The sequence below is a fragment of the Thiothrix unzii genome, from assembly GCF_017901175.1.
GTDB classification, from domain to species: domain Bacteria; phylum Pseudomonadota; class Gammaproteobacteria; order Thiotrichales; family Thiotrichaceae; genus Thiothrix; species Thiothrix unzii.
In genome coordinates this window covers 225,418-280,696 of sequence record NZ_CP072793.1, presented here as the reverse complement: position 1 = coordinate 280,696, position 55,279 = coordinate 225,418, and the positions used below count along the sequence as shown (strand labels likewise).

Genomic DNA, 55,279 nt, shown 5'->3' with positions numbered 1-55,279 from the left:
CTCATCAAAGGTGGAAGAAACAACTTCACCATGCACCATACGTTGCATTTCAGTCACTTCTTCAGGACGCTCATCAATCAGCAAAACGATCAGATAGCTTTCCGGGTAATTCGAGGCAATGCTTTGCGCAATGTTTTGCAGCATGATGGTTTTACCCGCTTTTGGCGGTGCAATAATCAAACCACGCTGACCTTTACCATACGGCGCAACAATGTCGATAACACGGGCGGTAATGTCTTCACGACTCCCGTTACCGCGCTCCATGCGCATCCGCTTATCCGCGTGCAGCGGTGTCAGGTTTTCAAAGGCAATTTTATTACGCGCACTTTCTGGCGGCTCAAAGTTAATGGTGTCTACTTTGAGTAACGCAAAATAACGCTCATTGTCTTTAGGCGGACGGATTTTACCGGATACGGTATCCCCCGTGCGCAACCCAAAGCGGCGTATTTGACTAGGCGAAACGTAAATATCGTCTGCCCCAGCCAGATAACTGGAGTCATCCGAGCGCAAAAAGCCGAAGCCATCTTGCAAAATTTCAAGCACGCCGTCGCCATGAATATCAACGTTGTTGGCAGCGTTAGCTTTCAACAAGGCGAAGATAATGTCTTGCTTACGTGTACGGGAGATGCTTTCAATACCCATCGCCTGAGCCATTTCAAAGACTTCGGCAGCAGATTTCTTTTTTAATTCAGACAAATTCATAGATGATAAGTCGATAGAGACAATGTATTACAATCAGGAAGCACCTACTCGCGGGGATTTTCTCAATCAGAAAATAATGGTCGAATGCCCACGGCTAAAATATTATGACTTGCGCCAAATTAAGCCTATACAGGAATCTACGATTAAGAACACGAGACAGGATTTTCAGGAATGAATCTGGATGCAGATTCAAGTGGGTTAAAGTTAGCACGCACAACCCGTTGCGTCCAGTAAAAAGTGTAATACCCCCGTGCCGCATTGCAAAAAAGCCGCTAACACGAGGGTATACGCGCATTACAGGTTCTGGTTGAGGAATGCGGTCAACTGTGATTTATTCAATGCGCCCACTTTAGTGGCAGCAACTTCGCCATTTTTAAACAGCATCAGCGTAGGAATGCCGCGAATGCCATAACGTGGCGGGGTAGCCGTATTATTGTCAATGTTCAACTTCGCCACCACCAGTTTGCCAGCAAACTCTGTAGCGATTTCGTCCAAAAGTGGTGCAATCATTTTGCATGGCCCGCACCATTCGGCCCAATAATCAACCAATACCGGCGTGGTAGATTTAAGAACTTCCTGCTCAAAAGTGGCATCGGAAAGTTGAATAATGTTTTTACTCACGAAAGAGTTCTCCCTGAATTTTCAATGCTATGCAACAAGGCCATAACGGCCATCATCGCGCTGACTGATCAGCAACAACCCCGCATTGTTGGGTCATTCTGATTGATCTTGACGATTCTCTAATATTTTAAGACATCTTTGTAGTATTTTTGGGTAAGAACACATGTTTTATTGATAGATGGGGCGGTAACATCAACGAACTTACCTCCACCACCGTGGTCAATACCCAACAAATAACACCGTAAAAGGATTCACCGATGAAACGTTTACTACCTGCACTTACCCTAATCCTTGCTCCTGCACTAGGTTTGGCTGCCCCCGTCCCCTTTCAAGCCAGTTACGCAGTGAGCGTGAACGGCATGACACTAGGCGGTATGGACTCAAGCCTGAAATACACCGCCACGGGCTACACTTACCAAAAACTCACCAAAGCCAATGGCTTGGCAGCAATGTTGAGCGGCGACACCCTCACCGAACGCAGCACCGGCAGCAAACAAGGCGAACAACTGTCTGCGCAACATTACCTGCATCATCACAAAAGTAAGCGCAAAGACCGCCGCGATGAATTCACGTTCACCAGCCCCACACGAGTTACAGGACAATACGAGTCGAAACCTTACGATCTCAGTGCCCCTGCCGACACCATTGACTCTGCCTTGCTGGAATTACGCTTGATGGACGATCTCGCCAGTGGCAAACCGCTCAACTACCAAGTGGCATCCAGAGGCAAAATCAAGCCATATCGCTTCCAAAAACTCGGCACAGAAACCTTAGAAACGCCAGCCGGAAGCTACGAATGCGAAAAAGTGCAAGTCACCGCTGACGACGGTAAGCGACAGACTACCGTATGGCTTGCACCTAGCCTCCATTACCACATTGTACGGGCAGCGCACCGTGACGATGATGAAGTCATTGAAGTGACCTTAACACGCCACCAAGCACGCTAAATCCGACACTGGCTGGGCGAGTTATTTACTCTGCTCCGCCATCCACTTCGCCAACGCCTGAATAAAGAAATTCTGCAAATCGGCACTGTGCGCCGCTAACGCACTAATCGCAATCTCACGTTGCGCCAAATACGCCGCACGGGTTTGCTCAATGCGAGCCGCAATATTGGGCGAACCGGGCAATACCCCAACAATGCGCACCAACCACGCATTTACCGCTGTATCTAAGGTTGAATCCTGCGCCAGCAATTCCGCAATGGTCATACTGCGTAATTGCTGCTTGTACTCACCCAAGGGGAAATCGGTTAAATTCACATCGCCATTTACCCGATCACGTTGCTGCGGCGTGCTACGGGCATCGTGAATATGCTGTACACCATCCGCGCCCGTGATAATGGGATGATAGCCGTATTGCTGCGCATCAGCCGCACTCACCGATAAAATCCACACATTACCTGTCGCCAGATTGCCGCCTAAACGGATTGGATTGAGTTGTACCGCCAGCAATTGCCCGCTGGCATCACGGTTATTTTCAATGTGATTCGCCGTGCCAACCAAACCGTTCAAGGTGATTTTATGATCAGATGCAGTAGCAATCACATTATCGCGGATCGTGAGATTGCGGAATACGCCATCTGAGCCAAAAATGCCTTGCAGCTTACCCGTCGACTCAATGGTGTTGTTACTGATGGTGAGATTTTCAAGTTCACCCGCCGCAAACTGATCTGCCGGAATCAACTGAATCGCGTCACGGTGGGCTTGTTGCGCCAAATCGTGCGTTTTACCATATTCAGTGTCTAAAATACTGTCGCGAATGGTATTGCCGGTGATTTTCTGGTCACTACGGCGCACATGAATCGCATCGGCGGTGAACCCTTGATCTAGCACTTCGTTTTGCGGCGGTGCGTGAATATCAGTACGACGCAATACCGCGCTAGGCGTTGTAGTCGTGGGCGTTTGCGTATTTGTCGGTGGGGTTTGCCCACGCTGCTCCAGCGTATTGGCATCGTTCGTCAATTTCTCAGCCATGCTGGTGTATTCTTGCAGCCGTTTTTGCCACACCCCAATGAGATTATCGCAATCCGCGATTTGGGTGTTTAACTGCATCAATTTAGGGTGTGCTGCCGCATTCGCCGGGGGCGCAGCCGTTTTAGTGGATGACTTGGTTTTCGATTTTGCCGCAAATAAACAGCCGGATGGCTCCTGTGCAGCGGAAGGCTCTACCGCGACTGAAGTCGTAACTAAAACCGCCGCAGAAGGGTTTTGCTTCACATAAGCGTCACGCTCCGCCAACAATTTGTCACGGCGCGTTTGCTGTTGATCAATGTATTCTTGCGCTTTGCTAGCTTTTAACTGCAAATCCTGTGCTTGAGTGCGCAGAGCCTGAATATTGCTCTGCGCACTGGTGATAGCGTCGCCCATAATCATCTTCCCCATAGCCCACGGCAATACGCCGATTAACGGGAAAGATAGACCATTTATCGGAATCTGTCAGCTTGATAACGACTTGCCATACTTTCTTGCATGGTGGCGATAACTTCAAACGCATCTTTTAAATGGCGACGCTCTAATGCTGATAACTCTTCCGGCGGCACGTAATTGTTAGGTTTTTGCCCATTTTCAATTTGCTTAGCCTGATGCTGCAAACGTACCATGCTGATGAATTCAAACGCATCACGCAAGTCATCGACCGTGGTGCGCGTCATTAAACCCGCGTCAGCAATCGCTTCAAGACGCTCCCAAGTATTAATCGGGGCAATTCCACCAGCCAATGCATATAACCGTGCTAAATCAATAACCGGCACGACACCGCGCTTTTTCATGTCCATGCCCTTGTCGGCTTGGGCATCTTTGCTGTCTTTATCGAGCACGAAACCACGGAAGAACCCAATCGGCGGTTTATGACTCAAGGCATTACCCGCCATAAACGCTTGGAACAAGGTTTGCACCTTGGTTTTTGCAAGAATTTCCGCCTGCAACTCATCCAGCAAACGTTTATCACCGTGCAAGCAACGCAAATCAAAGAAGATACTTGCGTACATCAGGGCTTTAGGTTGCGGATTTTCAATCCAATTGGCGAAATACCCGCGCCATACCGACAACGGTTGCCGCCATTGATCATTGGTTGCCATGACATCACCGGGGCAGTACACATAGCCACACGCATTCAAACCATCGCTGACGTATTTCGCGATAGCACGGAAATAATCACCGTGTTCCGCCTCGTTATAAGCATCCGACAAAATCATGCCGTTATCTTGGTCAGAATGCGCAGTCTGCTCACGACGCGCCATTGAACCTGCCACGATGAACGCATACGGCACGGGTGGCGCACCGAATTGCTGTTCCGCCATCATCAACAAACGCCGGGCAATCGCCTGACCTACAGAGGTAATGGATTGCCCAATATCGTTAGCAGGCAAACTCTGCCGCACCAAACTGACCAACATTTTCGGCACACTTTGGCTTAACTCAGCTAAACGCTCGACATCTTTTGCCGCAAAAATATCACCCACCAAGTACAACGCACTGCTACTTTGAGTGCGCAATAAATCACTCGCTGACACCACACCGACAATATCGACGTTATCCACCACGGGCAAATGACGAATATTGCGTCGCGCCATGAGCAATAAAGCTTCCGATGCCTGATCACGCGGAGCTAATGTTAACGGATTCAGGGTCATAATATCGGCAATCGGTGCGCTGGTACTACGCCCTTCAGCAATCACACGCTTACGGAAATCCACATCTGTGACAATGCCGCACAAACTGCCATCGGCTTCCGTCACAATCGCCGCCTGTGCATTGTAATCGTTCATTTGGCAAGCAACTTGCTGAATACTCTCGGTTTTACCCACCAGCATTGGCAATTTCATCAAGTCGCGCACATGCATCGCTACCAATGCCAAACCATCATTACCGCGAATTTCTTTCAAGGCGATACGCAAACGTTCGGGCTTACGCTCTGCAAAATACTGCTGCACGCGCTCAAAACGCGCGATCAAATCCAAAAATAATGCACCGGGCACGGCATACAACACCGTGTCTTCAATCGCCTGTACCGTCATGCTGACTTTGCCACCGCGCATAACAGAACGATATCCAACCCAATCACTATCACCGAAACGCCCGTACCAGTCGCCGTTTTCCAGCAAGACATCCACCGCACCAGCACGAATCAAATACGCAAACGCATTATCCGCACCGATCGTCAGAATTTCCTCGCCCTTGCGAAAACGCATCACCTGCAAAACCGTCGCAACTTCCTCGCGGACATCAGCGGATAAATCAGTTAGTGGTGGGCATTTCGCCAAAAAATCACAGATTGCAAGCTGTTCAACATCCATCAGCAGTTAACCTTCAAAATTGTGCCGGAATTTCGGCAAATGACACACGCCCAAACTGAGCCAGTGCAATTCGCAACGCTGACGGTGAAGGGTTCAACAAAGATTCTGGAAACTCTGCGAACCAAACCTCACCATTTTTCATCGGCTCTACCACAACCTGATGCTCAACACCGGCTTGCACTAACGCCATTTGTGCGCCACGAATATGCACACTGGGAGTTATTTCAAGCCGCACTACACCTGTTTTTCCCGCATCAACTCGCGTCATGGATACCTGCATTGCGTCGTGTTTGAGCTTACACTGGTTTGTTGCCAACAAGCATTGACCTTCGACAAGTAATTGCTGCATTGCAACGTGATTTTCTTTTTTAGGTGCATCTTTATTCATCCACAGATCCATCATGCCGTAGCCACCAATCGACAAGAGGGGGGCAAGAATAATCGCAATACGCATGTGCAGCGACAAACCGAAGAACCAACGCAACATAAACACTCCTTTTTCAGACTCATCATTGTGCATGACAGCATACACGATCTGTCTGCAAAATCATGCTTATAGGTGAGAAATGACCTGTTGTGGTTCAATCTTTTTCAGGCAATCAAGATGCCCTAACGGGCATTCGCGCTTGAAACACGGGCTGCACGACAACCCAAGGTAGAGGATTTGCGCTTTGTCACTTAAAGGCGGGGTATAGGTGGGGTCAGAAGAGCCGTAAACGGCAATCACGGGTGTGCCGAGTGCGGCAGCAACGTGCATCAAGCCAGAGTCATTGCTGACCACCTGATCGGCCTGTGCGAGTAATACCAACACCTCCTGAATGCTGGTTTTGCCTGCAAGGTCTTGGCAAGCGGGGGAATTTACAGCGGCGGCGATTTGCGCAGTGACGGGCGTATCTTTAGCAGAGCCAAGTAGGATCACTTGCCCGCCTTGCGCGATGTAATGCAGGGCAACTGCGGCGTAATACTCGGCAGGCCAACGTTTAGCTCCACCGTATTCTGCACCGGGGCTGAGGGCAAGCGTGGGAGAGGTTGGGGATGAAGAGGGGTTTCTTTCCACCACCAAACGCGGCTGCTGAATTTCCGGCGGCAAGGTAGCATCCTTCGCCAACCCTAACGCCACAAACCGCTGCACCGTCATCGTCAACACGGTTTTATCCATAGGACGAATATCATTCAGCAAGCCGTAACGCATTTCCCCCTTAAACCCCGTGCGCACCGGAATGTTTGCCCAGAACGGCACAAGCGCGGCTTTCAGCGAACGCGGTAATACAATTGCCCAATCATACGCATTCGCCCGCAAGACTTTGCCGAGTTGGTAACGCTTACCCAATGCCAATTCGCCGTGCTGTAACGGCATTTCAATGGCAGAACGGACTTCGGGCATTGCCGCCAATATCGGCTTGCTCCACGCGGGCGCAAGCACATCAATTTGCAAATCGGGGAAACGGTCTTTCAATGCCATGAACAGGCTTTGTGCCATCACCATATCGCCGACCCACGAAGGGCCGACGATCAGGCAACGTTGGGGGGAAAACGCCATTGCGTTAATCGATCAAACGGTAAAGCGTACCGCAATAAGGGCAACGAGCCGTTTTATCCGCACTCGTATCAATCGCCAACGACACACGTGGGTGTGAACACCACAACGCCGTCGCATCGGTGGGGCAACTCAAGGGTAAGTCCTGACGCTTCACCACCACTTCGCGGGTGTCATTCAAACGTTTGTAATCAGCAATGCTCGGTGCAGACATACAGCCTCCCACATAATCTGTTAAACAAGGGTCAGCCAGTCGCGGTATTTTTCAGAACGACCGTGCACAATATCCAAGTACAAAGTTTGCAATTGCTCAGTAATCGGGCCGCGTGTACCTAAACCAATAGCGCGACGATCAAGTTCACGAATCGGGGTAACTTCCGCTGCGGTTCCAGTGAAGAACGCTTCATCCGCCACATACACTTCGTCACGGGTAATGCGCTTTTCACGGACTTCAAAGCCCAAGTCACGCGCCAGGGTGATCACGGTTTTACGGGTAATCCCATCCAGTGCTGAGGTCAGATCTGGGGTATAAATAATGCCATCTTTGACCAAGAAGAAGTTTTCTGCACTACCTTCGGACACAAAACCGTCCACGTCCAGCACTAATGCTTCGTCATAACCGTCGTCTAACGCTTCACGCAACGCCAGCATGGAGTTCATGTAGTTGCCGTTGGCCTTCGCCTTGCACATGGTGACATTGACGTGATGGCGGTTGAAAGAAGAGGTCTTGATGCGGATACCTTTTTCCATGTTTTCCGCGCCGAGGTAAGAACCCCATGTCCACGCGGCGACCATTGCATGGGTTTCCAGATTATCAGCACGCAAGCCCATGCCTTCCGACCCGTAGAAACACATCGGGCGGATGTAGGCGGAATCCAGATTATTTTCACGCACGGCGGCACGTTGCGCGTCGTTGAGTTGCTCTTTGCTATAAGGCATTGGCATCCGCATGATTTTTGCGGAATTAAACAGGCGGTTGGTATGATCTTGCAAGCGGAAAATTGCCGTGCCTTGGTCAGTCTTATACGCCCGCACGCCTTCAAAAACGCCCATGCCATAGTGCAGGGTATGGGTTAAGACGTGGGTTTTGGCTTCGCGCCAAGGCACCATTTCGCCGTCCAGCCAGATCAGGCCATCGCGGTCAGACATCGACATCGCTCATCTCCACAGGTCAAAAACTAAATATGGAAGGATACACGTCGACGCAACAGCTTGCCAGAGGTTGAAAACACGAAGATCAGCCCTTACTCGGATCTAAACCACGAAATACGCTGAATTCCTGCGACGGTCGTGCCCAACCGTAGCCACGACCTGCCCCAGACGCTACTCGCGCACTGCGCTGATAACCCGTTGCAACGGTTGCCACTTGCTGAGGTGCACCCTGCGTGTGATTGTATTCCGCCATGATTTTTGCGACATAATTACGGGTTTCGCGGTAAGGCGGAACACCATTGTATTTGCGCACTGCACCGGGGCCTGCATTGTAAGCTGCCAATGCCAATTGCTTATCGCCGTTAAATTCGCGCAACATTTGTGCGAGGTATTTCACCCCACCCTGAATATTTTGGTGCGGATCCCACGCATTAGCGACACCCAATTGGTCCGCCGTTCCCGGCATAAGCTGCATCAAGCCCATCGCGCCCGCGCTGGAACGCGCACTGGCATTAAAGCAGGATTCTTGCTTCATCACCGCACGAACCAGTTTTTCATCGACCCCGTATTGACGGGCAAACATCTGTACCGAACCCATATGCGGAGTAAATTTACGCTCTAACTGTGCGGCACTTTGCCCGCCACAATGGTGACGCGGAATCGTCGCGGCTACCGGCACATTACCGGGCGCGTAACTGCGGGCTGCGACAGGCATCGGGGCGGACTGTACGGGAGGACGTGGTTTCTGTGGCGCACCGTATTTAGCAACCAGCTTGTATTGCTTGCCTTTTTTAGGCGTATTGGTTAACCAGCGCGTGCCTTCTTTATCAACATAGGTGTAAATTGCCGCTTCGGCGGTAGTGCAATGCAACGCCGCACCGCAAAGAAACGGCAACGCTAACAAATGCTTCATGCTGTTGGACTTTTCGGGATGACTCATGGCTACCACTTATTGTTTTATTATTGACTAATCAGCATTAGATGCACCGATAAACATAAAATTTTTTGGCTGACACCCAACAATCATTTAGATAACAGCAATATAGGCCGCCCCAGAAGAACTGTCCAACATCTCAGACAAACGGGCAAAATTGCTTTCTTTGGTTTTTATTCTACACTCAACGGAGGATGTCACTGACAACACCCCTGTTTCGCGGGGATTCATAAGGATTGTGATACCGCAACCCGGTTCGTGCACACCGTGCACGAACCACTTGCCGGAATCAGTGCAATAAGCGCGGATTTGCTAAACGAAAAGGCGGAATAGTCGCATCAAAACGCTGCCCATCATCCGCTAACATTTGGTAAGTACCGCGCATAACACCCAAGGGCGTATCCAAAATCGTACCACTGGTGTAACGGAAACCTTCACCGGCTTGTAAATACGGCTGCTCACCGATAACACCATCACCGCGCACTTCTTGGGTATTACCATCAGCATCTGAAATAATCCAATGGCGCGTCAACAATCGTGCTGAAACCGAACCTTGGTTCACAATGGTTACGGTATACGCAAATACATAGCGACTCTGCTCAGGATCAGATTCCTTTTCGATGTATTGGCTTTCTACGGAAACCTCAATGTTATAGCGTTCGCTATCCATACCGACACCCTCTTTCATACATGGGGCAAACATACAGCAGCCCCAGCGCAAACCACAATAAAATCCGACTAAAGCACGTTTTCGCCTACAACAGCACTAAATTATCGCGGTGAATCAACTCAGGGGCATCCACATAACCCAGCACTTGTTCAATGGATTTACTGGGGTAACGCTTAATCCGATCCGCTTCTTCGCTGGAATAATTCACCAGACCCTTGGCAATTAACCGCCCATCCGCCGCTAAACAGCTCACGACTTCGCCGCGCTCAAACACACCTTCCACACGCACTACCCCAACCGGCAACAAACTCTTGCCCGTGTTTAAAATAGCCTGTGTCGCGCCCTCATCTAACCACAACGAACCCTTTGCTGCTAATTGCCCTGCAATCCATTGTTTACGCGCCGCAATCGGTGCAGCATCCGGCAATAACAACGTGCCCAACAACTCACCCGTGCGTAACCGCTCCAGCACCTGCGGTTCACGCCCGGAAGCAATCACTGTCGCACAACCGGAACGCGAGGCGCGTTGCGCTGCCAATACTTTGGTACGCATTCCGCCGCTGCCAATTAAGGTTCCTGCCCCGCCCGCGAATTCCACATAATCGGGATTATTAGCACGACCTTCAGTGATTAATTGCGCATCAGCACACTTACGTGGGTCTTTGTCATACAAACCGGACTGGTCGGTTAAAATCACCAACACATCGGCTTCCACCAAATTTGCCACCATCGCACCCAGCGTGTCATTGTCGCCTAGACGGATTTCCTCGAAAGCCACCGTGTCATTTTCATTGATCACCGGAATCACTTTCAAATCAATCAAGGTCGTCAAGGTGCTACGCGCATTCAAGTAGCGGCGGCGACTCGCCAAATCATCATGAGTCAACAGCACTTGTGCCGCGTGAAAGCCGTGCTGCTGAAACACCACTTCATACGCATGAATCAGGCTCATCTGCCCGATAGCCGCCGCAGCCTGTTTTTCAAACAACGCTTTCGGCTTAGTTTTCCAGCCCATACGGCTCATGCCCTCGGCAACCGCGCCCGATGACACCAACACGATTTCCACACCTGATTGCAGCAAGCGAGCCATTTGCCCCGCCCAATCTGCCAAGGCTTCGCGATCCAGCCCTTCGCCGTCACGAGTCAACAACGCACTGCCAATCTTTACCACCCAACGCTGGGTTTTTGGCATGAATTCAGTTCTGCTGTTCTGCATGTTCGTCCAGATATTGCATGATTTGGAAACACAGGTCTTGCGTGCCTTCACCTGTCGCGGCAGAAATGCGGAACACCCGCCCTTCCCAACCCAGCCCGTCGATCACCTGCTGACAGCGCGGTTCACGCTCTTCCGGTGGCAACACGTCAATTTTATTTAACACCAACCAACGCGGATAATTCGCCAATTCATCGCTGTATTTTTCCAGCTCTGCTTCGATGGTTTTTACCGCACGCACTGGCTCATTTTCCTCTGCCAGTGGCGCAACATCAACCACATGCAGCAATAAACTGGTACGTGATAAATGCCGTAAAAACTGAATTCCCAGACCTGCGCCTTCCGCTGCACCTTCGATCAAACCGGGAATATCCGCCATCACGAAACTTTGCGTCACACCCACACGGATTACGCCCAGATTGGGATACAAGGTAGTAAAGGGGTAATCCGCGACTTTCGGACGTGCTGATGACACCGCACTGATCAACGTCGATTTGCCTGCATTCGGCAAGCCCAGCAAGCCCACATCCGCCAGCAATTTCAGCTCCATGCGCAATACACGCAATTCACCCGGCGTACCCGGCTTGGACTGACGCGGCGCACGATTGACCGAGCTTTTGTACCGCAAGTTACCCAGGCCATGCCAGCCACCTTTGGCTACCAGCAACCGCTGTTCTGGCTCGACTAAATCGCCGATTATCTCGCCGGTTTCTTCGTCGTAAGCCACAGTACCGACTGGAACGCGAATTTCCTGATCATCACCGCGTTTGCCTGTCATATTGTTGCCCGCGCCGTTTTCGCCACGCTGCGCTTCGTAATAACGCTGCTGACGGAAATCAATCAGTGTATTTAAGTTACGTTCGGCGACCAGATACACGTCGCCACCATCGCCACCATCGCCACCGTTGGGGCCACCGAATTCAATGTACTTTTCGCGGCGGAAGCTCACGCAACCATTGCCACCATCACCCGCTTTCACGCGGATTACTACTTCATCAACAAACTGCATAAATCCTATCCCAGTAACTTGGCTTCACGCTCAAGAACTTCCTTAACAAACTCAGGGACTTCTTTACCAAGTTCAAAAGCGGCGGCTTTCAGCCTCTCATAAACAGCCACTTCATCCCCTTGCCAAACAAGGTCAATACGACGACTATGGCGCGTTGCCACATGGGTATAATTTTCTGGGAAAGCCCAGTAACAAGTCAGACAAACCTGCTTATCTTTACTGCCATTCCAATTATCACAATGTTCACAGAACCATGATTTTGCTCGATTCGCGGAGGCAGACAGCAGCATAAAATCGTCAGGATTTAACTCTCCATCGCCGTCGCCATCCACTTCATAGGGAACACGATGGTCGATTTGCAACTCACGCTCATCCATCACTTCCAAATAAATGAAACACTGACAACCATACTTGGCAACCAGGGCCTCTTTGAGGCGTTTGGATAGACCCGTGCGTCCTGATAATTTTCTGACCGTTAATCCGCTCAATTCACCGAAGCGGTAAGCCGCAATCTTACGCCCGTCCGAACCTGTTACCCGAAACGTTTCCAGTGGAATACCATTTTCACGCACATCCCGCACGGCACGGGGTGGATGGTTGTAGCCGTAAACATCTTTCAATGCTTCGGTCGTGATAAAACCATGCGCCAAAATATGATCAATCACCGTTTTAGGACGTTTGGCTGTTACCGCGCGGCACAACCCCAATAATTCAGCTGACACTTCAAACATAGTGCGCATTAACCTCAGGCACATAGTGTGGATGCATGGGAAAAGCATGACCACGTGAAGCAGGCAATACCCGCTTCTGCACTAAAGCAGGTGATAAATACAGCGATTCATATGTCATCTCAGCGCGTCCCAACAAGGTAGATTGGCTAGAACGCCCGGCTAACAATTCAATACGGGACAACTCCAGATAATTAGGCAGCAATTCGCCAAATGCCTTATCCCCCCTACGCCCATCATAACTGACGACATAAGCGATATCCCGTTCATTCAAGCTTTCCAGTGCCAATACAAATTCATGGTGATCAATACCGGATAAGTAACGCGAGTCGTGTTCACCGCAAACACCCTGATAAGGCGGATCCATATACACCAAATCATCAATCGTCGCAGTTTGCAGTACATCACGGTAATCCAGTGCTGAAAAGGCACTTTTGCCTTGCAACAACGCCGATACACCTACAACATTGCTACGCATGGTCGCAGGACGCGTTCCTTTACGACGCTTATCGGGGCTTTGATTGAACATTCCATCAGCATTGTAACGTACCGCACCTTTGACGCACCGCGCTAACAAATACAGAAAAAGACGAGGGTCTTGGCTACGATTAAAAGCATCCCGCATTTGATAATAATGGCTCGGACTATCCTCCGTGAGCTGCCCATTCCAAATCTGTTCGTAATAATCAGCCGTTTCTGTAGGTTGCTCTACCATCAAACGCAGCAACTCCACCAACGGTTTATTGACATCATTAATCACGTAACATGTTGCCAATTGACGCGCCGCCGCCGCAATACTGATCGCAGCTGAACCCGCAAATGGCTCAATTAAGCGATCCACATCCTTGGGGAAATAGCCAAGAATCGCGGCTGCTAAATTGCGCTTACTGCCTTGATATTGAATGGGGTGCGGGATATTTTTCATGATCATGATCATAACACGCGAAAAGCCCCGACACGCGGGGCTTTTCGCAAATCGTCCGAAGACGGAAGTCTTAAGCGGAACAACCTTCAACAGGCTGAATGCTTACAAACTTGCGGTTTTCCGCGCCTTTTTGCTTGAAAACCACTACGCCGGATGCCTTGGCGAACAAGGTATGGTCTTTACCAATACCTACATTCTCACCGGCATGGAAGCGCGTGCCACGCTGGCGAACCAGAATGTTACCAGCCAGAACGAATTGACCACCAAAGCGTTTTACGCCGAGTCGTTTCGATTCTGAATCGCGACCGTTGCGGGTACTACCGCCTGCCTTTTTGTGTGCCATTGCTGTCTCCCCTTACGCTGCTGAAATGCCAGTGATTTCGATTTGTGTCAGGTACTGGCGGTGACCAGTACATTTCTGATGGTGCTTACGGCGGCGGAATTTCATGATCCGCACTTTCACGCCGCGAGTCTGGGCCACAACGTTAGCAGTCACTTTCGCGCCTGCAACGTAAGGTGCGCCGATTTGCACGGATTCACCTTCCCCGACCATCAGGACATTATCGAAATCAATGTTTGCGCCTTCTTCTACATCCAGTTTTTCAACGAAGATGCTGTCGCCTTGAGCGACGCGGTACTGTTTACCGCCCGTTACGATGACCGCATACATGATTGTCGATTCTCCAAAAAATGTCCTGTTAAAGAGCCGCAGGATTGTACCGCTTAAGCCCCCTTAGGTCAAACGCGAAATAAAATATTCAAGGAGTTGCGCGTATCGCTTGACATAGCGGGGGGGTATTCCTAGCATTCGGGGCTTTACCGCAGCCTGCATAATCATGGATTTCAATACAATTCGCCAACTTGCCGATGCTGACATGCAGGCAGTCAATGCTTTAATCCAGCGTCGTCTGCATTCCGATGTCGTGCTTATCAACCAACTCAGCCATTATATTATTGGCAGCGGGGGTAAACGCCTGCGCCCGTTACTCGCGCTGCTGGTGGCACGTGCCTGCGGCTATCAGGGCGACAGACACGTTGATGTTGCTGCGATTGTGGAATTCATCCACACCGCCACCCTGCTACATGACGACGTAGTGGACGAGTCCGATATGCGCCGTGGCAAGGAAACTGCCAACAACGTATGGGGCAATCAAGCCGCCGTGCTGGTGGGCGATTTCCTGTATTCGCGCTCGTTTGAAATGATGGTGGACGTAGGCAGTATGCGGGTGATGGAAATTTTATCCACCACCACCAATGTGATTGCGGAAGGCGAAGTACTGCAATTGCTCAACTGCCACGATCCTGACACGTCCGAAGAACGTTACATGGACGTGATTCATTCCAAAACCGCGAAATTGTTTGAAGCGGCGTGTCAGTTGGGAGCAGTGCTGACTGGATTGAGTGCGGAACACGAGCAGGCGATGGCAAAATATGGGATGCACTTAGGCACTGCATTCCAGTTGGTCGATGACGTGTTGGATTACACCGCTGATGCTGAGGAAATGGGTAAAAACGTCGGTGATGATTTAGCCGAAGGTAAGCCCACGTTGCCGCTGATTATTGCGATACAGCGCAGCGATGCGGCGACGGCTACCATCCTCCGCAGTGCTATTGAACAGGGCGGGTTGGATCAAATTGATGCCATTATGCAGGCGATTACCGACACCAAGGCGATTGATTACACGTTGGAACGTGCCAAGGGTGAAACGGAAAGTGCGATTGCCAGCTTGCAATGCCTGCCGGATAGCGACTATCGACAGGCGTTGGAATCACTGGCGTGGTTTGCGATTAATCGTAGTCATTAACCCAAATCAGCGGAGAGTGAAGCTCGCGAAGCTTCGCTCAACGTCACGGTATGCGCATAATTCGGATGCTCAATCCCCATCTGAATCACCGCACCCTCCTTCGCGGAAGCCACCATAATCGGGGTCAACTCAAAGCGCGTAAAATGCACTGCCGAGGTTTTCTCCTCGGTTTCGCGCTCCAAATCTTCATTGGCAATCGCGTAAACCTTGTCGAAACCCGCCACCTGCACCCACGTATGCCGCTCAATCCCGATCAGCCGCCCCAGTTGCACCTTGCGCTCTTCCACATCGGAAAACTCGACCATGAAGGTCGCTTTCCAGTTCGAGCCATCGGGAATTAACGGGTTATACGATTCCAGTTCCTCATTAATACCAGCGGACTCGAAAATCTTCTCAATCCGCAGCATTTCCTGAATCTGGTATTGCATGGTTAAGCGATCTTCAAAATACAGCGTCGCATTCGGGCCGATGTGTATTTTGCGATCAGCTTTGTGCGCCATCACCTTCTCGCGGAAGGCTTTGCGCTCGATTGAATACTGTTCCAGACTCAGCAAATCTGCACGGGTCAACTTTTCCATCATCACTCTCCTTACAAACCGTAAGCAATGCGTAACATGGTCAGCGGATGCGTTGGCAGAGGCATACCCTCATCCAACCCACTCTCGATTTGATGTCCCGCCATCGGGCAATCGCTGCCGTAATAATCCGGCTTAGCCTGATTGACCTTACCGAACAGCGGACGGCAAATTTTTATCGAAATATCGTGGAATTCGCTCTTCACAGCATACGTACCGTCATGCCCGGAACAGCGTTCCAGCAATTCCAACTTGGTATCCGGCACTAATTCCAGCAGTTCGCGGGTTTTGTAGCCGATGTTCTGCACCCGCAAATGGCAAGACGTGTGGTAGCTGACTTTGCCCAAGGACTTTTTGAAGTTGGTGTTCAACTTGCCTTCCTTGTGGCGCAACATCAGATACTCGAACGGGTCGAAAATACGCCCTTTCACCGTTTGCACATCGGCATCATCAGGGAACATCAGCGGCAATTCCTGCTTGAACATCAGCACACACGACGGCACGGGGCCGACAATATCCCAACCCTCGTTGATGAGTTTCATCATTGCCGGAATATTCACATCTTTCGCCGCTGCCACAGATTCCAAATCACCCAACTCTAACTTGGGCATTCCACAGCATTGCTCCTTGTCCAGCAACGTCACCGGCATAGCGTTATGCGCAAATACCTTAGCCAAGTCTTCGACAATATGTGGCTCGTTGCGATTGCCATAACAGGTTGCAAAAATAGCCACCTTGCCAGTGGTGCGCCCAGCGGGAACTGCTTGCCCTTCGGCGACATGCAAACGACTGACGCGCTTACGCCCCGTATCACTGTGATAACTAGGGATTTTCGCATCCGGGTGAACACCCAACACTTTTTCCAAACCTTTACGGAAAGTGGCATTCTGATTCATGGCATTCACCACACCAGACACCACCGGAATCCCCGCCAATGACCCCACCAAATCAGTGGAGCTGAGGATTTTATCGCGCAACTTCGTTTCACCCTGCTTGAACTTCACCGCCTTGGCACGCAGCATCAGGTGCGGGAAGTCGATATTCCACTCGTGCGGCGGAATATAGGGGCATTTGGTCATGTAACACAGGTCGCACAGATAGCAATGATCAACGACCTTCCAATAATCTTTTTTATCAACGCCATCCACTTCCATCGTGGAGGACTCATCCACCAAATCGAATAAGGTGGGGAAGGAATTGCACAGACTGACGCAACGGCGGCAACCGTGACACAGATCGAAAACGCGCTCCATTTCATGCAAGACGGCATCTTCGTTGTAAAATTCGGGGTTTTTCCAGTCCAGCGCGTGACGGGTAGGGGCTTGTAGGCTGCCTTCGCGAGTCGGGGTTGCCATGATTGTTGTTCTCCGGTAAAGAACCCCTCACCCCCAGCCCCTCTCCCTCAAGGGGCGAGGGGAGCAAGAAGGATAGCCTCTTAGCCCCTCTCCCCCTGAGGGAGAGGGGTTGGGGTGAGGGGTAATCTTAATTAAGCGTCCAGATTATCCAGTGCTTTCTGGAAACGGTTAGCGTGTGAACGCTCCGCTTTTGCCAGTGTCTCGAACCAGTCAGCGATTTCGTCGAAACCTTCTTCACGCGCGTCTTTCGCCATACCAGGGTACATGTCAGTGTACTCGTGGGTTTCGCCCGCGATAGAGGCTTTCAGGTTAGCAGCCGTCGGGCCGATTGGCAGACCAGTTGCTGGGTCGCCAGAAGCTTCCAAGTATTCCAAGTGACCGTGCGCATGACCAGTTTCACCTTCCGCAGTGGAGCGGAATACAGTCGCAACGTCGTTGTAGCCTTCTACGTCAGCTTTGGCTGCGAAGTACAAATAACGGCGGTTGGCTTGTGATTCACCAGCAAAGGCATCTTTCAGATGCTGTTCTGTCTTACTTCCCTTCAGTTCCATGTGTGGACTCCTCGGTTGTATGGTTGATTAAACTCTTTGGAGCGTTGTACTCTAAGCGAAACCAATAGCAACGTCCAATCGTATATTTTGAATATTTCGTTCGATTTTAACAAACAGCAAAATCGCTAATGAGGAAGCTTTATGAAACTTGTCGCAGCCGTTTACACACTGGCTTCTGTCGCAGTATTAACCTTAATGGTCATGCGCCCCCCTGTTCAAATCAGCAATACAGCGACCACCACCACAGCGGCAACCGCCCCTGCAACCGTCACTAATCAAACGGTTAGTGCACCCGCAGTACCCGCGACACCCGTGGCAACTCCGGCAACCGATAGCGCAGTACCGGCAACACCGCCTGCAACATCCAATAAACCCGCACCTGATGCTAAAGCCGTGCCCGACTATGCGCGTGAACAACGCCTTGCCAGCGAAATCAGTGACGCGATTATGGATGGTGAAGTGGTTAGCCTGAACGATGGCACACAAAATTTCATGGGAATTCTCACTGCGGCTGAACAACCGCGCGGCGCGGTCATTATCTTGCACGGGCGCGGCTATCACCCGGACTGGGAAGATGTTGCACACCCATTGCGCACCGGTTTAGCCGCCAAAGGCTGGACAACACTATCGTTGCAAATGCCCGTTTTGGAAAAAGAAGCCAAGTACTACGATTACGTGCCCTTGTTTGCCAACGCCGATAAGCGGATTGATGCAGGTATCGCCTTCCTCAAGCAAAAGGGAATTGCACCCGTGGTACTCGTCGCCCACAGTTGTGGTGCGCACATGGCAATGAACTGGATTAACACCAGAGGCGATGGTGACATCGCGGCTTATGTGGGGTTAGGCATGGGAGCAACGGACTTCGAGCAAGACATGGTGCAAGCCTTTCCACTCGACAAAATGAAAGTGCCGGTACTGGACGTATACGGCGAAAAAGAGTACCCGCAAGTCATCAGCCTTGCAGCAGAACGTCAAACACTCATGCAGAAAGCAGGCAACAGCAATTCCAAACAAATGGTACTACCAGAAGCTGATCACTACTTCAAAGACAAAGGCGAAGAGCTAAACGCTGTCGTCGCCAACTGGCTGAACAGCTTACCGCTGTAACACTCTATTCTGCACACACAAAAAAGGCCGCAATTAACGGCCTTTTTTCATCAGGACATTGCAGGTCTGCAAGCACCCGGAATGCGACCGAAACCAACGATACGTTGACCCCAATAGCCTTCCAACTTCTCGGTAGTAATTGCCTTACCGGTACGTGGGGCATGTACAAACTTATTGTCACCCAGATAGATACCCACATGACCTACTTTGCGACCACGGGTATTGAAAAATACTAAATCGCCTTTGGTAGCACTTGCACGCGGAACCTTAACTGCGGCATCGTACTGAGCGGCTGCTGTGCGTGGCAAAGAAACGCCAGCACCTTGACCAAAAGCAAACTGCGTTAAGCCACTGCAATCGAAACCTGTTTGTGGTGATTCACCACCGAAACGGTACATCTTGCCTTGCTGCTTTTGCGCATTCCAAACCACTCGATCTACCAAAGTAACATTGTTACTCTCTAGTACGGGAGCTTTGGAAAAACTTGCCTTCGCATTTCTAGCATGTGCCAATTGGACAACATACTTTCCACTATTTTGCGCCTGAGCCGTCTTGGTGTTCTCGGAAGAACAACCCGCCAAAGTGACAACAGCCAAACCGCAAGCAAACCAAACTAATGGCTTCACACTAACACTACTCATTATATATATCCGACCTTTCTAGGGTACAAACCTTAGCGAAGTCCATTTCAGGAACGATTACGTCTTCCCGACGTAGGGTTAACCATAGCAAACAATTAGAAACGAATACAATCTATTTGGACATATTTCATTATCTGTTTATATTAAATCTTTCAATTGTTTTAAATGAGCAACGGCGTATCTAAAAAGCCACTTTAATTAAAAAGTGTTGTGAAATAGCAACAATCTTATTATAAAAGCAGCATATTCTAATAATCTAATATGCTGCTTAGGTGCTGGGTAGAAAGTTACAAACTACCGGTGTTACGCCCGTAATAAATTTCTTTCATTTCCTTGCGTAACTGGGCTTCGATTTGTTTTAGGTCTTTTTCAAAATAATCATTTTTACCCAGACCAAACAAATAGTTATCAAGGTCAAAGTCCTTCAACATCATCTTAGTGTGGAAGATGTTTTCCTGATAAACGTTAACGTCCATCATGGAGTAATTACGCTTGGTTTCCGGTGACAGGAAGTTTTGGATAGAGTTGATTTTATGGTCAATGAAGTGCTTCTTACCCTTCACATCACGGGTAAAGCCACGCACCCGGTAGTCCATAATGACAATATCGGACTCCAAACTATGTATTAAATAATTCAATGCTTTCAGCGGTGAGATGCGCCCACACGTCGAAACATCAATATCTGCACGGAAGGTACTGATGCCATTGTCGGGATGACTTTCCGGGTAGGTATGCACCGTTAAGTGGCTTTTATCCAGATGTGCCACCACATCTTCGGGGTAAGGCCCCGGACGTGCGGACGTGGATGTGGAGATTTTTTCTTCTGAAAGCACTGGCTCTTCAGATACCAAAATCGTCACGCTCGCGCCTTGGGGGTCATAATCCTGACGTGCCACATTCAAAATGTTCGCACCGATAATGTCCGCCACGTTGGTGAGGATGTTCGTTAAACGGTCAGCATTGTATTCTTCGTCAATGTACGCGAGGTATTCTTCACGGTGAGCCGGACTCCTTGCGTAGCAGATGTCGTAAATATTAAAGCTTAGGGTTTTAGTCAGGTTATTAAACCCGTGCAGGCGAATCTGCTTTTGATGACGCTCAACCAATTCTGCTCATCCTCTTTCAGGCGTGACATAAAAAAACAGCCAGTTGACCACCAACCAGCTTGGGTGTGAACTATGCAAAACTATGCCCCCCGGTGCAAGTGAAATTCGTATGTCACGGTGCTTCGATGAGTTCAAAGTCGTGAGTCACTTCCGCCATTTGCGCCAACATAATGGATGCAGAGCAGTATTTCTCAGCAGAAAGCTTAATCGCACGTTCCACTTTTTCCGCCGACACACTACGCCCTGTAACCACGAAGTGCAGGTGAATGCGGGTAAACACCTTGGGTTCTTTGTCAGCACGCGCGGCTTCAATTTGCACTTCGCAATCAATAATCTGTTGCTTGGATTTTTGCAAAATTAATACCACGTCAAACGAAGCACACCCGCCCAACCCCAGCAGCAACATTTCCATCGGGCGCACCCCAAGGTTGCGTCCACCCGACTCTGGCGGGCCATCCATCACAATCGAATGACCGCTGCCGGATTCGCCGACAAAACTCATATTGTCCAACCATTTCACTCTTGCTTTCACCAGCGATTCCTCATTTGATCAGTTAGTCAATGCTTGATTTTACTCTCGATACGCACAGAACAAGCATGTTAAACTTGCCCACAAATTAATACAGGAGAATATCATGTTTGGAGAATCACACAGCCTTGCCGTCGAGTTCCCAGAATACAAAGACCAGATTCATCATTTAAAAATGGAAGATCGGCACTTCGCTCGTCTGTTTGATGAATACCACGAAGTAGATGCACAATTACACCGCATCGAACAGTCGATTGAAGTACATGCCGACGATTTTGTCGAAACCCTTAAATTGCAACGCCTGCACCTTAAGGATGAGCTTTACGGAATACTCCAGCAAGCCGCGTAGTCAGCGTCAACCTGCCGCCAGCCTGCGCTCAATCGCATCAAACAGCAGGCTGGCAATGTTGGCAGAATAAATCTTATCCAATTCACGGATGCACGTCGGGCTAGTCACATTTATTTCGGTGACATAATCACCAATCACATCCAACCCCACAAAAGTTAACCCCATCGCCCGCAACGTCGGGGCAATTGCCGCGCAAATTTCAAACTCACGTGCCGTTAAATCCACACCCACACCCGTACCACCAGCAGCCAAATTCGCCCTGCCCTCACCTTCTGCCGGAATCCGCGCCAAAGCATGAGGAAACGGTTCGCCATCAATCAACAAAATGCGCTTATCACCTTGTTTATATTCTGGTAAAAAGCGTTGCGCCATGACTGTGCGTATACCGTGAGCCGTAATGGTTTCCAAAATCACATTACGGTTCGGATCATCGTGACGCACCTGAAAAATCATCGAACCACCCATACCATCCAGCGGCTTTACCACAATATGCTGCTGTTCTTGTAAAAAGTCGCGAATCAAACCCATGTCACGGGTAACGCGCGTCGGCGGGCAATAGTGCGGAAACCAAGTCGCAAATAATTTTTCATTGGCAGAACGAATACTTTCCGGCTTATTGAGCACCAAGGTTCCGCGCTGCTGCGCCAGCTCCAGCAAATAAGTGCTGTAAATGTATTCCATGTCAAAGGGCGGATCTTTACGCATCAATACCACGGGTAACTCATGCAAAGGTCGCACCACCGCTTCACCAAATGCAAACCAATTCGCCGGATCGTCCGTCACCGTCACAGGATTCATGCGTGCGAAAACCACACCATCATCCACCCACAAATCGCCTTGCAGGATGTGAAACAAACGGCAGCCGCGCCGCTGCGCTTCGAGCATCATCGCGAAGGTACTGTCTTTTTTAATATTGATGCTGCTGATCGGATCCATGACAAAACCGATAGCGTAAGCCTGTGCTGTAGTCATAGCGGGACACCCTGATAACGGGAAAGAGAAAACAGCAGGTGTTTAAAACTCTGCTTTAATATCACGTGCTAACAATTCCTGAACCGCTAAGCGCGGCGGCAATTGCTCGTAAAGAATGCGGTAAACCTGTTCACAAATAGGCATTTCAACCCCAGCAGAAGCGGCAAGTTTACCAATTGCCAAGGCGGATTTTGCCCCTTCAACCGCCTGCCCAATCTCAGCAATGGCAGCATCACGGTCTTTACCCTGCCCTAAAGCCAAACCTAAGCGACGATTACGTGACTGATTATCGGTGCAGGTCAACACCAAATCGCCCATACCTGCCAAACCCATCAAAGTTTCTGGCTGTGCACCCAACTTACTGCCCAAGCGCATCATTTCTGCCAAACCGCGCGTAATTAACGCCACTCGCGCATTCGCCCCGAAACCTAAGCCGTCGGAAATACCCGCTGCAATCGCTAACACGTTTTTAACCGCGCCACCCAGCTCCACCCCAATTACGTCATTACTTAAGTAAACCCGGTAATTGTTGGCCTGAAACGCCGTTGCAATCGCTTGTGCCAACGCGGGTGTACTCGCCGCCACCGTCATTGCAGTAGGCAAACCGCTAGCGACTTCCGCCGCAAACGTCGGCCCGGAAACCACACCATACATCGCGCATTGCGGTAAGGTTTCCTGCAAGACTTCATGCAGCAACTTACCGGTATTCAACTCCAGACCTTTAGTTGCCCAACACACCGCGTCCTTGGCTTGCAGCAACGGCGCAAGTTGTTGCAACAACGCACGAAAACCGTGGCTAGGCACAACCAATAAATGGTGGTCAGCAAATGCCGCTAACTCCGCCAAATCCGCCGAACATTGCAAGCTTTCAGGAAAGGCAATACCGGGCAAATAATGCGCATTACAGCGTTCGCGCTGCAAGGTTGCCACGTGTGCCGGGTTAAAATCCCACAGTAATACATTCAGCCCATTACGCGCTAATTGCAATGCCAGCGCAGTTCCCCATGAACCCGCACCGTAAACCGCAATGGACTGAATCGGTGCTGCCATTACTCAGCCGCACCTTGTTCTTTAGCCTGCTCTTCCTGCAAGCGACGCGCGTACAACGCATCAAAGTTAATCGGTGACAAATGCAATTCCGGGAAGCTACCTTTGGACACCAGACTCGCAATCACTTCACGTGCATACGGGAACAAAATGTTCGGGCAATATGCCGCCAATAAATGATTGATTTGCTCTTGTGCGTAACCTGTGATGAAAAATACCCCGGCCTGGGTCACTTCCACCAAAAACGCGGTTTTATCAGAACTTTTCACCGTGATCGTAATCGCCAATTCCACTTCGTAATTATCGCTGGACAGCGGATTAACGTGGGTATTGAGGTCTAAATTGGTGTCAGGATTCCACTCTTGCGTGAACATCCCCGGAGAATTAGGTGCTTCAAAGGAAACATCCTTGACGTAGATACGCTGGATGATGAATTGCTGTTCTTGTTGTTCTGTGCTCATATTTATTCCCCTTGGGATGGTGTTTGATTAAAAAGCAAGGTATCCAGTTTACCGGCACGGTCGAGTGCAGCCATGTCGTCATAGCCCCCTACATGCACCTCACCGATAAAGATTTGCGGAACCGTGTCACGCCCACTCACGGTTTCCATTTCCTGCCACAAAGCAGCATCGTGACCAACGTTAATTTCTGAGTAAGTCACACCTTTGCGGCTCAACAACGCCCGCGCCCTCATGCAATAAGGGCAAAAGCGGGTGGTGTATAGGGTAATGACTGCCTGATTCATCGTTGGCTGATAGGCAAATTAGCAGACTCCCAAGCGACGATGCCACCGGCTAAATTGCTGACATCTTGGAATCCGGCTTTGCTGATAACACTGCACGCATGAGCGGAGCGGCTACCACTGCGGCAATAGACTAAAACAGGTTTGGCTTTGAATGACTCCAGCTCCACGAGGCGCGTTTTTAGTTGAGCCAAAGGAATGTGACGTGCTCCTTTGATTTTACCATTGCGCACTTCACTGTCTTCACGCACATCCAGCACTAAGGAACCTTCTTGGTTCATTACCTGTACGGCTTGTGCAGCTCCTACTTGCTTGTATTTACGGGTAAGGCGACTGAACTCTGTCCAGAGGATCAGACCCACGATAGCAACCAAACCCATCATAAGCATGGGATGGCTGCGGGCAAAAACGAGATACTCTTCCACACTGAGCCCTTTAGCTAAAAACAGTGGCTAAAGATATACACACCGAAGAATGACGTAAACCCCTCTACCACCTTTTTATGCATTAAACCGCACGCTCAATGCGGTGCAGTACAAAAAACTTCCTGCATCATGCTGATCAGACGCAAAGTACGGTAATCGCCCACACGGTAGTACACGCGATTCGCGTCTTTACGTGAAGCCAAAATGCCCTTGTCGCGCAAGATTGCCAAATGCTGTGAAATATTGCTTTGTGATGTACCAACATTATCCACAATGTCTTGCACACTCACTTCCTTATCACCCAACACGCACAATATCTTCAAACGCAAGGGATGCGAAATTGCTTTTAAGGAACGGGAAGCACGGTCAATATCCTCTTCCTTGACCAACATATCCTCAATTGTAAAATCGCAGTTGCTGCCAAGTGCCATAATTCCCATTTTTCCTCACTCAGAATTTTGATATTCCTAAAGATGATCCTTGATATATCAGGATCATTACCAGCATATTAGTATAAACAAATACAATAATATACTTTGCCTTGCTCACTGTCACCCCCATCAGGGATATTGTGAGCGGCTTTCGTTATATCTGTGCGTAAGCTCGTCATCCAAAGCAACATTTTCTGAACCAATACAATACAATCATTGTCTTGTGATAGACTCCACCACGTATAACTACTCGGAATTCCGATTAACGGATGAAACTTTATTCTTTTTTAGCACTGCTACTGTTACTCGCTGCGGGACTGGCGAATGCCGCCGACCCTAAACGCCAACAACAGGTACAGCAGGAAATCCAACAACTCGCCAGCAGCCTAAATGCCGCTCAAAACACCTCGGATGCATTGCAGGATGAAGTCACGCGCACCGAAAAAAAGCTAGACGAGGTATCCCAGCGGCTGTATCAAACTGAAAAGAAAATCGAAGACACCCAGTTACGTCTACAAGCCACCAACGACAAAAAGCTCAAGCAGGAAACGGAGTTAAACACGCAACGAGCAGGGCTTGCGCAACAACTTCAGGCACTGTATTCGGCGGGTGAAGAATCGCACTTACGCTTGCTGCTACGTCAGGATGACCCGTCCGACATTAGCCGCACCATGCGTTACTTTGAGTACATGAATAAAAGCCGGGTCAAACGCATCCAGTCTATTCAAAAAGCCTTAGCGGAACTGCAAACGCTACGCACAGCTATCGACAAAGACCGTCAGTATTTGCAAAACCTTGAGCAAACCCAAGAACGCGACAAAGCCGAACTCACCCAAACACTGACCGAGCGCACCAATAACCTGAAAAAAATGAATAGTGACGCACGCTCCAAACAAAAACGCCTTGAAAAATTGCGTGCTGAAGATGCCAGCCTCGCTGAAATTATTGACCGTCTTTCCAATGCGGAAAAAAAGCCTGCCGAATCCGCGCCTAAAACTGAGAAAGAAACTGCCAAAGCTGACGAGAAAAAGCCCAGCCCAACAGCCACACCGATTAAAACCCGCTTCACTCCTGATAAAGCATTTTCCAGCCTCAAAGGTGCGCTGTCTTGGCCTATCGCGGGTAAAATTATTCACCCTTACGATTCCGCCAAAAACGAAAAACAACGCTGGCGCGGTGTAGTCATTGCCGCTCCCGGTGGTACGAAGGTCAAAGCGGTGGCGCGTGGCAGGGTATTATTTTCAGGCTGGATGAACACCTACGGACACATGATCATTATTGAACATGACAGTAACTACATCAGTTTGTACGGTTATAACCGCGCGGTGTACAAAAAAGAAGGTGCTATCGTCAACGCCAATGAAACCATTGCAGCGGTTGGCGCATCCGGCGGACAAAGCCGTGACGGGCTTTACTTTGAAATTCGTCAAGGCAAAACACCGCAAAACCCCGCACGCTGGTGCCGCTAAACACTCAGACTTGACCACCTGAACCTTTTTTACAACAACGCAAGTGCATTTTCACGACAGAATGGTACACTTGCGCCGATACGCTGGCGTAAACCGCGACAAAAACAAATCTGTCTACACGGACGCAGGCAGCCCAAAATACCGGAGAAAAACACTTATGCATACACGCTACCGCATTCTGGCTGGCACGATTGCTGGCATCTTAATTGGTGCAACAACCAGCATTAGCCTGAATGTTTTTGCTTTCAAACAAACGGTTCAGGCTGCTCCGCCGTTGGATGAACTTCAGCAATTTTCTGAAGTCTATTCGCGCATCAAAGACAGCTACGTTGAAGAAGTAAAAGACAAAGACTTGATGACCAATGCCATCCGGGGCATGTTAAGTGGTCTTGATCCGCACTCCTCATATCTGGATGCGGAAGAGTTCAAAGAGTTACAGGTCGGCACTAGTGGCGAATTCGGTGGCTTGGGTATTGAAGTCGGCATGGAAGACGGCTTTGTCAAAGTCATTTCCCCAATTGATGACACCCCGGCGCAAAAAGCAGGGTTGCAATCCGGTGACTTGATTATTCGCTTGGATGACACACCGGTTAAAGGTATGACCCTCAACGATGCGGTCAAATTAATGCGCGGTAAACCCGACACCAGCATCAATTTAATGGTCGTGCGTGAAGGCAAAGACAAGCCCTTTAAAGTCACCCTGAAACGCGCGATTATCCAAGTTAAAAGTGTGAAAAGCCGCTTACTGGAAGCAGGCTATGGCTATGTGCGCATCACCAGTTTCCAAGCAAAAACCACCGAAGCCCTACTCGAGGCTCTAGATGGCCTGAAAAAGGAAAACAAGGGCAACTTACGCGGTATTGTGTTGGATTTGCGTAACAATCCCGGTGGCGTGCTGAATGCAGCGGTAGGTGTTTCTGATGCGTTCTTAGAAACAGGCAAAATCGTTTATACGGAAGGCCGTGTCGAGGATGCAAAAATGGAATACACCGCCAACAAGGGCGATTCCATCACTGGCGCACCGATTGTGGTATTGGTCAATCAAGGCTCAGCATCCGCATCGGAAATCGTTGCAGGAGCGTTACAAGATCACAAACGCGCATTGATCGTGGGGCAAAAAACTTTCGGCAAAGGCTCGGTACAAACCGTCTTACCTTTGGATGAAAAAACCGCTGTTAAATTAACTACAGCACGTTACTTCACTCCGGCGGGACGTTCCATTCAAGCAGCAGGCATTGTTCCTGATATTGAGCTGAAGCCTTTAAAAGTTAAGGAAAATCAAGACACTGAAGACGGTGCATTTGACCCGCTGTCCGAAGCTGATTTGAGCAAACACTTGTCTAATCCAACCCAAGCGGATGATGCTGCAAAACCGGAAAAAGCAGAAACACCTGCTGAAGACAGCGCGAAACCAGAAGCTCCTTCCGATAAAGATGCCGTGACTGACGACAAGCCAGCAGCAGACAAAGCAAAACCCGCCGATGCGGATAAAGCCAAAAAAGGTTTGGCTGAAGAGGATTATCAATTGTTTGAAGCCTTGAATATCCTCAAAGGCATGGATTTGGTGCAAAGCCGCCTCCAAGCCACACCTGAACCCAAAAGTGCAGATGGCAAAACTTTGTAATGCCGGATGAGTTAACGCACTTTAATGCCCAAGGGCAAGCGCATATGGTGGATGTTGGCGATAAAGCATCCACCAAGCGCGTGGCGATTGCCTGCGGCAGTATCCGTATGCAAGCCACTACCTTGGAAAAAATTCTGCAAGGCAATCACAAAAAGGGCGACGTACTTGGCATCGCCCGTATTGCCGGAATTATGGCCTCCAAACGAACCGCTGATCTCATTCCGTTATGCCACCCCTTGGCTCTCACTCATGTTGACGTGGCATTAACCCCGCAAACTGACCCGCCCAGTATTGATTGCACTGTTACCGCCGAAACCCACGGGCAAACCGGGGTGGAAATGGAAGCACTCACCGCCGTACAAATCACCTTATTGACCATATACGATATGTGTAAAGCGGTGGATAAAGGCATGATCATGGAAAATATTCACCTGCTGCACAAATCAGGTGGTAAATCCGGCAATTGGTCTTCGATCAAATAGAAATAAAACCGAGGGAATGCCCTCGGAAAATCGCCTAGTATTTGCACATTTCTTATGCTAAGGTCACATTCAGTTAGTATTCACAACCACCTTTTGAAAACAACAACCAAGCGTAAGGAGGGAAGATATGCAGGCGCATTATTCCCGTATGATTACTGCTGCGGGGCTAGCTTTTGTGCTGATGGCTACCAGCAGTATATGCAACGTTGCTCACGCTAATCTCACCAGTAAAGTGCGGTTAGTGGCAACGTTAAACGGTCAACCGGCATTGCAAGAAGCCAACTGGACAATTTTTAGTGTTAATGACCGGCAACATCCCGCTGCCGTACTTCCCCGACATACTGGCACGGTACTACTATCCCCCGGCTTTTACCGCGCCACCATCAGTTTGGATAATAAAACCAAACAGACCGATTTCCATGTGGAAACGGATGCGGATAACGTTATCCGCGTGGCAATGGACTAGCACACAGCCGCTGGTGCAGCAAACAAAAGAAAGGCCACGCTAAGTGGCCTCTCCTTCAATTCATTACGCTTTATTTATCAGGCTTTCGCCGGAGTAAAGTGCTGTAATGGTTCAATATCAATCGCATCACCCAACTGCTCTTTAGCGTACTGAATCGCAAACTTACGTTCACGGAAGAAACGCTCTTCGCCAATGTGCTGCGCCAAACCAGAACGCTGGAATGCTTGATACACACGCAGTTTTACCCGCGCAATGTAGAACTCAATGCCTGCAAATTTCAAACGATCGGCAAGCTTTTCAAGCATTTCCTCGCCGGTCGAATCAATCTGGTCAATGGATTCCATATCCAGCACCAAGGCTTTCAGGTTAGGTTTTTGCGCTACATTGTTGAGTAATTTACCTTCCAAATAACCGGTATTGGCAAAATACAAATCCCCGTCAAAGCGGTAAACAGCAATGCTATCGCTGGTTTTTAAGCCATGTGCTTGCGCATCACGCATCGAACCGTCTTCGTGACGTGCCACTTCCACCAGGTTAGGACTCATGGTGCGATACAAGAACAAGCCCAATGACAACACCACACCCAACAGAATACCTTTATCCAAGTGCGGCGCGAAGGCCAATGTTGCAAAGAACGTGACTACCGCCACCACACCATCGTGCGGTTCGACTTTCCAAGCGTGCTTAATCGGTGCGATCTTAACCAAGTTAACCACTGCCATAATAATAACCGCTGCCAACGTTGCTTGTGGCAGGTGATACAGTAATGGCGTTAAGAACAACAAGGTCAATGCCACCAGCAAACCCGTCACCACGGAAGAGAAGCCTGTGACAGCACCCGCCGCAAAGTTAACCGCTGAACGCGAGAAGGAACCGGATACCGCGTACCCGCCAAACACCCCGGAGGTAATGTTTGATAGACCTTGCCCAACCAATTCCTGATTAGCTGATAAACGTTGGCGCGTCTGAGAAGCCATCGCCTTGGCAATGGAAATCGCCTCCACGAAACCAATCAAACCAATAACCACCGCTGTCGTTGCCAGTGACATGAAGGTTTTAACATCCATTTCAATGAACGGTAACGAGAATGTCGGCAAACCTTCAGGGATCGTACCAATGACGCTACCACCCATGCCTTTGTAATCAACCGCCCACGACAACACCGTGGTCAACACCACCGTAATTAATACCCCCGGCAACCGTGGTGCGTACTTTTTCAATACCATCAGGGTCGTTAAGGCAAATGCACCAATCACAAACGTTGTCACTTTGGTATCAGGCAAAGCTGCAATCGTTGCCCACCAGAACTCATAAGAATGATCAAACTGATCCGCCTTAATATTCAGTCCAAAGATTTTTGGCACTTGCGAGGTGGCAATAATCAACGCCCCAGCATTGGTGAAACCCACCACCACCGGATGCGATAAAAAGTCGACCAAGATACCCAAACGCAATAAGCCCAATGACAACTGGAATATCCCGATCATCAACGCTAACAACGCGGAATACACCACGATGGCTTCAATCGGCAAACCCTGCAAAGCGAACGGCTGCATGGCTGCTGCCGACATTAACGACACTACCGCTACCGGCCCCGTACCCAATTGGCGCGAAGAACCGAAAATCGCCGCCACCATGACCGGCAAAAAGGAAGCATATAAGCCGATATACGCAGGCAAGCCCGCCAATTGTGCGTAAGCCATTGACTGAGGGATCAAAACCAGAGCCACGGTCAAACCCGCCATCGCATCTGCTTTTAATACCTCAGGATTTTTCAGCTCACCCAACCAACTCCTGTAAGGCGTGAAACGCTCTTTCCAGTCACCTAACAGTGACACAAACCAATTACCCATTACGGTGTTTACCTCCGACCGTAGATTGAAAACGCATAACCCTAAACAGACACCAGCGGAACGAGCCGCTGGTTTATTAGAATATAAGATTGTACTGAAATAATACCCTCACGGATATACAAGGGATTCAATGCTTACGCGCCCCCATCATAGGGTTTTTCAATACTACTCAACCGTTACCGACTTCGCTAAATTGCGCGGCTTATCCACATCCGTACCTTTTTGGACTGCGACATGGTAAGACAGCAGTTGCAACGGCAGGGTGTAAACAATCGGAGCCAGTAACTCCGGGACATGCGGCATTTCCAATACGTGCAAATTATCCGCCTCCTGAATGTGTGCCTCACGATCTGCAAACACGTACAACACACCGCCGCGCGAACGCACTTCTTCCAAGTTGGATTTTAACTTCTCCAGCAAGGCAGTGTTGGGTGCTACCGTGACAATCGGCATCTCACTATCGACTAACGCCAACGGGCCATGCTTGAGTTCACCTGCGGGGTAAGCTTCGGCGTGAATGTAGGAAATTTCCTTGAGTTTGAGCGCACCTTCCATCGCAATCGGGTACAACTCACCGCGCCCTAAAAATAGCGCGTGGTGTTTCTCAATAAAATGCTCAGCAAGCTTTTCAATCGTGGCATTCAAATCCAAAGCTTGCTCAATTAAAGCAGGCAATTTACGCAAATCATCCACGATCTTAGCGATCTTGCCCGCATCCGCACCTTTGGCTTGCATCAGCAATACCATCAGCAACTGCAAAGCAACCAGTTGCGTGGTAAAGGCTTTAGTGGAAGCCACCCCGATTTCCGGCCCGGCAACCGTCATCAAGGCTAAATCCGATTCGCGGATCAACGAGCTTTCCGCCACATTACAAATGGTCAAGGTGGCTAAACTGCCATGATTTTCTTTGATTTTTTCGAGTGCAGCCAAGGTATCGGCGGTTTCACCCGATTGAGAAATCGTCACAAACAACAGATTTTTGCGCGGTGGCTGGCGACGGTAACGGTATTCACTGGCGACTTCCACTTGGCACGGAATATCGGTATTGGCTTCAATCCAGTAACGCCCCACTAAGCCCGCGTGATAACTGGTTCCGCAAGCAATAATTTGCACTTCGTCAACTTGCGCCAAACGTTCCAGCGCGTCGCTCACCCCGTGCAAACACGGCAACACGTGATCCGCAGCCAAACGCCCTTCCAAAGTAGCGGCAACGGATTGCGGCTGCTCAAAGATTTCCTTGAGCATGAAATGGCGGTATTCACCCAAATCCGCCGCAAACGAACACGCACTGGATTGCTTGACCGGACGCTCAACTTTCGCACCCGTCACATCGTAAATATCGACTTTGTGGCGGGTAATACGTGCCACATCACCGTTTTCCAAATAAATGAAACGGCTAGTCACCGGCAACATTGCCTGAATATCTGAGCCAATAAAATTCTCACCGATACCCAAACCAATCACCAGCGGGCTGCCTTGCCGCGCCACAATCAAGGTGTCCGGCTCATTCGGGGAAATCACTGCCAGCGCGTAAGCACCCTGCAATTCACACCGCGCCGCCAACACGCAATCCAGCAGGCTCAAACCCTGACGGCGGAATACTTCCACCAAATGCGCCACCACTTCGGTGTCGGTGTCAGAGGTAAAAGTAAACCCGGTATCTTGCAAGCGTTTACGCAAATCCGCGTGATTTTCAATAATACCGTTATGCACCAAACCAACCCATTCACCGCTGAAATGCGGGTGCGCATTGCGTTCAGCAGGTACACCGTGCGTTGCCCAACGGGTATGCGCAATGCCTAAATGCCCGTCAATCGGTTCAACACCTAACTGCGCCATCAACGCTGCGACTTTTCCCAGCGCGCGGCTACGTACCAAATCACCCTGCCCACGCACCACGGCAACACCAGCGGAATCGTAACCCCGGTATTCCAAACGACGTAAACCTTCCAATAAAATCTCGACCACCGGACGTTGCGCTACCGCGCCGACAATACCGCACATTATTTTTTCTCCTTAACCGGACGCTGCCAGCCTTTCATGGTCATTTGTTTCGCACGCGACAGGGTTAATTCATCAGCCGGTGCATCTTTAGTAATGGTTGAACCCGCGCCAATCGTCGCCCCTTGTGCAATCGTGACCGGAGCCACCAACTGGGTACACGACCCCACAAAAACGTTATCACCGATGACTGTTTTGTGCTTATTCGCGCCATCGTAATTACAGGTAATGGTTCCCGCACCAATATTGACCGATTCGCCCATTTCGGTATCACCAATGTAACTGAGGTGATTAACCTTGCTGCCTTTGCCAATACGAGCTTTTTTGGTTTCCACGAAATTGCCGATTTTGGCTTTTTCTGCCAGCACCGTGCCGGGGCGCAAACGGGCAAACGGGCCAATATCGCAGTGTGATGCAATCACTGCTGACTCAATCACCGAATACGCTTTAATGTGCGTATTGTCGCCAATCTCAGCATCCTGAATCACGCAACCGGCTTCAATCACCACGTTATTACCGATAGTGACCTTACCGATTAACACCACATTGATGTCTAAAAACACATCCTGCCCGGTTTCAACCGTACCACGAATATCCAGCCGCGCCGGGTCAGCCACGGTTGCACCCGCTAACATCAACTTTTCCACCTGACGCTGCTGACAAGCGCGTTCCAGCCGTGCTAACTGCACCCGGTTATTCGCACCTTCCACTTCCACCGGATCGGTGCAACACACGGTATTAATGCTGCCGCCTTCCGCCACAGCCAAGCCCACGCAATCGGTGAGGTAATATTCACCTTGAGCATTTTGCGGACTCAGTTGCTGTAACCAACGCTTCAAATCCGCGCCGCGTGCTGCGATAAAACCGGTATTCACTTCGGTAATTTGCCGCTGGGTGTCGTTGGCATCTTTCTCTTCCACAATCGCCTGCACCTGCCCTTGCGCATTACGCACAATCCGCCCGTAACCGGTAGGATTTGTCAGCGTCGTAGTCAAAATGCACAAAGCGGAATCTTGCAAACCTTGCGCCAGACTTTGCAGTGTTACCGAGCGAATCAACGGCACATCACCGTAAGCAATCAACACAATATCGTCCGCATCCACCAAATGAATGGCTTGTGCCACTGCGTGACCCGTGCCTTTTTGTACCGATTGCAACGCCCAGTTGAGGTTTTCACCGCTAATGCGTTCGCGCACTAATTCGCCGCCGTGCCCGTAAACAATCGCCATGTGGCACGCTACTTGACGGTTTTGCAAAGCTGCACAGGCATCTACCACGTGTTGCAACATCGGTTTGCCTGCAATCGGGTGCAACACCTTGGGTAGAGCCGAACGCATCCGGGTTCCTTGACCCGCCGCGAGGATAATAGGAAAGATATTCATAACGATGAGTTACCTAAAGCAAATAAAGGTGAGTTTACAGCGCGTCAATAGCAATCGCGTCAAAATCCACGACCCACGGATGCACCAACCCTTCAACAGATTGATTTTCACGCACCAAACAACAGGTTTTCAGCCCTGCTTGTTGTGCTGCGTCTAATTCTTCGCGGATGTCTGATAAAAATAAAATCGTTGATGCAGGCACGCCAATCGCCTCCACAATACGCTGATACGCCGCCGCATCGCGCTTGTGACCGATTTGGGTATCGAAATAGCCGCTAAACAACGGGGTTAAATCGCCCGCATCGGAATAACCAAACAGCAATTTTTGCGCATACACCGAACCCGACGAATACACATACAACGCCAAACCGCGCTGATGCCAAGCTTGCAACTGACGCGCCGCATCGGCGTAGACGTGCCCGGTGAAGTCGCCTTGACGATAGCCTGCTTCCCACAACAAACCTTGCAACGCTTTTAACGGCGTAACTTTTTTATCTTCCGCAATCCACTGGCGCAATTGTGCAATCGCCTGCGCCAGCGACAACACCGCATTGCCGGTTTCCAGACGCACATCATCAATTAATTTAGCCACTACCGGGTCTTGGCGATGTGCCACCACAAAGTCGTGCATTTGCTGATCCGCATACGGAAACAACACGTCTTTCACGAAGGACAAACTCGTGGTTGTCCCCTCAATATCGGTCAAAATAACTTGGATGCTCATCAGTTTTCCAAACGCGGAAACTGCGCCGCAATGTCACTGCCGGTAAAATTTGCCACCCAACCTTCGGGGTTAGTGAATAAACGAATCGCCTTGAAACGCGGATTCGCCCCCATATCAAACCAATGGGTAGCACCCGCCGGAACGCTGATCAAATCACCCTTTTCGCACAATACGGTGTACACCTTGTCGCCTAAATGCAGGTAAAACAAGCCCTGCCCGTCCACAAAAAAGCGCACTTCGTATTCCGAATGCGTATGTTCGTTGAGGAATTTCTGACGCAACATCGCTTTATCGGGGTGATCAGGGGTTAAACTAATCACATCCACGCTTTGAAAACCGTTTTCAGCCATCAAACGCTCAATATCGGTGCGATAAGCTGCAATCACATCCGCTTGGGTTGCATCATCTGCCAACGCAACACTCGCTTGCCAACGTTCAAAACGCACCCCTTGCTCTGCCAATAACGCACTAATGGTGGCGTAATCGGTATGGGTTTGCTCCACTTGCGGGCTATTATCCGCGTAAATGTTCAATTCACTCATGGCTCACCTATCCAGCAACAATTGCCGATAAACACATTCAAACAAAAATTCTAACGCTTCGACATGCCGCAAAGTATCCGCAACACTCGCGCCCCAGGTATACATCCCGTGTCCGCGAATCAAATACCCCACGGTTGCCGGATGCGCGTCTAAATATTGCCCCACTTCCACCGCCAAAGCGGCAATATCTTGGCTATTCGCAAACACCGGAATCACCACCTGCCCTTCGTGCGTCGTTATACCGGGGAAGGCTTTTTGCAATTCATACCCTTGCAATGTCACCGCATCCAAACGCATTGACAACACCGTGGCATTCACCGAATGCGTATGCAACACACAACCCATCGCCGGATCACGCTGATACATAATGGTGTGCAAACCCGTTTCCGCAGAAGGCCGTTTACCAGCATCCAACGAAATACCATTCAAATCCGCCCGTAAAAAGCCGCTGTCATCCAAACGCCCTTTATGCTGCCCGGAACTGGTAATCAGGATTTCATCCGACCCTAGACGTGCCGAAAAGTTGCTACTGGTGGCGGGAACCCAACCTCTGGCATGGAAAAACTGCCCAGCGGCAATCAGCTCACTGCGCAAATGTGGCAAGGTTTCAGACATAACATGACTCATAGCGACAAAGCATAGCATTTTCGCAAGATTCCGCCTGCTTGTCAGACGATTTGCGTTATTTCAAAAAAATCTTCAAAAAATCCTTTACATTAGAATATGCTAATATTATGATGCATTCACATTGAAACACGAACACAACTTCCCGCTAGGAGATACATTATGAAGATTCAAACTATCGCTTTTGCAGCTTTAATCGCTTTCGCTTCTGCTGCTTCTGCTGAATTCACACCTGAAAACGGTCAAGCATCTGGTCAAGGCAACAACCAAGGTGCTGTAACTACACAAGGTGCAGGCAACGGTTACGGCACTGGCAACGGCGATGTAAACGGTTACACCAACAACAAAGGCACTGCTGACGGCGAAGTTGAATTCAGCATCAACTTCAAAGGTAAAGGCAAATCAGACATGGCTTCTGACATGGCTGCTAACGGTAAAGGCAACGGCGACTGGTACGGTGCTGGCAACGGCTACGGCTACGGCAATGGCGACAACAACGTTTCTGCTAACGCACAGTCTTCACAAGACGGTACTGGTTTCGTTATGCCAGCAGTACAAGCTCCTACTGCTCCAGTAGCTGCTGCACCTGCGGCGACTCCAGCAGCACCTGCTGTTGCTGCTCCAGCAACACCTGCTGCACAGTAAGACATAGTTAACGTTTCAGGTTAGCGGTTAACCACAACCTGAAACGCTTAAACATAAGTCCCTAGCAAGGGGGCATCTTTCGGGATGTCCCCTTGCTTTTTTGTGCGCACGTAATTATGCAGCCAAAGTGTGGGGATGCGTATTGAATCTATGGGCTTTTCTTTAGAAATCAAAGACTTGGAGCGGGTGATGGGAATCGAACCCACGTATGCAGCTTGGGAAGCTGCCGTTCTACCATTGAACTACACCCGCGCTATGGGATACCGTAGCAGGGACGTAATTGTAGAGTGTTTTAAGGATGGCGACAACAAGGATTTTACCCAAGGCCGATAACTTCGCAGCGCGAGTGCTGGCGTGGTTCGATCAATACGGGCGCACCGATTTACCCTGGCAACAACAACCCACCCCTTACCGCGTATGGGTGTCGGAAATCATGTTGCAGCAAACCCAAGTTGCCACGGTTATTCCCTACTATCAGCGTTTTATGCAACGCTTTCCAGACTTAGATGCGTTAGCCGCCGCCGCGCAAGACGATGTGTTGAAATTGTGGGAAGGTCTGGGCTACTACAGTCGCGGGCGCAATTTACACAAAGCCGCGCAAATCATCCGCGACAGTTACGCCGGGGTGTTCCCGCACGACATTACCACGCTTGAAACCCTGCCCGGTATTGGACGCTCCACTGCGGCGGCAATTTTGTCACTCAGCCAGGATCAACCCCACGCCATTTTGGACGGCAATGTGAAACGGGTATTGGCACGTTACCACGCTGTAGAGGGCTGGCCGGGCGAAATCCGCACCCTGCAACGTTTGTGGGGTTATGCAGAACAACATTTACCCAATACCCGCAATGCTGCTTACACCCAAGCGATGATGGACATGGGTGCAACATTGTGTACCCGCAGCAAACCGCGTTGCAGCGAATGCCCATTGCAAAACGACTGCCAAGCATTACTACAAGGCAATCCGCAAGCTTACCCCGGTAAACGTGCTGCCAAAGTCTTGCCGGAAAAAACCGCCGTGGCGTTGGTGTTGTGTAATGCGGCTGGTGAAGTGTTTTTGCAAAAACGTCCGCCAACGGGGATTTGGGGCGGATTATGGAGCTTTCCAGAATTTGCGGACAGCGTGCAATTACACACTTGGTTGCAGGAAAATGTTACGCAAACCGCACTAGCCGCGCAGGTATTGCCGACGTTGACGCACACGTTTTCGCATTACCGACTGCATTTGCAACCGTTGCTGGTGGATTTGGACACCACGCCATCAAGGATAATGGAAGGGAGTGGCTGGCTCTGGTATAAAGCAGGCTCAGAACTGGCGGGCGGTCTTTCTGCCGCCGTCCGTAGCCATTTCCAACATTGACACGGCATATACTTGAGGAGAACACATGACACGCATGGTGAACTGCGTCCATTTAGGGCGCGAAGCTGAAGGATTGGCAATGCAAACCTACCCCGGTGCATTAGGCAAGCGCATTTTTGACCATGTATCTCAGGAAGCGTGGGGCAAGTGGTTGCGTCAACAAACCATGCTGATCAATGAATACCGCCTCAGCCCAATCAATCCAAAAGATCGCAAGTTCTTGGTAGAAGAAATGGAAAAATTCTTCTTCGGCGAAGGCGCGAGCAAAATCGAAGGCTTCAAGCCAGTATAAGGTGGAAGACCCTCGCTCCAGTGGGTGAGGGTCTTCACCAATCATTTCGCTAGCGGTTTCCAGATCATGGCTTCCATTTGCCAAGTAGCCAACACGTCTTTGGGGGGAACTGCACCCACCGCACCATTCCAAGTACCGCCAAACAAATATAAAATATTGCCGGTTTGGGGCGCGTAACACAGCACTTTTCCAGCAAGTTCTTCTGTGCCAGCCGCGCATTCTTCGGTTTGCCCATAGGCGTAAATATCAGCAAAGCGCATTCCAATGGTATGCCCTAAACGGTTGCCGATGAGGTTATCTTTAACCATTACCGAAAACACTTTTTGCTGTTTCACGTCGGGGTTAATCACCAGTAGGGTTTTGGTATCTTTGGTGACATCAATCACCGGGTATTTTTGCCCCTTGTGATAATGCAATTGCTGAGTCACATTCAGACCCTGAAAAACGGTGGTAATATCGTGCAAATTAAAAGCAGTTTGCGCATTAATCGGCCCTACCCCGTCCACCGACAGCATTTCCAGCGGCTTGACGGCAGTAGTCTCGGTAGTGCTTTTTTCATTACAACCGCTGATACCGGCGACACTAAGTACTACCAGTCCGATACAAACGATTGAGCGTAAATTCAGCATTGCCCACTCCTTCCTCAAAATTGACAGTCCATTCTTTCATAAAATGCGTCTGCGTGCATTTTTATGCTCCGCTAGTTATAGTCGATAAACTTATCGCCAACCTAAGAAAAACTCATGCCTGAATCCCCCGTTTGGTTAATTGATGCCAGCATTTACGTGTTCCGCCCGTGGTTTATACGCCAACCGCCGGTATTGGACACAGAAGGCAATCCCGTGAATGCGGTGCTGGGTTTTCTGCGTTTTGTTTACAACTTACTGCAAAACGAACAGCCTGTGGAAATTGGATTTGCCTTTGACACCAGCTTGCAAACCTCGGTTCGCAAAAACATTTACCCCGCCTACAAAGCCAATCGTGTGCCCGCACCGGAAAATCTCAAATACCAGTTTGCACAATGCCGTGCATTTTTGGACGCGCTGGGTATTGTGCAAACTGCCAGCGTTCACCACGAAGCCGACGACGTAATCGGCACCTGGGTAACGCAGCAACACGCACGCGGCAAAGCCTGTCAAATTATCAGTGGTGACAAAGATTTAGCGCAATTGGTCGGCAGTCACGATCATTGGTGGGATTACGGCAAACGCACAGCCTTAACCGATGGTGGGGTTAAACGTGAATTCGGGGTATGGCCTGCGCAACTCGCGGATCAGCTCGCGATTGCCGGAGACACCGCCGACAATATTCCCGGCATTCCCGGTATCGGCATGGCAACAGCGGCGAAATTACTGCATAAATTCCACAATATCGACAACTTACTGTCGCGCATTCCCGAAATCGGCCTGATGAAAACCGCCGGTGCAAAACGCCTGCAACGCCTCGTCGAAGAACACCGCGCCACGGTGCTATTAGCGCGGCAATTAACCGGGATTTACTGCGAAGTGCCGGATATTCCCCACGACTTGCGACGTGGGATAAAAGACCCGGTGCGGCTGCAAGCCTTATGCGAATTGCTGGGATTAACCGAACAGCAATTCGCGTTGTGGATGGCGATTTAAGCCGCCATTAATTGGGTATAACACACCACAGCGGTGAATTCGGCAGTATCTTTCGGCGGCTGCTGCGAATCCGGTTGGTGAATCGCCAGCAAATGCTTAACCCCGTGCGCTTGTGCGGCTCGCAATACGTGTAAATTGTCGTCAATAAATAGCGAATGCAGCGGATTATAGGCTTCGACTTCCGCCAATTTATTCCAAAAATCCGGGTGTTCTTTTGGCAAACCTAGCGAGTGCGAGGTAATAATCCGGTCAAAATAGTGCGATAACGCCACGTAACCAAACTTCATCCCCACACTTTTTTGATGCGCATTAGTTAACAGCACCACCCGTTTGCCGCGCGTGTGTAACGACTCCAGAAACCGCTCAACGTGCGCCCGAATCTGGATACGTTCGGCAATTTCGTGCTTTAACGCCACCAAATCCGTGTCTAAATGTTGTTGCCAATAATCGAGGCAATACCATTCCAACGTGCCTTCCATCGCGGTGTAGCGGTCGTGTAAATAACTGCTGATTTCCTGCGGTGTTACCCCGCGCTGTTGCGCCAAGCGCACCGGTAAATGCTCCAGCCAAAAATGGTTATCAAAGTGCAAGTCCAGCAGCGTACCGTCCATATCCAAAAAGACGGTGTGAATGGCATCCCAATCGAGTGAAATGGGCGGGAGGAAATCGCCTGTTGTGGTCGTCATCGTGCTAAAATCCGTGCCTGTCAAAATGCCAACCATACACGAAACCCACGCGGTTGCCACCGTGTACACGCTTGTAGGAAACCATTGCCATGAATACCGCCACCGGTCAACTTTATATCGTTTCCGCGCCATCAGGTGCGGGGAAATCCAGCTTATTGCAAGCCTTACGTGCTCACTTACCCGGTGTCGATGTCGCCGTTTCACACACCACCCGCCAACCGCGCCCCGGCGAACAAGACGGCGTGCATTACCATTTCACCACGGTTAAGGCATTTCAGCAGCAAATCGCCGCCGATGCTTTTTTGGAATACGCACAAGTTTTCGACAATTTTTATGGCACATCCAAACAAGCGGTCAACGGCGTGTTAGCCGCAGGTCACGATGTCATTCTTGAAATCGACTGGCAAGGCGCACAACTGGTACGCCAACGCGCCCCTGACGCGGTAAGCATTTTTATCCTGCCACCCAGCGTTGCCGCCTTGCAAGAACGTTTACAAGGACGCGGGCAAGACAGCGAAGCTATTATTCAACGGCGGATGCGTGATGCACAAAGCGATATGGCGCACTACCCCGAATACGATTACCTGATCATTAACGACGATTTTGAGACGGCAGTGGCAGAACTCGGTAGTATTTTCCGCAGCCAACGCCTCCAACGGGAGCGGCAAACGCAACGTCATGCAGCACTGTTGGATGCGTTGGTTACATCCTAAAAATGCGCTAAAACCTACGAAAACCACCGCGAATTTTCGTGGGATTACTTCGTCATCCCAATATAAAGCATCGCCAGCTTTTCGGGTAAACGGCTGACCTGATCGAGAATCAAGTAGTACTTATGCCCGAAAATACGTGACACGTATTCATCCGCATACGGGTCAAGCGTCAGGCAGAAGGTTTGAATGCCTTGCCGCGCCAGTTCTTCCACCGCTTTTTTGGTGTCTTGGCGTAAGTATTGCGGGTCACGCACATCGTTGTCCGCAGGTTCCCCATCGGTAAGCAACAAAATCAATTTTTTCTGGCTGGCACGCCGCGACAGCAACGAACCGGCATGGCGCAACGCTGCACCCATGCGGGTAGACAGCTTGCCCTTCATGGCTTCCAGCCGCCCTTTGACGGTCTCGTTATAGGGCGCGTCAAAGTCTTTGAAGCGGTAATACTCCACGTCGTGCCGCCCATTGGAGTCGAAGCCGTGAATCGCAAACGGGTCGCCGATTTTTACCAAGGCTTCCGCCAACAGTGCCGTTGCCTCACGCGCCATATCCAGTACCGTTACGCCTTCCTCTGCACCCCGAACCTGATCATTGGTTGATTCGGACAAATCCACTAACAACAGCACCGACAGGTCGCGAATTTGTAAGTGCGTGCGGATATTGATGCGTGGGCTGGGTTGGATACCCCGGCGAATATCCACCATCGCGTGGATGGCGGCATTCAAATCCAGCGTATCGCCGTCTTCCTGATTGCGTTGGCGGATCATGCCTTGCGGTTGGATGGATTCGATCAGGTTTTTAATGCGCCGCACCAGTGGCTTGTGCTTTTCAATCGCCACTTCCAGCACAGTGTGATCACCGCGTTTCGGGCGTTTTTCCAGCACTGTTACCCAGTTGGGACGTTCCAGTTGGGTCTGGTAATCCCATTCAGGGTAATGCACCGGCGATGCCACCGGCTGTTTGCCCTCTTTTTCATTGAGGGTCGTGCCGTCGTCGTGGAAGAATTCGGTTTCCAGCACCCAAATTTCTTGCGCGTCATCGCCTGCGTATTCCACGTCCAGCCCCATGACCATTTCCATCATGCTGACGTATTTGCGCACTTGCTGGGTTTGTCCCGGCAATAACACGGTGTTTTCGGCATCGTCGGGGGATTGCCACAGGTAGCGGTTATCGTCGCGGTAGGGGTTGGTGGGCTGATCCCGACGCGGGTTGTATTTGAAATCCAAGGCTTTAGCCTGTTCCGCCAGTTGCAAACCAATGTCCAACGCCAAAGTTTGGTCGTGTAAACGCTCGGTGTGTTGCGCAAACAAGGCAGTGGCGGCTTCAACCAGCGAGTGATCATCGCGGTAATCTTTGTCCAGCAAGCCACGCGCCATGCGCCCCAACACACTCGCGGCACTGTTGTCTTGCGAATCCGCCGGTAACAGGTTTTTCCACAAGGTCAGCAAGCCGGGGAAGTCCTTCACCGCCAGTGTTTCCACCCGTGCGTCTTCCACTACCCCAACCATTGCTTGTTGCAACGGGGTCAACCCTTGGGCATCGTCATAATAACGGGAATACACGATATGCGCGGCAGTATGCGCAGCCGCCGCGCGGTACACATCCATGCCCTTGGCTTTTTCGCCATTGGGCAGGGTGAAATCGTCAAACGCATCCGGCAGGTGGATAAAACTGGCTTCGATATACGGGCGGTAGCCTTCGCGGGTTTCAAAGTCACCGGAAGTCGGGCGCAAGAAAAAGTCGCGTCCCCACAAGGCGCGTAAATACATAATCAGGCGGCGTTGCACATCGACGAACAATACCCCGCGCTGTTCTTTCTTCAGCACGTTCATTGCCGCGTCGTTTTGTAGCCCGAAATACTCAGCCTGTCCGTTAAAATCGTTGCGGTAAGCGGAAATACCCCACATTGCCCAGCGGCGCAACCCGCCCAGCGTCAGGTGCGCCAACAATACATCGAGCTTTTCCAGCATTGGGCGCAAAGCACGCGGGGCTTGCGCTAACAGATGGTTCAACAGGCTCAGGTAGCCTTTGAACAGTTCGAGTTCGCCCATCCGCGCTGCCGCTGTGGGTGCGGTGGAAAACAACAGCACCAAGACACTGGCACTGGTTTTGGAGAACATCTGAATGGCTGCGGATAACAGTTCGGAAACGGCTTGTTCGCCCACTTCTCTGGCAACCAGTGGGGCCGCTTCCAAGAAAGATTCGACCAAATCCGTACCGCGCCCCAGCGATTTCAGCCCAGCAGCACCGCGCAAATAAGTATCCAGCCCACGTGGGGAAAACACCCGTGCGGCTTCTTGCCAGTTGGCTTCCAGCACTTCTTTGGTGGTATCACCCAAATCATCAATAATGTCCTGATAATCGCTGAGTTGTAACGCCATCAAAGTACTCCTTATTAAGTTACCCCCCCTCCCTAACCCTCCCCCCGCAAGGGGTGGAGGGAATAAGTCAGAGCTTGCAGAATTGTTCTGGCAGAACGGACGAATGGTGATGGGTAATGAGCCATTCTCCGGCACGCGGGCGATACACAAAGGTATAACGTGCGGTCACTTTGCGTCCATCGGCAAACACGAAGGAATACGTACCCATATCCACTGCCATATCCCAGCCGACTTGCACATGGCGTTCGGTGACAGCACCGCGTGGTGAACCGGCGAGAAAATGCTTGAAATAGTCAGCAATCGACTTATGCCCAACGTGCGGCTCATCGGCAACCGTAGGCAGCAATACCGCATCATGGCTGTAACAGGCAACCACAGCATCAACACTGCGGGTATGCAAGGCAGCATCCCAACGTTTGAACAGGGCATCCACATCCACGGGAGGCGGGGTGGTATTGCCAACATAAGCCCCGGTGACAGCACCACGCGGAGCGCGTGACTGCATGGAAGCGGAAGTGGTTACTCTGGAAATCATGGTGTCTTCTCGCAGGTTAATCAGGCCAAACACGCTCAGGGTGCAGCGGGAAACCCGGTTGATTCAGGTCGTCGGCTGCGGCTGGCGCGGCTGGTGCCACTGTGGGTGCTTGCGGCGGTTGCGGTACATCAGCAACGGCTGGAACGGTCTCTTCTGGTACTACTGCTGCTTCGGGTGCTTCAAGCACCACTGGGGCGGCTGCGGCAGGTTTCACCGCTTTGGGTTTGCTGGATTTTGCTGTAGGCATCTGCCAAACCTCGTGGTTAAACCAAATTATTGTTGGGCGAAAGCATCAGCTTCGGCAGCGTAGGCATACTCCGCATCCGTTAAGGCGTCACCTTCCGCATTGATGCTCACGCTCACATGATTGCGGGCGAAATTCAGATTCGGATGCAAACCCGTGCGTTCGGAAAGCGCGGCTAGTTGATCCAAAAACGTGCGTGTTTCAGCGTAGGAGGCAAATTCATAACGGCGGGTCATTGCCGCTGGGCGTTGCTGGACATTCCATGCGCTGCTGGGTTGGGTTGCGGTCATGATAGTGCTCCTTTGGTTGAAGATACCCCTCACCCCAACCCCTCTCCCTCAAGGGGATAGGGGCTAAGAGAATGTTTTCTTGTTCCCCCTCGCCCCTTGAGGGAGAGGGGGCTAGGGGGTGAGGGGTCAGGTTTTACTCCGCCTTAGGCAGAATGGTTTCGACTTCGGAGTGGACGCGGGCAATAATGTGCGCCGCTACCAAACCGTCACCCACGCGCTCACAAGCGTCAGCACCTGCACGCACCGCTGCGTTAACCGCGCCAGTTTCGCCACGAACCAAAACAGTTACATAACCACCGCCAACGAATTGACGACCGATCAGCTTGACTTCAGCGGCTTTGGTCATCGCATCGGCTGCTTCGATAGCAGGAACGAGGCCGCGTGTTTCAATCATACCTAAAGCAACACCAGTTACTTGTGCCATGTTTATTCTCCTTAAAAACGATTAACGATCAATCAAAGTGACTTAGCCGATAACAGCGTTGTCAGGGGTTTCGCCTGCTTTAGGCAGGATGCATTCCACTTCAGAGTGAACGCGCGCGATAATGTGTGCAGCAACCAAGCCGTCACCAACACGCTCACAAGCGTCAGCACCTGCACGGACAGCAGCGTTAACTGCACCTGTTTCACCACGTACCAGTACAGTCACATAACCGCCACCAACGAACTGGCGACCAATCAGACGTACTTCAGCCGCTTTAGTCATGGCATCAGCGGCTTCGATAGCCGGTACCAGACCGCGTGTTTCAATCATGCCTAAGGCAATACCAGTTACTTCAGCCATTTGAATATCCTCTCGTAAAAAATCAGTCATTAATTAACCCAGCGGCGGTCATTCGTCCCAATGGTCGATGATTCCGGCGATGGTCAAATCCGTTAGCACCTTGGGATCCTTGAGCGCGTAACGCGCCGCTGATCCGCTGATGGTGAAAACCCACGCTCCGGGCGGTGCGCCCACCGGATCGCAAGCCACATTCTTAGCGCCCTTGCTGTCCACCAAAACCCGCAAGGACATATTCTTCAAGCCAGGTACGCGCTGGGTGGCGACCAAATCAGACTGTACCCGCATGATTTCCATGTGCTACCCCTTACTCGCCATTCCAGCGGTCGATAATGCCGACGATGGTGAGGTCGGAAGGGTATTCCTTACTGCCAGCGGCTTCGCGAGCGGCAGAGGAACCCACACAAATCACCCAGTCACCGGGGACGCAACCGATAGCATCCACTGCCACTTGCCGCGCTCCGCCAACTTTTTCCTGTACCACTAACAAGCCCTTATGCCCCAGTTCGGCAAGGCGGTTGGTGGATACCAGCGTTTTTTCCACGCGCATGATCTTCATGCCACATCCTCCACAACTTCCACCGGGCTACCGACGGGCGTGTCTTGCACTGACAAATGGCACAGTAACAAACCCTGTTCCACCAATGCCGCGTAACGGCTGCGGATGGCTGCGGCAACCCGCTGGGCTTTCGCCACTGTGCGTTCGCGTGACCCCGGTACACCGGCATCGTAACGGTAGTGAATCGCTACCGGCACAGGCAGACCGTGATTCACGTTCAAGCCTTTGAAAATCTTGATGCCGACATCCATGTCTGCCACGCCTTCTTCCAGCGTGTGCAGGTGGGCGTAATACGCCACATTGCGGATTTGCACTTCCTCGAAACCATCCCCGACGCTGATGTAGCGTTCGGCGTGCCCGATGTCGGCGTATTGCCCATTGTGCAAATCCATCACGTAATCCATCTGTGACAGGTTATTGATCAGCAGGTTAGTCACCAGCCGTCGCATCCCATCATGCGGTGCGCCTTTGCCGGTTCCCCAGCCATGCTGGTTAATCGCGGCTTCGACCGCCTCGTGTACTGCCAAGCCTGCTTGATCTGCTGACAAACCCAGCGTGGCATGGAACAGTACCTTGTTATCCACAAAGCGTTGCGGGGAAAGCTCACCGTTACCATCGGGAATATGTACCCGGATGGCATCGGTGTCGGTATCAACCCCGATCAACAAAATATCTGTGCTGGCACCACAACAGAACGAATTCTCAATAGCCTGGCGGAACTGGTTTAGGCGATCCAGAGCCGCTGCCACCGCTTGATGATCGTTACTCCCGTGGGCAGCACATCCCTCATGGCAGGGGGAACTGCTACTGGTGTGATACACCGCGATTTTCAGGTAACGAGTCCCTGCATCGACGGTGGTTGGCACACCTTCGCGGAAACGGCGTAATTCGGTTGCCATCCAGTGGCGCACGTCCGTTTCCACGTCGAATAATGCCCCGGCATACGCCTTGCGCCGGGTAAACGAAGTCAAAGGCAGACGCAAAATGTAACGCATCAAACCTTTGAGGCGACCATCGGCACAGGGGCTGATGTCCACCGCGTGAAAGCCACAGTCGAGGAAGAAGTTGCGGGTATCCTGCACCGCTTCCACCTGTTGGCGTAAATCGTTGGCAAACTGTTCGGTTGCCAGCTTCAAAGCCTGAAACGCGCAATACGCATACAGGGCTTTCATGTCCACACCGCTGACCCACGCATCGTTGAGGATGCGTTCCGGCAAGCAGTAGCCCAGTTGGGCTTCCGCAATCGCTTGTGCTTGTGCGCTGAAACCGTCCCCCAGATGCAAACCAGCGATGGCTTGCAGGGCAGGGATGATGGCTTCAAAACGCCCTTTAACACTTTCTTCACAATGCGCCAAACGGGCATTGGCGTGTTGGTTAGCCAGCGGGTGGCGGCGAGAACTCGCCACCGCCCCGTTTGCCACAGGTGTTAACCGTGTACCCGGCTCCACCGCCAAGGCAGCCGGAGCTGGTTGGCGTGTTGCCTTGCGTAACGTCTGCGGCTTGCCTTGAGTTCGGCTTGCCAGACGCAATGCTTGCTGGGCTTGACGGCTGTTCACCTGTAACCTCCTAACCTCTTGCCCCACCGGAAACGGTGATCAGCGCACCTTTGCCACTGTTGCCGCTGCTGCCTGTCACGTTAGCGATAGGTGGAGCTTCAGGACGTTCCAGTGACTTATTAGCGTGAGCACTCACCATTGCCATGGCTTGTTGCGCACCACGTAACGTCGGGTTGCGGTTTTGCGCCCACTTCCCTTCGGTACCTGTCATGCGTTGGCTGCGACCCCAGTCGTCGCCGGTGATACGGAGGTTGTCACGTCCGTCACCGGTAACACGCGAGGCTGCGGGTTCGGCACGTTCCGCTACTACCGGCTCGCTGGTAACAGTGGCTGCCACCGGCTGCTGGTAACGGAATTCCGGTGTGCCGGAAACGGTCTGGTTGCCACGATTGCCGGGGCCGGTAATGCGCCCTGCACCTTCGTAAGCATTGCCGGTGACACGTCCGAGTGCCGCCCGTGCCGGTGATTGGACGCTGAAACCTGCTGCCGCTTGTTGAGCAACCTGTTTCGCTTCTGCCACTGCACTGTCTGCACAGCCGTGGCACATCACCGGAGGCGGTGGCAACATGCGCCGCGCCTGCGCCACTTTCACTTTCGCGAAATGGTCAGCCGCGCACTCGTCACAGCAGAAGCCGTGTTCACCTTCGCCGTGTTCATGGTCATGATGGTGGTCGTGACCATGCGCATGATGGTGTTGTGGCGATTCGCTTGCACAATACCCGGCAAAATGTTCCTTGCCGTAGTATTCAGTACCGGTGACGGGCAAGCAGCCGCCACGATCATCACCGGTGAGCTTTGGGCTGTGATCCACCCGATTGCCTGTCAGACTGCGCCCCGCAAGGGTTTGCATCGGATACGCTTTCGGTGGCGCACGATTTGCCACTTGGCTGTCGCCATACTGTGAACCGGTTACTTTACCCACTGCTATCGCCTCGTTTCCTGTGACTTTTTCAGTACGATTGACGAGATTGCCGGTAATACGCTGTCCTTGCTGGCTGTTATCCTCACCCACTTTGGCAGAGCGTGCGGGTGCTTGCGTGTTACAAATGGATTGAAACTGCTCGCTGGACACGTATTCCGTACCCGTTACCGGGCGGCAACTGCCGTATTCATCACCTGTTACCTTGGTCGAACGTCCTACTTCTGTGCCTGTCACTTCACGACCGGCGACGGTGTGTGTTAAGGCAACTTTCTGTGGGCCATTGATCGTCAGGCGTGAAGCACCCGCATCGGAGTATTGCGACCCCGTGATGCTGCGTCCCGCACCCGACTCATTGCCGGTGACAGGTTGCAGGCGTGCTTCATCAACACCCGTTACGGTTAACTGTTTGCGTGCCGTCGTACCAGCCACTACTTTAGGAGCGCGAGTCGTCAACCCTTTGTTTTCACAAAAAGCTGAAAATTGCTCCAGCCCTAAGTACTCTGTACCCGTCACTGCACGGCAACTACCACTTTCATCACCCGTCACATTGTTAGAGCGACCCACTTCTGTACCGGAAACTGCCAGACCGCGACCTGTGACCGTTAACCCGACTTTCGGCGGATTCGGTTCAGGACGTGTCCCGCAAATGGTATCGAAATGGTCTGCACCCAAGTATTCCGTTCCTGTCACCGTGCGGCAGATACCGGATTCGCCCCCAGTAATCGTATTAGCGGTAATACGATTAACCTGAGTACCGGTCACTGCGTTTCCCAACAGGGTCTCGTCAATCTCAACCTTGGGAGGAACACGTTGCGGACGCATCCGTCCGGTGGGACGTGGTGCGGCTGGTGCATCGGGACGTTGCCCCCGTGCGGCTTTGACCCGATGTTGGCGGGCAGCATCGCGACCTTGCGGAGCGACACTCAAGCGTGGGTTACGCCCGTTAGGAGTGCTACCAGGACGACGGGGTACGGCAGATTTGCCTTGCGTTGCCTGTTGCTGGCGACGGTTACGGCAAATGGCACGCACACTGTTACCGCTAACACCTAAGGCATTAGGGTCAGCATCGACCATTTCGCACAACGCATCCATTGCTTCTTCTGTCACCGGTTCACTGCCAAACAGACTGCCGAAGTTGTCTTCCAATGCAGTACTGCTGGAATAAGCGGGAACAGAAGATACAGATGCCACCTGCGGACGAGAACGCTGCCGTGCTTGTGCCTGACTGCGTTGCGCGGCGACTCGGCGGCGTTCAGCCGCTTCATGCGCTTTGTTCGCACTGGCATTGATGGCAACGACAACAGCGGTGGACGGGGCTGCATAAGCTGCCACCGGGGCAGCTTGTACAGGTTCAGGTCGGGTGGATGCCGCAGGTACTGCCTTAACAGCAACTACCGGGCGTGACTGACCGGCACTGCGCTGGGCAGTAGCCCGCCGACGCGCGGCGGCTGCTTCGCGGGCTTTATCCGCGCTATTTGCAGTTTGTGCAGGCATGGTGTCTCCTCCCTGTCAGTCATTAAGCGCGGTACACAACAAAGGATGTGCCTTGGCTTTGGGTGTAGTTGTCGTAACCGATCAGACGCACGTGGTGGTTGGGGTATTCCCGATGGCACGCTTCGATCTCTGACAGGATGCGGTCAACGCTTTGCTCACCGAACATGGGCAGCTTCCACATGAACCAGTAATACTTGTGGGATCTGGCAGGCTCCACGTGTTCGATAGCTGGGTTCCAGCCCTGTGACACGATGTATTGAATTTGCTGGCGGGTTTGGTCTGCCGTCAGCGCAGGCAAGTAAGAAAAGGTTTCGTACTTGACGGTTTGTTTGTAATCCTGAAAATCAGCCATGGTTTGCAACTCCTGTGATTAGCGGTTCTGAACATCAAGTTTGTCAACGGTGTCGAACTCGAACTTGATTTCTTTCCATGTTTCCATGGCAATCTTGAGTTCAGGGCTAGACTGTGCCGCTTTGGTGAGGATTTCCTTACCGTTGCGCTCCAGTTCAACACCACGGTTACGCGCTTCAACGCACGCTTCCAATGCTACACGATTAGCCGCTGCACCTGCCGCGTTGCCCCATGGGTGACCCAGCGTGCCGCCACCGAATTGCAGAACAGACTCATCACCGAAGATGTTCACCAGTGCAGGCATGTGCCAGACGTGGATACCACCGGATGCGACCGCGAATGCACCAGGCATTGAACCCCAGTCTTGGTCGAAGAAAATACCGCGTGAACGGTCTTCTGGTACGTAAGATTCACGTAACAGGTCAATCCAGCCCAAAGTAGAAGCGCGGTCGCCTTCCAGCTTGCCCACGACAGTACCGGTATGCAGGTGGTCGCCACCGGACAAACGCAGTGCTTTGGTCAGTACACGGAAGTGGATACCGTGGTGCGGGTTACGGTCGAGTACCGCGTGCATCGCCCGGTGAATGTGCAGCAACATACCGTTTTTACGGCACCAACGTGCCAAACCGGTGTTAGCCGTCATACCGCCAGTCAGGAAGTCGTGCATGATAATCGGTGAACCGATTTCTTTGGCAAATTCAGCACGCTCATACATTTCTTCAGGAGAAGGTGCCGTAACGTTCAGGTAGTGACCTTTGCGTTCGCCGGTTTGCGCTTCTGAGGTTTCAATCGCGTCCTGCACGAACAGGAAGCGGTCACGCCAGCGCATGAATGGCTGCGAGTTGATGTTTTCGTCGTCTTTGGTGAAGTCCAGACCACCGCGCAAGCATTCGTATACCGCACGACCGTAGTTTTTCGCAGACAAACCCAGCTTCGGCTTGATGGTGCAACCCAGCATGGGGCGACCGTATTTGTTCATTTTGTCACGTTCAACCTGAATGCCGTGCGGCGGGCCGTTACAGGTTTTTACGTAAGCAATCGGGAAGCGCACGTCTTCAAGACGCAGGGCGCGGATCGCTTTAAAGCCGAATACGTTACCGACCAATGAGGTGAAGACGTTGACTACTGAACCTTCTTCAAACAGGTCAATCGGGTAAGCGATGAAGGCATAGAAGCAGGCATCGTCGCCCGGTACATCTTCGATCATGTACGCACGACCACGGTAGTAATCCATGTCGGTCAGCAAGTCTGTCCACACGGTCGTCCAAGTACCCGTGGAAGATTCTGCTGCGACTGCCGCCGCCGCTTCTTCACGGTCAATACCCGGTTGCGGGGTGATTTTAAAGCACGCCAGAATATCCGTATCCAACGGGATATAGTCAGGCTGCCAATAGGTTTGCCGGTATTCCTTCACCCCGGCTTCGTATTTCTTTGCCATCATCTTCTCCTTGCAGAAGTTGCTCTAGGGAATCTTGCTCTGACCTCGGTGCGTCAGATGGAGCAACTATAAGCAAGGGGAATGATCAACTACAGTTAATTGTAAAAATTGTTTTCATAAACTATTATTAATGATAATGACGAGGATTAATAAAAGCTTATGGTTTTTAACTAGGGCGAATAATCTGCCCAGTACGTCCGTCACGAATTTGAGTTGGTTGTAATTGACCTCCCAAGGGAGCATCCAAAACAACCCCCAGTTGCTGATCAAATTGTTGGAGGATTTCTGTCACGCTGCGGGCAGGTTCTTGCCCATTCAGGTTGGCACTGGTGGAGATGAGCGGGGAAACCTCAGGGCGTACTGGTAACAACCACGTAACCGCCCCGGCACGGTTGCTTTTCAACCAAAGAAAGTGTTGACCGCTGCATCCAAGGTGTCACGCATATCCGGGTCATCGGTCAGCGGGCGCACCAACGTCATGGAACACGCTGCCAGCGGGTGTTGTTTGTATTCGCGGTTAATGTGTTCCACTTCAAAGCTCATTGGGTTTTACCCCGGTCTTTCCTCTGATATTTTTCATACCCAAGCACCGCCCAGCGGATCCCCAAACCCAACACCACAGCTCCTACCATCAGCGACCAGGCACTGGGTAATAGTGTTAAAAACAACAAAAAAAACACCAACAAAATGATAAAAACAAAAGGGTCGCAACCCAAGATTGTTTGCTTGTGTGGGCATACAGTTTCCATCGGTTCTACCTCTTGTTGATCGTCTTTCTGCTGTTGCGACATGGTGAATTCCTCAAACTGAGGAGCACTATAAATTAGCTTGACAATCAACTAAAGTTAATCGTTAATATTACTTGGATTAACCTAAGTAAATGTAAATACTCTTGATAAAGCGGACTTAATGATGAACCTGCGTCATATCACCTTGCACCAGTTGCGCCTGTTTTATAGCGTAGGGAAGCATTTGTCCTTTACCCGTGCGGCGGAAGAGTTGCACCTGACCCAACCGGCGGTATCCATCCAGATCAAACGGCTAGAGGAGAGCATCGGTATCCCGTTAACCGAGCAGCTTGGCAAACGCCTGTTCCTCACCGAAGCTGGACGTGAGTTGTTTGAAGCTTGTCGTGATGTTTTGGATCGTTTGCGGGTACTCAACGAAGACATAATTGGCATGGAGGAAGGAGTCAAAGGCCCGCTGAACATATCCGCGATTACCACCGCCAAGTATTTCATGCCGCATTTACTCGGCACTTTCCTCAAGGATTACCCACGGGTAGAGCCACGCCTCACCATTACCAACCAAGCCAAAGTCATCCGCCGTTTGGAAGATAATCTGGATGACTTGGTTATCATGGGGACGATTCCCACCGGCAGTAATCTGGAACTCGCCGCTGAATATTTCCTTGATAACCCCATTGTGGTGATTGCCCCGCCCAATCACCCCTTGGCTGGGGAACGCAACATTACCTTGGAACGCATTGCCCAAGAACGCTTTTTGTCACGGGAAGAGGGTTCCGGCACGCGGGCTGCCCGCATCCGGCTGTTTGCCGAACATGGGCTAGAAGCCAATGTCTACATGGAACTCGGCAGCAGTGAAGCCATCAAGCAAGCGGTCATGGCAGGGTTGGGCATTTCAGTACTGTCGATTCACAATTTGCGCCTCGAACTGGAAGCAGGCTTGCTCACCGTATTAGACGTGCAACATTTTCCGCTAATACGCCGTTGGCACGCAGTGCATTTAAAAGGCAAAAAACTTTCCAATACCTCCAAACGCTTTCTCGATTTTCTGTTGCAAGACGGGGCGCGGATGTGGGAAGACATCAACGTTAACCGCTTGCACTTACCCGCCTATCATTTGAAGCCGTCACCTGAGCCTGATGCCCATGAATAATGTAACCTTACGTGTGTATTCTTTTATTGATTCGTTGCAACCCCAGCTTGCGTCGTATTTGGCGACCTCCTCGCAAGGTTTTTTGCCGATTCCCGGCGATGCCTGTTTGTGGATTGAAGTGGCTCCGGGCATGGCAGTACACCGCCTCAGTGACATTGCGCTCAAAGCCACCAATGTGCGCCTCGGTCAACAGGTGGTAGAACGCGCTTTTGGTTCAATGGAAGTCCATTACCGTAACCAAAGTGAAGTCACTTCGGCGGGCGAAGCGGTATTGCGTGAGATTTACGCTGATGTCGAAAACCGCATGGCGTGTCGCGTCGCTTGGAAAGAAATTATCCGCGCCATTACCCCCGACCACGCCACCCTGATCAACCGCCAATTGCGTCACGGTTCGATGTTGTTACCGGGCAAAAGCATGTTTATTTTTGAAACCGAACCCGCCGGTTACATTGTTTACGCTGCCAACGAAGCTGAAAAAGCCGCGCACGTCACCTTAGTGGATGTGAAAGCTTACGGCGCATTCGGACGGTTGATTATGATGGGCAGTGAGGCGGAAACCGCACAAGCCATGCAAGCGGCGGAACGCGCCATTGCCAGCATTAATGCGCGGGCGACGGCGTAACACGGATGAATAGATGAGGAATACTATGAGCGGAAAATACGAAGGTTTGGATAACGATAAACAATTTGGCATGAGTCCGGTCGGGCGGCTGATTCGCGATGCATGGGTGTTTGGCTTACTGCCCGACACCGAACAATGCGAAGGCTGGAGTGCTGGAATGCTGCAAAACCTGTATGAAAAAGTCCATGCAGAGTGGATGAAATACGGGCATTTGCCCAGCCGCCTACCACCGGAATTGCAACAGCGGCACAGCGACATACATAGTCATGCGATTAGTGAGGCGAAAGCCAAGGGTTGGGATG

67 protein-coding genes and 1 tRNA gene (2 of these 68 running past the window's edge) are annotated in these 55,279 nt (G+C 51.1%); 16 read left to right on the top strand and 52 right to left on the bottom strand.

All coding sequences use genetic code 11. The features are described 5' to 3' along the window. Both rho and trxA read right to left on the bottom strand, forming a co-directional pair. Positions 1-702: the 5' portion of a transcription termination factor Rho gene (gene rho / locus J9260_RS01665; protein WP_210219332.1), read on the bottom strand. It extends 558 nt beyond the left edge of the window; only the first 702 of its 1,260 coding nucleotides appear in the window; its start codon is at positions 700-702; the stop codon falls past the left edge of the window. Between the two features lie 294 nt (positions 703-996). Next, positions 997-1,323, bottom strand: coding sequence for a thioredoxin TrxA (gene trxA, locus J9260_RS01660; protein WP_210219331.1), 327 nt, complete (start codon positions 1,321-1,323; stop codon positions 997-999). Between the two features lie 257 nt (positions 1,324-1,580). Here trxA and J9260_RS01655 point away from each other — a divergent pair, with 257 nt between their 5' ends. After that, complete coding sequence (locus tag J9260_RS01655) at positions 1,581-2,270, top strand: DUF3108 domain-containing protein (RefSeq protein WP_210219330.1); 690 nt, start codon at positions 1,581-1,583, stop codon at positions 2,268-2,270. A 21-nt stretch (positions 2,271-2,291) separates the two neighbouring features. On the opposite strand, the gene J9260_RS01650 is transcribed toward J9260_RS01655, so the two are convergent. The 14 genes from J9260_RS01650 to rplU all read right to left on the bottom strand — a co-directional run bounded on the left by J9260_RS01650 (position 2,292) and on the right by rplU (position 14,458). After that, the gene (locus J9260_RS01650; protein ID WP_210219329.1) at positions 2,292-3,692 is read right to left on the bottom strand and encodes a right-handed parallel beta-helix repeat-containing protein; all 1,401 of its coding nucleotides are present in this window, start codon (positions 3,690-3,692) and stop codon (positions 2,292-2,294) included. 56 nt (positions 3,693-3,748) lie between these two features. After that, a complete protein-coding gene (locus tag J9260_RS01645; protein ID WP_210219328.1) occupies positions 3,749-5,620 on the bottom strand; it encodes a putative nucleotidyltransferase substrate binding domain-containing protein in 1,872 nt (623 codons plus the stop codon). Positions 5,621-5,633: 13 nt separating this feature from the next. Then, entirely contained in the window at positions 5,634-6,107 is a 474-nt protein-coding gene (locus J9260_RS01640; protein WP_210219327.1) for a hypothetical protein, read from the bottom strand. 66 nt (positions 6,108-6,173) lie between these two features. Further along, positions 6,174-7,160: a lipopolysaccharide heptosyltransferase II gene (gene waaF, locus J9260_RS01635; RefSeq protein WP_210219326.1), complete on the bottom strand. Its 987-nt coding sequence runs from the start codon at positions 7,158-7,160 to the stop codon at positions 6,174-6,176. Between the two features lie 4 nt (positions 7,161-7,164). Further along, positions 7,165-7,371 carry a zinc-finger domain-containing protein gene (locus tag J9260_RS01630; RefSeq protein ID WP_210219325.1) on the bottom strand — a complete coding sequence of 69 codons (207 nt, stop codon included), beginning with the start codon at positions 7,369-7,371 and terminating at the stop codon, positions 7,165-7,167. A 20-nt stretch (positions 7,372-7,391) separates the two neighbouring features. Further along, complete coding sequence (locus tag J9260_RS01625) at positions 7,392-8,312, bottom strand: branched-chain amino acid transaminase (RefSeq protein ID WP_210219324.1); 921 nt, start codon at positions 8,310-8,312, stop codon at positions 7,392-7,394. Positions 8,313-8,394: 82 nt separating this feature from the next. Beyond that, positions 8,395-9,249, bottom strand: a complete 855-nt coding sequence (locus J9260_RS18760; RefSeq protein WP_210219323.1) for a lytic transglycosylase domain-containing protein — start codon at positions 9,247-9,249, stop codon at positions 8,395-8,397. 283 nt (positions 9,250-9,532) lie between these two features. Then, the gene (gene apaG, locus J9260_RS01615; protein ID WP_246499578.1) at positions 9,533-9,946 is read right to left on the bottom strand and encodes a Co2+/Mg2+ efflux protein ApaG; all 414 of its coding nucleotides are present in this window, start codon (positions 9,944-9,946) and stop codon (positions 9,533-9,535) included. A gap of 52 nt (positions 9,947-9,998) precedes the next feature. Continuing rightward, positions 9,999-11,105, bottom strand: coding sequence for a glutamate 5-kinase (gene proB, locus J9260_RS01610; RefSeq protein WP_425520098.1), 1,107 nt, complete (start codon positions 11,103-11,105; stop codon positions 9,999-10,001). Positions 11,106-11,109: 4 nt separating this feature from the next. Beyond that, positions 11,110-12,135 carry an Obg family GTPase CgtA gene (gene cgtA / locus J9260_RS01605; RefSeq protein ID WP_210219321.1) on the bottom strand — a complete coding sequence of 342 codons (1,026 nt, stop codon included), beginning with the start codon at positions 12,133-12,135 and terminating at the stop codon, positions 11,110-11,112. A gap of 5 nt (positions 12,136-12,140) precedes the next feature. Beyond that, positions 12,141-12,866 (bottom strand): HNH endonuclease, encoded by a 726-nt coding sequence (locus J9260_RS01600; RefSeq protein ID WP_210219320.1) that lies wholly within the window; start codon positions 12,864-12,866, stop codon positions 12,141-12,143. Further along, on the bottom strand, positions 12,859-13,788 hold the full coding sequence (locus J9260_RS01595; protein ID WP_246499576.1) for a Dam family site-specific DNA-(adenine-N6)-methyltransferase: 930 nt from the start codon (positions 13,786-13,788) through the stop codon (positions 12,859-12,861). Before J9260_RS01595 ends, J9260_RS01600 begins: the two co-directional genes overlap by 8 nt. A 70-nt stretch (positions 13,789-13,858) precedes the next feature. Continuing rightward, positions 13,859-14,131 (bottom strand): 50S ribosomal protein L27, encoded by a 273-nt coding sequence (gene rpmA, locus J9260_RS01590; RefSeq protein WP_210219318.1) that lies wholly within the window; start codon positions 14,129-14,131, stop codon positions 13,859-13,861. 12 nt (positions 14,132-14,143) lie between these two features. Continuing rightward, positions 14,144-14,458, bottom strand: a complete 315-nt coding sequence (gene rplU / locus J9260_RS01585; protein WP_210219317.1) for a 50S ribosomal protein L21 — start codon at positions 14,456-14,458, stop codon at positions 14,144-14,146. Between the two features lie 166 nt (positions 14,459-14,624). On the opposite strand from rplU, the gene ispB reads away from it, so the two are divergent. After that, positions 14,625-15,593 carry an octaprenyl diphosphate synthase gene (gene ispB / locus J9260_RS01580; RefSeq protein WP_210219316.1) on the top strand — a complete coding sequence of 323 codons (969 nt, stop codon included), beginning with the start codon at positions 14,625-14,627 and terminating at the stop codon, positions 15,591-15,593. Here the strand turns inward: ispB and J9260_RS01575 are convergent. From J9260_RS01575 to J9260_RS01565, 3 genes are all read right to left on the bottom strand, one after another. Then, positions 15,590-16,171: a DUF3501 family protein gene (locus tag J9260_RS01575; RefSeq protein WP_210219315.1), complete on the bottom strand. Its 582-nt coding sequence runs from the start codon at positions 16,169-16,171 to the stop codon at positions 15,590-15,592. The genes ispB and J9260_RS01575 overlap by 4 nt on opposite strands. Positions 16,172-16,182: 11 nt before the next feature. Further along, positions 16,183-17,523 (bottom strand): heterodisulfide reductase-related iron-sulfur binding cluster, encoded by a 1,341-nt coding sequence (locus J9260_RS01570; protein ID WP_210219314.1) that lies wholly within the window; start codon positions 17,521-17,523, stop codon positions 16,183-16,185. Between the two features lie 131 nt (positions 17,524-17,654). Next, entirely contained in the window at positions 17,655-18,074 is a 420-nt protein-coding gene (locus J9260_RS01565) for a rubrerythrin family protein (RefSeq protein ID WP_202715455.1), read from the bottom strand. Between the two features lie 141 nt (positions 18,075-18,215). Between J9260_RS01565 and J9260_RS01560 the strand changes: the two genes are divergently transcribed. Beyond that, positions 18,216-19,181: a DUF3530 family protein gene (locus tag J9260_RS01560; RefSeq protein WP_210219313.1), complete on the top strand. Its 966-nt coding sequence runs from the start codon at positions 18,216-18,218 to the stop codon at positions 19,179-19,181. A 50-nt stretch (positions 19,182-19,231) separates the two neighbouring features. Here J9260_RS01560 and J9260_RS01555 read toward each other — a convergent pair whose 3' ends face one another. The 3 genes from J9260_RS01555 to J9260_RS01545 all read right to left on the bottom strand — a co-directional run bounded on the left by J9260_RS01555 (position 19,232) and on the right by J9260_RS01545 (position 21,460). Further along, on the bottom strand, positions 19,232-19,822 hold the full coding sequence (locus J9260_RS01555; protein WP_210219312.1) for a C40 family peptidase: 591 nt from the start codon (positions 19,820-19,822) through the stop codon (positions 19,232-19,234). A 287-nt stretch (positions 19,823-20,109) separates the two neighbouring features. Further along, positions 20,110-20,928, bottom strand: a complete 819-nt coding sequence (gene speD / locus J9260_RS01550) for an adenosylmethionine decarboxylase (protein ID WP_210219311.1) — start codon at positions 20,926-20,928, stop codon at positions 20,110-20,112. Between the two features lie 112 nt (positions 20,929-21,040). Continuing rightward, on the bottom strand, positions 21,041-21,460 hold the full coding sequence (locus tag J9260_RS01545) for an OsmC family protein (protein WP_210219310.1): 420 nt from the start codon (positions 21,458-21,460) through the stop codon (positions 21,041-21,043). Between the two features lie 103 nt (positions 21,461-21,563). Here J9260_RS01545 and J9260_RS01540 point away from each other — a divergent pair, with 103 nt between their 5' ends. Continuing rightward, on the top strand, positions 21,564-21,806 hold the full coding sequence (locus tag J9260_RS01540) for an HP1242/YdcH family protein (protein ID WP_210219309.1): 243 nt from the start codon (positions 21,564-21,566) through the stop codon (positions 21,804-21,806). A 6-nt stretch (positions 21,807-21,812) separates the two neighbouring features. Here J9260_RS01540 and gshB read toward each other — a convergent pair whose 3' ends face one another. The 6 genes from gshB to J9260_RS01510 all read right to left on the bottom strand — a co-directional run bounded on the left by gshB (position 21,813) and on the right by J9260_RS01510 (position 25,423). After that, positions 21,813-22,778, bottom strand: coding sequence for a glutathione synthase (gshB, locus tag J9260_RS01535; protein ID WP_210219308.1), 966 nt, complete (start codon positions 22,776-22,778; stop codon positions 21,813-21,815). 42 nt (positions 22,779-22,820) lie between these two features. Beyond that, on the bottom strand, positions 22,821-23,828 hold the full coding sequence (locus tag J9260_RS01530) for an NAD(P)H-dependent glycerol-3-phosphate dehydrogenase (RefSeq protein ID WP_210219307.1): 1,008 nt from the start codon (positions 23,826-23,828) through the stop codon (positions 22,821-22,823). Next, positions 23,828-24,286 carry a protein-export chaperone SecB gene (secB, locus tag J9260_RS01525; RefSeq protein ID WP_210219306.1) on the bottom strand — a complete coding sequence of 153 codons (459 nt, stop codon included), beginning with the start codon at positions 24,284-24,286 and terminating at the stop codon, positions 23,828-23,830. Before secB ends, J9260_RS01530 begins: the two co-directional genes overlap by 1 nt. Positions 24,287-24,288: 2 nt before the next feature. Beyond that, positions 24,289-24,570 carry a glutaredoxin 3 gene (gene grxC, locus J9260_RS01520; protein WP_210219305.1) on the bottom strand — a complete coding sequence of 94 codons (282 nt, stop codon included), beginning with the start codon at positions 24,568-24,570 and terminating at the stop codon, positions 24,289-24,291. Beyond that, the gene (locus J9260_RS01515) at positions 24,567-24,956 is read right to left on the bottom strand and encodes a rhodanese-like domain-containing protein (protein ID WP_246499574.1); all 390 of its coding nucleotides are present in this window, start codon (positions 24,954-24,956) and stop codon (positions 24,567-24,569) included. The genes grxC and J9260_RS01515 overlap by 4 nt, the downstream gene beginning before the upstream one ends. Positions 24,957-25,087: 131 nt before the next feature. Further along, a complete protein-coding gene (locus J9260_RS01510; RefSeq protein ID WP_407058192.1) occupies positions 25,088-25,423 on the bottom strand; it encodes an ArsR/SmtB family transcription factor in 336 nt (111 codons plus the stop codon). 269 nt (positions 25,424-25,692) lie between these two features. Here J9260_RS01510 and J9260_RS01505 point away from each other — a divergent pair, with 269 nt between their 5' ends. The 4 genes from J9260_RS01505 (at position 25,693) to J9260_RS01490 (ending at position 29,464) form a co-directional block, all read left to right on the top strand. After that, complete coding sequence (locus J9260_RS01505) at positions 25,693-26,892, top strand: murein hydrolase activator EnvC family protein (RefSeq protein ID WP_210219302.1); 1,200 nt, start codon at positions 25,693-25,695, stop codon at positions 26,890-26,892. A gap of 157 nt (positions 26,893-27,049) precedes the next feature. Further along, the gene (locus J9260_RS01500) at positions 27,050-28,516 is read left to right on the top strand and encodes a S41 family peptidase (RefSeq protein WP_210219301.1); all 1,467 of its coding nucleotides are present in this window, start codon (positions 27,050-27,052) and stop codon (positions 28,514-28,516) included. After that, a complete protein-coding gene (gene moaC, locus J9260_RS01495) occupies positions 28,516-28,998 on the top strand; it encodes a cyclic pyranopterin monophosphate synthase MoaC (RefSeq protein WP_210219300.1) in 483 nt (160 codons plus the stop codon). The genes J9260_RS01500 and moaC overlap by 1 nt, the downstream gene beginning before the upstream one ends. A gap of 127 nt (positions 28,999-29,125) precedes the next feature. After that, positions 29,126-29,464 (top strand): hypothetical protein, encoded by a 339-nt coding sequence (locus J9260_RS01490; RefSeq protein ID WP_210219299.1) that lies wholly within the window; start codon positions 29,126-29,128, stop codon positions 29,462-29,464. A gap of 77 nt (positions 29,465-29,541) precedes the next feature. Here J9260_RS01490 and J9260_RS01485 read toward each other — a convergent pair whose 3' ends face one another. The 6 genes from J9260_RS01485 to J9260_RS01460 form a co-directional block, all read right to left on the bottom strand. Next, entirely contained in the window at positions 29,542-31,317 is a 1,776-nt protein-coding gene (locus tag J9260_RS01485; protein WP_210219298.1) for a SulP family inorganic anion transporter, read from the bottom strand. A 165-nt stretch (positions 31,318-31,482) separates the two neighbouring features. Beyond that, positions 31,483-33,321 carry a glutamine--fructose-6-phosphate transaminase (isomerizing) gene (gene glmS / locus J9260_RS01480; protein WP_210219297.1) on the bottom strand — a complete coding sequence of 613 codons (1,839 nt, stop codon included), beginning with the start codon at positions 33,319-33,321 and terminating at the stop codon, positions 31,483-31,485. Beyond that, on the bottom strand, positions 33,321-34,700 hold the full coding sequence (gene glmU / locus J9260_RS01475; protein WP_210219296.1) for a bifunctional UDP-N-acetylglucosamine diphosphorylase/glucosamine-1-phosphate N-acetyltransferase GlmU: 1,380 nt from the start codon (positions 34,698-34,700) through the stop codon (positions 33,321-33,323). The genes glmS and glmU overlap by 1 nt, the downstream gene beginning before the upstream one ends. 34 nt (positions 34,701-34,734) lie before the next feature. Beyond that, positions 34,735-35,424: an acireductone synthase gene (mtnC, locus tag J9260_RS01470; protein WP_210219295.1), complete on the bottom strand. Its 690-nt coding sequence runs from the start codon at positions 35,422-35,424 to the stop codon at positions 34,735-34,737. After that, on the bottom strand, positions 35,424-35,966 hold the full coding sequence (locus J9260_RS01465; protein ID WP_210219294.1) for a 1,2-dihydroxy-3-keto-5-methylthiopentene dioxygenase: 543 nt from the start codon (positions 35,964-35,966) through the stop codon (positions 35,424-35,426). The genes mtnC and J9260_RS01465 overlap by 1 nt, the downstream gene beginning before the upstream one ends. A gap of 3 nt (positions 35,967-35,969) precedes the next feature. Beyond that, a complete protein-coding gene (locus tag J9260_RS01460) occupies positions 35,970-36,581 on the bottom strand; it encodes a methylthioribulose 1-phosphate dehydratase (RefSeq protein ID WP_210219293.1) in 612 nt (203 codons plus the stop codon). Positions 36,582-36,752: 171 nt separating this feature from the next. Here J9260_RS01460 and J9260_RS01455 point away from each other — a divergent pair, with 171 nt between their 5' ends. After that, complete coding sequence (locus J9260_RS01455) at positions 36,753-37,235, top strand: hypothetical protein (RefSeq protein ID WP_210219292.1); 483 nt, start codon at positions 36,753-36,755, stop codon at positions 37,233-37,235. A 178-nt stretch (positions 37,236-37,413) separates the two neighbouring features. Here the strand turns inward: J9260_RS01455 and J9260_RS01450 are convergent. Beyond that, positions 37,414-37,487, bottom strand: a tRNA-Gly gene (locus J9260_RS01450). Positions 37,488-37,533: 46 nt separating this feature from the next. Between J9260_RS01450 and mutY the strand changes: the two genes are divergently transcribed. Together mutY and J9260_RS01440 are read left to right on the top strand one after the other, a co-directional pair. Further along, a complete protein-coding gene (mutY, locus tag J9260_RS01445; protein ID WP_210219291.1) occupies positions 37,534-38,595 on the top strand; it encodes an A/G-specific adenine glycosylase in 1,062 nt (353 codons plus the stop codon). 25 nt (positions 38,596-38,620) lie between these two features. Further along, positions 38,621-38,887, top strand: coding sequence for an oxidative damage protection protein (locus J9260_RS01440; RefSeq protein WP_210219290.1), 267 nt, complete (start codon positions 38,621-38,623; stop codon positions 38,885-38,887). Positions 38,888-38,928: 41 nt separating this feature from the next. On the opposite strand, the gene J9260_RS01435 is transcribed toward J9260_RS01440, so the two are convergent. Continuing rightward, complete coding sequence (locus J9260_RS01435) at positions 38,929-39,516, bottom strand: DUF1131 family protein (protein WP_210219289.1); 588 nt, start codon at positions 39,514-39,516, stop codon at positions 38,929-38,931. A 114-nt stretch (positions 39,517-39,630) separates the two neighbouring features. Here J9260_RS01435 and J9260_RS01430 point away from each other — a divergent pair, with 114 nt between their 5' ends. Then, positions 39,631-40,509 (top strand): 5'-3' exonuclease, encoded by an 879-nt coding sequence (locus tag J9260_RS01430; protein ID WP_210219288.1) that lies wholly within the window; start codon positions 39,631-39,633, stop codon positions 40,507-40,509. Here J9260_RS01430 and yrfG read toward each other — a convergent pair. Further along, a complete protein-coding gene (gene yrfG, locus J9260_RS01425; RefSeq protein ID WP_210219287.1) occupies positions 40,506-41,195 on the bottom strand; it encodes a GMP/IMP nucleotidase in 690 nt (229 codons plus the stop codon). The genes J9260_RS01430 and yrfG overlap by 4 nt on opposite strands. Positions 41,196-41,284: 89 nt before the next feature. On the opposite strand from yrfG, the gene gmk reads away from it, so the two are divergent. Beyond that, positions 41,285-41,908 (top strand): guanylate kinase, encoded by a 624-nt coding sequence (gmk, locus tag J9260_RS01420; protein WP_210219286.1) that lies wholly within the window; start codon positions 41,285-41,287, stop codon positions 41,906-41,908. 44 nt (positions 41,909-41,952) lie between these two features. Here the strand turns inward: gmk and J9260_RS01415 are convergent, their stop codons facing one another. From J9260_RS01415 to J9260_RS01345, 15 genes are all read right to left on the bottom strand, one after another. Further along, entirely contained in the window at positions 41,953-44,286 is a 2,334-nt protein-coding gene (locus J9260_RS01415) for a nitric oxide reductase activation protein NorD (protein WP_210219285.1), read from the bottom strand. A 67-nt stretch (positions 44,287-44,353) separates the two neighbouring features. Further along, positions 44,354-44,821 (bottom strand): SgcJ/EcaC family oxidoreductase, encoded by a 468-nt coding sequence (locus tag J9260_RS01410; RefSeq protein WP_210219284.1) that lies wholly within the window; start codon positions 44,819-44,821, stop codon positions 44,354-44,356. Positions 44,822-44,837: 16 nt separating this feature from the next. Then, a complete protein-coding gene (locus tag J9260_RS01405) occupies positions 44,838-45,068 on the bottom strand; it encodes a hypothetical protein (RefSeq protein ID WP_210219283.1) in 231 nt (76 codons plus the stop codon). 26 nt (positions 45,069-45,094) lie between these two features. Further along, positions 45,095-45,355 carry a 4a-hydroxytetrahydrobiopterin dehydratase gene (locus tag J9260_RS01400; protein WP_210219282.1) on the bottom strand — a complete coding sequence of 87 codons (261 nt, stop codon included), beginning with the start codon at positions 45,353-45,355 and terminating at the stop codon, positions 45,095-45,097. Between the two features lie 133 nt (positions 45,356-45,488). After that, positions 45,489-45,779 carry an alpha-carboxysome major shell protein CsoS1 gene (gene csoS1 / locus J9260_RS01395; protein ID WP_210219281.1) on the bottom strand — a complete coding sequence of 97 codons (291 nt, stop codon included), beginning with the start codon at positions 45,777-45,779 and terminating at the stop codon, positions 45,489-45,491. A 42-nt stretch (positions 45,780-45,821) separates the two neighbouring features. Next, the gene (gene csoS1 / locus J9260_RS01390) at positions 45,822-46,139 is read right to left on the bottom strand and encodes an alpha-carboxysome major shell protein CsoS1 (RefSeq protein ID WP_210219280.1); all 318 of its coding nucleotides are present in this window, start codon (positions 46,137-46,139) and stop codon (positions 45,822-45,824) included. A gap of 48 nt (positions 46,140-46,187) precedes the next feature. Then, positions 46,188-46,424 (bottom strand): carboxysome peptide B, encoded by a 237-nt coding sequence (locus J9260_RS01385; RefSeq protein WP_246499572.1) that lies wholly within the window; start codon positions 46,422-46,424, stop codon positions 46,188-46,190. 19 nt (positions 46,425-46,443) lie between these two features. After that, the gene (gene csoS4, locus J9260_RS01380; RefSeq protein ID WP_093066212.1) at positions 46,444-46,695 is read right to left on the bottom strand and encodes an alpha-carboxysome shell vertex protein CsoS4; all 252 of its coding nucleotides are present in this window, start codon (positions 46,693-46,695) and stop codon (positions 46,444-46,446) included. Next, positions 46,692-48,251, bottom strand: a complete 1,560-nt coding sequence (locus J9260_RS01375) for a carboxysome shell carbonic anhydrase (protein WP_210219278.1) — start codon at positions 48,249-48,251, stop codon at positions 46,692-46,694. Before J9260_RS01375 ends, csoS4 begins: the two co-directional genes overlap by 4 nt. A 10-nt stretch (positions 48,252-48,261) precedes the next feature. Further along, on the bottom strand, positions 48,262-50,667 hold the full coding sequence (locus J9260_RS01370; protein WP_210219277.1) for an alpha-carboxysome scaffolding protein CsoS2: 2,406 nt from the start codon (positions 50,665-50,667) through the stop codon (positions 48,262-48,264). A gap of 22 nt (positions 50,668-50,689) precedes the next feature. Continuing rightward, positions 50,690-51,019 carry a ribulose bisphosphate carboxylase small subunit gene (locus J9260_RS01365; protein ID WP_210219276.1) on the bottom strand — a complete coding sequence of 110 codons (330 nt, stop codon included), beginning with the start codon at positions 51,017-51,019 and terminating at the stop codon, positions 50,690-50,692. 18 nt (positions 51,020-51,037) lie between these two features. After that, the gene (locus J9260_RS01360) at positions 51,038-52,456 is read right to left on the bottom strand and encodes a form I ribulose bisphosphate carboxylase large subunit (protein ID WP_210219275.1); all 1,419 of its coding nucleotides are present in this window, start codon (positions 52,454-52,456) and stop codon (positions 51,038-51,040) included. A 166-nt stretch (positions 52,457-52,622) separates the two neighbouring features. After that, on the bottom strand, positions 52,623-52,859 hold the full coding sequence (locus tag J9260_RS01355) for a Sua5/YciO/YrdC/YwlC family protein (protein ID WP_210219274.1): 237 nt from the start codon (positions 52,857-52,859) through the stop codon (positions 52,623-52,625). Next, entirely contained in the window at positions 52,856-52,999 is a 144-nt protein-coding gene (locus tag J9260_RS01350; protein ID WP_246499570.1) for a CbbQ/NirQ/NorQ domain-containing protein, read from the bottom strand. The genes J9260_RS01355 and J9260_RS01350 overlap by 4 nt, the downstream gene beginning before the upstream one ends. Next, complete coding sequence (locus tag J9260_RS01345; protein WP_210219273.1) at positions 52,996-53,247, bottom strand: hypothetical protein; 252 nt, start codon at positions 53,245-53,247, stop codon at positions 52,996-52,998. The genes J9260_RS01350 and J9260_RS01345 overlap by 4 nt, the downstream gene beginning before the upstream one ends. A 118-nt stretch (positions 53,248-53,365) precedes the next feature. On the opposite strand from J9260_RS01345, the gene J9260_RS01340 reads away from it, so the two are divergent. The 3 genes in view from J9260_RS01340 to J9260_RS01330 are tightly spaced (at most 25 nt apart) and all read left to right on the top strand, a layout consistent with a single transcriptional unit that may run on beyond the window. Then, complete coding sequence (locus tag J9260_RS01340; protein WP_246499569.1) at positions 53,366-54,355, top strand: LysR family transcriptional regulator; 990 nt, start codon at positions 53,366-53,368, stop codon at positions 54,353-54,355. Next, on the top strand, positions 54,348-54,977 hold the full coding sequence (locus J9260_RS01335; protein WP_210219272.1) for a hypothetical protein: 630 nt from the start codon (positions 54,348-54,350) through the stop codon (positions 54,975-54,977). Before J9260_RS01340 ends, J9260_RS01335 begins: the two co-directional genes overlap by 8 nt. 25 nt (positions 54,978-55,002) lie before the next feature. Next, positions 55,003-55,279, top strand: the 5' portion of a protein-coding gene (locus J9260_RS01330) for a hypothetical protein (protein WP_246499567.1). The gene runs 23 nt beyond the window's last position; 277 of the gene's 300 nt are visible here — the first part of the coding sequence; its start codon is at positions 55,003-55,005; its stop codon lies off the right edge, out of view.

Coding starts and splice junctions, on each gene's coding strand:
- J9260_RS01655 (WP_210219330.1), top strand. CDS start 1,581: ATGAAACGTTTACTACCTGCACTTACCCTAATCCTTGCTCCTGCACTA.
- J9260_RS01650 (WP_210219329.1), bottom strand. CDS start 3,692: ATGGGCGACGCTATCACCAGTGCGCAGAGCAATATTCAGGCTCTGCGC.
- J9260_RS01645 (WP_210219328.1), bottom strand. CDS start 5,620: ATGGATGTTGAACAGCTTGCAATCTGTGATTTTTTGGCGAAATGCCCA.
- J9260_RS01640 (WP_210219327.1), bottom strand. CDS start 6,107: ATGTTGCGTTGGTTCTTCGGTTTGTCGCTGCACATGCGTATTGCGATT.
- waaF (WP_210219326.1), bottom strand. CDS start 7,160: ATGGCGTTTTCCCCCCAACGTTGCCTGATCGTCGGCCCTTCGTGGGTC.
- J9260_RS01630 (WP_210219325.1), bottom strand. CDS start 7,371: ATGTCTGCACCGAGCATTGCTGATTACAAACGTTTGAATGACACCCGC.
- J9260_RS01625 (WP_210219324.1), bottom strand. CDS start 8,312: ATGTCGATGTCTGACCGCGATGGCCTGATCTGGCTGGACGGCGAAATG.
- J9260_RS18760 (WP_210219323.1), bottom strand. CDS start 9,249: ATGAGTCATCCCGAAAAGTCCAACAGCATGAAGCATTTGTTAGCGTTG.
- apaG (WP_246499578.1), bottom strand. CDS start 9,946: ATGTTTGCCCCATGTATGAAAGAGGGTGTCGGTATGGATAGCGAACGC.
- proB (WP_425520098.1), bottom strand. CDS start 11,105: ATGCCAAAAACCCAGCGTTGGGTGGTAAAGATTGGCAGTGCGTTGTTG.
- cgtA (WP_210219321.1), bottom strand. CDS start 12,135: ATGCAGTTTGTTGATGAAGTAGTAATCCGCGTGAAAGCGGGTGATGGT.
- J9260_RS01600 (WP_210219320.1), bottom strand. CDS start 12,866: ATGTTTGAAGTGTCAGCTGAATTATTGGGGTTGTGCCGCGCGGTAACA.
- J9260_RS01595 (WP_246499576.1), bottom strand. CDS start 13,788: ATGAAAAATATCCCGCACCCCATTCAATATCAAGGCAGTAAGCGCAAT.
- rpmA (WP_210219318.1), bottom strand. CDS start 14,131: ATGGCACACAAAAAGGCAGGCGGTAGTACCCGCAACGGTCGCGATTCA.
- rplU (WP_210219317.1), bottom strand. CDS start 14,458: ATGTATGCGGTCATCGTAACGGGCGGTAAACAGTACCGCGTCGCTCAA.
- ispB (WP_210219316.1), top strand. CDS start 14,625: ATGGATTTCAATACAATTCGCCAACTTGCCGATGCTGACATGCAGGCA.
- J9260_RS01575 (WP_210219315.1), bottom strand. CDS start 16,171: ATGGAAAAGTTGACCCGTGCAGATTTGCTGAGTCTGGAACAGTATTCA.
- J9260_RS01570 (WP_210219314.1), bottom strand. CDS start 17,523: ATGGCAACCCCGACTCGCGAAGGCAGCCTACAAGCCCCTACCCGTCAC.
- J9260_RS01565 (WP_202715455.1), bottom strand. CDS start 18,074: ATGGAACTGAAGGGAAGTAAGACAGAACAGCATCTGAAAGATGCCTTT.
- J9260_RS01560 (WP_210219313.1), top strand. CDS start 18,216: ATGAAACTTGTCGCAGCCGTTTACACACTGGCTTCTGTCGCAGTATTA.
- J9260_RS01555 (WP_210219312.1), bottom strand. CDS start 19,822: ATGAGTAGTGTTAGTGTGAAGCCATTAGTTTGGTTTGCTTGCGGTTTG.
- J9260_RS01540 (WP_210219309.1), top strand. CDS start 21,564: ATGTTTGGAGAATCACACAGCCTTGCCGTCGAGTTCCCAGAATACAAA.
- gshB (WP_210219308.1), bottom strand. CDS start 22,778: ATGACTACAGCACAGGCTTACGCTATCGGTTTTGTCATGGATCCGATC.
- J9260_RS01530 (WP_210219307.1), bottom strand. CDS start 23,828: ATGGCAGCACCGATTCAGTCCATTGCGGTTTACGGTGCGGGTTCATGG.
- secB (WP_210219306.1), bottom strand. CDS start 24,286: ATGAGCACAGAACAACAAGAACAGCAATTCATCATCCAGCGTATCTAC.
- grxC (WP_210219305.1), bottom strand. CDS start 24,570: ATGAATCAGGCAGTCATTACCCTATACACCACCCGCTTTTGCCCTTAT.
- J9260_RS01515 (WP_246499574.1), bottom strand. CDS start 24,956: ATGCTTATGATGGGTTTGGTTGCTATCGTGGGTCTGATCCTCTGGACA.
- J9260_RS01510 (WP_407058192.1), bottom strand. CDS start 25,423: ATGGCACTTGGCAGCAACTGCGATTTTACAATTGAGGATATGTTGGTC.
- J9260_RS01505 (WP_210219302.1), top strand. CDS start 25,693: ATGAAACTTTATTCTTTTTTAGCACTGCTACTGTTACTCGCTGCGGGA.
- J9260_RS01500 (WP_210219301.1), top strand. CDS start 27,050: ATGCATACACGCTACCGCATTCTGGCTGGCACGATTGCTGGCATCTTA.
- moaC (WP_210219300.1), top strand. CDS start 28,516: ATGCCGGATGAGTTAACGCACTTTAATGCCCAAGGGCAAGCGCATATG.
- J9260_RS01490 (WP_210219299.1), top strand. CDS start 29,126: ATGCAGGCGCATTATTCCCGTATGATTACTGCTGCGGGGCTAGCTTTT.
- J9260_RS01485 (WP_210219298.1), bottom strand. CDS start 31,317: ATGGGTAATTGGTTTGTGTCACTGTTAGGTGACTGGAAAGAGCGTTTC.
- glmS (WP_210219297.1), bottom strand. CDS start 33,321: ATGTGCGGTATTGTCGGCGCGGTAGCGCAACGTCCGGTGGTCGAGATT.
- glmU (WP_210219296.1), bottom strand. CDS start 34,700: ATGAATATCTTTCCTATTATCCTCGCGGCGGGTCAAGGAACCCGGATG.
- mtnC (WP_210219295.1), bottom strand. CDS start 35,424: ATGAGCATCCAAGTTATTTTGACCGATATTGAGGGGACAACCACGAGT.
- J9260_RS01465 (WP_210219294.1), bottom strand. CDS start 35,966: ATGAGTGAATTGAACATTTACGCGGATAATAGCCCGCAAGTGGAGCAA.
- J9260_RS01460 (WP_210219293.1), bottom strand. CDS start 36,581: ATGTCTGAAACCTTGCCACATTTGCGCAGTGAGCTGATTGCCGCTGGG.
- J9260_RS01455 (WP_210219292.1), top strand. CDS start 36,753: ATGAAGATTCAAACTATCGCTTTTGCAGCTTTAATCGCTTTCGCTTCT.
- mutY (WP_210219291.1), top strand. CDS start 37,534: ATGGCGACAACAAGGATTTTACCCAAGGCCGATAACTTCGCAGCGCGA.
- J9260_RS01440 (WP_210219290.1), top strand. CDS start 38,621: ATGACACGCATGGTGAACTGCGTCCATTTAGGGCGCGAAGCTGAAGGA.
- J9260_RS01435 (WP_210219289.1), bottom strand. CDS start 39,516: ATGCTGAATTTACGCTCAATCGTTTGTATCGGACTGGTAGTACTTAGT.
- J9260_RS01430 (WP_210219288.1), top strand. CDS start 39,631: ATGCCTGAATCCCCCGTTTGGTTAATTGATGCCAGCATTTACGTGTTC.
- yrfG (WP_210219287.1), bottom strand. CDS start 41,195: ATGACGACCACAACAGGCGATTTCCTCCCGCCCATTTCACTCGATTGG.
- gmk (WP_210219286.1), top strand. CDS start 41,285: ATGAATACCGCCACCGGTCAACTTTATATCGTTTCCGCGCCATCAGGT.
- J9260_RS01415 (WP_210219285.1), bottom strand. CDS start 44,286: ATGGCGTTACAACTCAGCGATTATCAGGACATTATTGATGATTTGGGT.
- J9260_RS01410 (WP_210219284.1), bottom strand. CDS start 44,821: ATGATTTCCAGAGTAACCACTTCCGCTTCCATGCAGTCACGCGCTCCG.
- J9260_RS01405 (WP_210219283.1), bottom strand. CDS start 45,068: ATGCCTACAGCAAAATCCAGCAAACCCAAAGCGGTGAAACCTGCCGCA.
- J9260_RS01400 (WP_210219282.1), bottom strand. CDS start 45,355: ATGACCGCAACCCAACCCAGCAGCGCATGGAATGTCCAGCAACGCCCA.
- csoS1 (WP_210219281.1), bottom strand. CDS start 45,779: ATGGCACAAGTAACTGGTGTTGCTTTAGGTATGATTGAAACACGCGGC.
- csoS1 (WP_210219280.1), bottom strand. CDS start 46,139: ATGGCTGAAGTAACTGGTATTGCCTTAGGCATGATTGAAACACGCGGT.
- J9260_RS01385 (WP_246499572.1), bottom strand. CDS start 46,424: ATGCGGGTACAGTCTGATTTGGTCGCCACCCAGCGCGTACCTGGCTTG.
- csoS4 (WP_093066212.1), bottom strand. CDS start 46,695: ATGAAGATCATGCGCGTGGAAAAAACGCTGGTATCCACCAACCGCCTT.
- J9260_RS01370 (WP_210219277.1), bottom strand. CDS start 50,667: ATGCCTGCACAAACTGCAAATAGCGCGGATAAAGCCCGCGAAGCAGCC.
- J9260_RS01365 (WP_210219276.1), bottom strand. CDS start 51,019: ATGGCTGATTTTCAGGATTACAAACAAACCGTCAAGTACGAAACCTTT.
- J9260_RS01360 (WP_210219275.1), bottom strand. CDS start 52,456: ATGGCAAAGAAATACGAAGCCGGGGTGAAGGAATACCGGCAAACCTAT.
- J9260_RS01350 (WP_246499570.1), bottom strand. CDS start 52,999: ATGAGCTTTGAAGTGGAACACATTAACCGCGAATACAAACAACACCCG.
- J9260_RS01345 (WP_210219273.1), bottom strand. CDS start 53,247: ATGTCGCAACAGCAGAAAGACGATCAACAAGAGGTAGAACCGATGGAA.
- J9260_RS01340 (WP_246499569.1), top strand. CDS start 53,366: ATGATGAACCTGCGTCATATCACCTTGCACCAGTTGCGCCTGTTTTAT.
- J9260_RS01335 (WP_210219272.1), top strand. CDS start 54,348: ATGAATAATGTAACCTTACGTGTGTATTCTTTTATTGATTCGTTGCAA.